The sequence below is a fragment of the Arthrobacter sp. T572 genome, from assembly GCF_056780115.1.
This window is the reverse complement of record NZ_JBRAZQ010000002.1, coordinates 391,998-448,472: the sequence shown is the minus strand read 5'-3', so window position 1 is coordinate 448,472 and position 56,475 is coordinate 391,998. Positions and strand designations below refer to the sequence as shown.

Below are 56,475 nucleotides of genomic sequence, written 5' to 3'. Positions count from 1 at the left end.
CCGTCGCCCACACCGCACTATAGTCGCCCACGCTCTGAACGACCCTCACCTGCCGGTTCGCCACCCGCAAGTCGGAGTCGTTTCGCAGCGTCTGAATCACATCCCCGCGCCCAATGCTCAGCCCATCTCTCCCGACCACAGTGCCTCTGTCATCAACCTCGCCGGAGCGCGCCCGCTTCTCACGAATCCGCGCATTCTGCTCGCGCCTCGTCGTTCATCGCAACGGTCATCGCGCCACTCGCGCGCGAGCGCCTCGACCTACGCATCCAGGCTCCTATGAATCGCAACGAGCCCGAGCGCGTACAGCCGATCGAAGAACACCTCCGGATGATTTCCGCGCCTCATCTGCACGGTCAGCGCTGCCTAGTCCGGGTCGATGAATCGGTGCACGACCGTCATGCGATGCAAGCGGGGGAGCAGTTGCGCGGCCATGTCGAGCGAGTCACCTCGACCGACGGCGGCGAGCTGAGCACAGTCGCCGACCAGAGCGAGGGTGGCGCCCGCCTCTTCGGCAACAGTAAGCAGAGCGAGCGCCTTGTCCTGACCGCGCATGCCAGCCTCGTCGACGACGATTCGTTCGCCGCGGCGCAGTAGAGCGGATGCCGCAGGGCCGAAGTATGGGGCGTCCGTTTCGGGGTCGTGGTGAGCCTGACGAACTCGCGCAGTCGTGTCGGATTGGCCCGCACGCCGGCCTCGGTGACGAGGTGCGACACGTGCTCCTGGAGGTCGTGCACCGTCCACGTCGACGCGGCGGACGCGCATCGATCGAGCGCGCGGGACGCGACATCCTGCACGCTCAGCTCATCGAGCGCGACGGCCCTTTGCGTCGGCACGCGCTCAAGATCAGGTCGATAGCCGGATGCCTTGAGCTCGCGTCGCCACGCATCCTCGCTGCCGAGCCGGGTCGGCTTCTTGTGCGGCCGCTCGTGATCCCACGCCATCGCGGTCAGTCGCGACATCGCGGCAGGTCCGGGTTCTTTGGTCTGGGTGCTCCGCACGCCAGGCCTTCTCGAAGCGTGCTAGGTCGCGCGCAACCTGCCCGGCACGCTTGCTCATCGCCGCGTTGAATGGCTGCAGCCCGGTGACCTCGGCCGTTACCGGATCGAGCGTGAGGCCATGCGCATCGCGCGGCCGCAGTTGCGGATGCGGGGCGATCACCGCGGTGCCGAGCGCGCGGATAGCGCCTTGCTGCCGGAACAGCGCCGCCGTGTCGAGACCTCGCCTCGCGGCATCCGCCCACACGCGCGTGCCGATCTGAAAGTGGATGTGCCGGTGCGGGTCTCCGGCCCGCGAGGTCTTGTGCGAGACCGCGACCGTCTCGAGATGCTCCACCGGTACGACCCGCTGCGCACCGCGCGGGCCGACACGCGTGACCGAGTGCTGACCGAGCCAGACCCGGATCTCGGCGACCGCGTCGCGCTGCGCCGCGTCGAGGGCGCCGGACACCTCGGGGTGTAGCGTTGCGGCGATCGACAGCGACTTTGGCGCGTTCACGACCATCTCGGCGAACCGAGGGGATCCGTGGCGAGCACCGGCGTGCAGGGGCGTGCCCATCGACTCGCCGGTGAGCGGTTGACCTAGTCGACCCGCTGAGCGTACTGGTCGGGGGTGAGTGCGCCCTCGCCGATCCAATGGTGCGCTCACTGACGCCGCTCTCTTACCGTGGTCGACGGCTCGAGATCACGCCAGGTAGGGACAAGCGCGGTCATCATCGCTGTAAACGCCTTGCCGTGGGAGCGGTACCGCAGGTGAAGGAGCTCATGGACGACGACGTAATCCTGGAAGTCCTCAGGCATGTCGACAAGGTCTCCAGCCAAGGTGATGACACCATCGGGCGCGCACGAACCCCACTTGGTCTCCAGCTCTGTGATCACGATCTGAGTGGGGTTGACGCGGATCTTCGTCGCCCAGGCCATCGTCTTGCGGGTGAGCACCTGGTCAGCCGTAAGAATCATCTTGGGCCGGGCCATCAGACCTTCTCCAGCACGTTCATGACGTTCTCGATGATCTCGTTGCACGCCTTCGCCGGAACCTTGTTGTCTAGCAGCGGCTTGTAGAGGCCACTACGGAGTCGGCGGCGCTCGTCCGGGTTCTGCTTCCAGTGCGGGAACTGGTCGACCTCGATCTCGATGGTCGTCGCGATGTGCTGGATGTCTATCTTGAGCCCGCCCAATGCCGGCTCTGCGCTCAGCGCCGCGTAGACGCCAAAGGCTCGATCAGACAGACCAGCCTGCTTCGCGAACTCACGCAGCCGATCCTTCTCCTCAGCAATGGCCTTGAGTTCGTCGAGAGCTGCGAGGCCGGTGACCCTGCGTTCTTCGAGGTTCTCAATGACGCGGTCTGCCTTGTCCCTGATGCTTTGGAGAACGACAGCAGCTGCGGGGTTGTCCTCCATTTCCTTCCGCAGGCCGCGCAGGAGGTTGTAGACCTTTTCCTCCGGCGGGCCGTCGTCCTTCCCCAGCGCCTCCAAGGTGTCGACGTCGAAAGTAGCGACCTTGGTGAAGCGCCCGAGGCCCTCCTGCGTCGCGCTCTCCCCGATCAGCCGCTTCGTCTTGTGCTCCAGGTCGGCGGTGAAGCCACCGGCGTCCGAATAGGCGTTGCGCACAGCGGCGTAGAGCACAGAGAGTCGCTTATACGTCGCGATGTGGTCACGCAGCTCTGCTGACGGCGAGAGGATCTCCCACAGCGACTCGATGTCGCGGTAGGCGTCGAAGAACTCCTTGCGCGCTTGCTCGGTGAGGAACTTGCCGTAGACGAGGCTCTCCAGCTGCTCATCCGCGCCCAGGCCGCTCTCGACCTGAAGGTACTCGGTCGAGGCCGCGTCGATCTTCGCGAGGAGGTCGGCCATCAGGACGTCGAGGTCTTCCAACGCGCCCTCGACATCGGCCGAGTTGAAGCGTAAGGCCTTGTGCAGTTCTTTGAGGATGCCAACGAAGTCGACGACAAGTCCGACCTTCTTCTGTACACCGTCGCTATCGACGTAGGGACGATTCACGCGCGCAAGCGCCTGGAGGAGCACGTGGTCGCGCATCGGCTTGTCGAGGTACATCGCGTACAGCACGGGTGCGTCGTAGCCGGTCAGGAGCTTGTCGGTCACGATGAGGATCTTGGGCTGCTGGTCTGCCTTCTTGAACTGGCGGCGCACCTCTTTCTCGCGGTCGTCCGAGAGTTGGAGTTCGTGGACGTCTGGTCGCTCGACGACGTCGTTGGCGTTCTTGCTGTAAACGACCTCGGACCACTCGGGGGGCAGCAGCTCATCGAGCGCTCGCTTGTACTTGGCGCACGTCTCGCGGTCGACGGCAACGAGGAAGGCCTTATACCCCAACGGGTTGACGTTCTCTCGGAAGTGGTTGACGACGAACTCGGCCACCTGCTTCACGCGGCTGTCCGCCCCAAGGAAGGTACGTAGCCCGACCGCGCGCTGGAGTACCTTGTTGAGCTCCTCGATGTCGGTGACGTCCTCGTCATTGGCGAGCGCGTAGAACTGTTCGTCGAGATCCTCGGGCGCCATCGACATGGTCGATGGAGCAAGCATGTACTTGATCGGCAGCGTGGTTTCGTCGTCGATGGACTCGATAATCGAGTACTTGTGCAGGTAGCCCTTCTCGTCCTGGCCGCCGAAGATTTGGAACGATCCCGACCCCCCGCCCTGCTTGCCCCCGACTGGGGTTCCGGTGAAGCCGATGATGGTGGAGTTCGGCACGGCGGCCATCAGGTAGGAGCCAAGGTCGGCAGCGACGGAGCGATGAGCTTCGTCGATGAACACGAAGATGTTGTCCCGGTCAGAGCTGTCCTTCCTGATCGTCTCGAATTTGTGGATCATCGACACCACGAGCCCGCGAAAGTCTGAGTCAAAGATGTCCTGCAGGTCGTCCCTGCTGTTGGCCCGTCGGACCGGGACGTCGTTGGATTGCATCTCGCCGAGGAACCTGTCGACCCACTCCTTCAGCTGGCCTTCTAGCTCAGTACGGTCGACGACAAGTATGACGGTCGCGTTCTTGAATCGGTCCTTCTGGCTCAGGATCAACTGGGCTGCGGTCAGCAAGGTAAAGGTCTTGCCGGAGCCCTGGGTGTGCCAAATCAGCCCACGGCTTTTCGTCGAGTCGGCGCAGCGATCGACAACGGCATCGACAGCTCCTCGCTGGTGCTCGCGGAGAACGGACTTCCGGGTCTCGCCGTCCTCGACGTAGAAGAGCACCCACTCCCGCAACGTGCGCAGGAACTCATGCGGCTCGAAAAACGCCTGAACCGCGTCGCGGTAGGACTCATCACTCGTGTGCTTCCATTTGAAGAGCATGCGGCGATTGACGTTCCAGGTGACGCCGTACCAGTAGTCGATCAGGTGGGTCTCGTTGTGGAGCTGCGCCTGGGTGAGGAGCTCGGGCGTCTCCTTCTCGTAGCGCCGAAGCTGGGTGACCGCCTTCGTCAGAGCGTCACGATCCTTCGGGTTCTTGTGTTCGACGACGGTCACCGGGATGCCGTTGACGACGAACATTACGTCAGCGCGGTTGCCCTTGGCGCGTGCCGGCGGTTCGATCTTCCACTCCCAGGTGACTTGCAGCGCGTTCTGGTCCGGGAAGGTGTAGTCGACGACCTGCACAGGTCGCCGTCGCTGCTCGTTCTCGTCGTTCCACTGGCGCTCGCCACGCAACCATCGGAGCACCTCGCGGTTGCCCTCGATCGTCGCCGGGAGCGCCTCAATGCTCTCGACGATTGCGCGTGCCTGATCCTCGGTCAGCCACGGGTTGAACTCCTGGAGCTTGTCCTCCAACACCTCGGAGAACAGCATGTTCGCCCGGCCGCGCCGCATCCCTTCGGCTTCCTCGGGAGTAAGTTGCTCCCATCCGACTGCCCATGCGTGCTTCACCATCGGGAACTGTACCGACTTGCCCTCAGAGATCTTGATCTGGCTCATGCGGCGCTCCCTTCGGGCGTCGGCAGCGCACTCAGATCGAGGTCGTCGACGGATATCTCGCTCGTCATAAGCTTGTGCAACAGCGACTTGAACAGCTGGTCGAGTACCTCACCCTTTCGACGATGCAGGTCGATTTTGCGCTCGAGTGCGTCCAGCACGTCGATGATCTCCCGCTGCTCGTCGGTAGTGGACGGCACCGGCACTTCGATCTTGCGCACGATGTCGAGGTTGAGGTTCTGCTGTTGTCCACCGTGGGCGAGCGACCGGATCGCTTCGTACCGCGATGTCAAGTAGTGATACAAGTAGCGAGGAAGGACGCCGTCATCCACTGGGATCATCGCCGCGCAGGCCTGGTTGCAAGATGCCTCGATACCCAGAATCCCGACCTTGCCGCGCGTCACGCCCTGTCCGTACATGGCCATCAGCAACGTGCCCGGCGGGAGCAACTTTGCGGCAGATTCAACAAGGCCCGCCTGCGTGATGTGTTCCTCCGTCCCGGTGATGACGGCGTACTTAACCTCGGTCGTCTTTACCCACGGAATGGTGCCACCCACCCAGTACGCATCGTTGCCACGCGATGGCGTGCCACCGGAGACAACCGAGAAGTGCTTGGCGATGGTGGCCAACTCCCAACTCCTGGGAAACGGACCGATCTCGGTCTCCTTCTGCGCTTCCCCCCGCAGCCCCCATGCGAATACACGCTGCATCGTCGCAGCCTTCACTTGCTCCAGCAGAGCAACCAGTTCCTCCTGCAGGACGACCGCGCGCTCGACCCGCCGGAGGAGGGCTGCAATCGATCGCTGGACCGCCATGTCCGTTGGGTAAGCGATCTCCTTCTCCTTGAGAATGGTGAAGTGTCGGTTGTAGCCTCGAGAGGGCAGGTCGATCGCGCGGCAGGCGTAGAAGAAGAACAAGGGGTCAATCAGGTCAGTCGGGCGCAGCAGCTGGGTGCCGTCAGCACCTCGAGCGAAAGGCCGGTCGAGGTACTTGAAGGTTCGGCTGTGATCGCCGAACACGATCAGTGGCAGCGGATCGTCGACGACCGCGTCAAGCAAATCCGTCCATCCCGCGATCAGCGCCTGCCCTTGGTCCACGACGGGATATGCGCCTTCGTCCTTGTAGTCCTTTGTCTGAACCTTGGCCTTCCCGGTCACAGACACCGTCGCGATGGACTCGCCAACTGTTGCCGTCTTCCACCCAGCTCTCATCGCTCGACACCTGTCACGGCGAGCGGTCTCATAAGCTTCAGCAACTCCGTGGTGAGATTGGCATCCTCGGTCGTCAACTCGTCGAGCCGCGCCAGGAGTTTCGGAAGGCCAGCATGATTCGCCGCATCCGCTTTGACTGCCCATTTGCTCGGGCTGAGGTTGTAGTCCGCGTCCGCGGCCTGCAGGAGGTCGATGACGGCGACCTCGCCCGCCACCGCCTCGCCGGCGTTGAAGAGTTGAGCGAGGTCTGCGACATCCTCGTCAGCGAGGTGGTTCTTGGGCCTGCCTTTCGTGAAGCGCTTGCTGGCATTGACGAGCGTGATCTTGCCCTTCTTGGACTCGGGCTTGCGCTTGTTGAGCACCACGATCACGCCCGCGGCGGTGGTGTTGTAGAAGAGGTTGTCCGGCATGAGGATGACACCCTCAATGAGGTCCTGGTCGACGAACCACTTGCGAATGTTGCGTTCCTTGTCCTCGTTCTTCGAGCCGGAGCCGCGAGTGACAGCGCCGGTGTCGAGAACTACTGCGGCACGCCCTCCGTCCTTGAGGACCGAAAGGGTGTGCTGCAGCCAGGCCCAGTCACCTTTACCCGAAGTCGCACCGCCATTCTTGATGAAACGGTCGTAGGGGTCGTCCTCGAAGATGCTCGCGCCAAAGGGCTGGTTCCACATCGGATTGGCGACAACGAGGTTGAACTGGTCGAGTGAGCCTGAGGGCGTACGGAACTTCGGATTGATCATGGTGTCGCCCCGTCGGAGGTCGACGTCCATGTCGTGGATGATTGCGTTCATCCGCGCGACCGCATAGCTCTCGGCTTGGAGTTCCTGCCCGTAGAGCTTCAGCGGCACCTTCGCAGTCGGATCGAGCTCGTTTGCGACGAGCTGGAGCTTGATGAGGAGCCCGGCCGATCCGCAGGCGTAGTCATGGCAGGTCTGGCCGGGTTTCGGGCGCAAGATCCGGGCCATAAGGAAGCCGACCTCGGTCGGCGTGAAGAACTCGCCCGCGCTCTGGCCGGACCCCTCGGCGAATTTGCGGAGGAGGTACTCGTAGGCACGACCGAGGAAGTCCGGTTGGACATCGGCGAGGCCAAGTCGGTAGCGGGGATCCGAGAAGGTCTCGACGACACCGTTGAGCTTGGCGGGGTTGATGTCTCGCTCGCTGTTGCGCTCGGCCGCGAAGTCGACGACGTCGATGACGCCTGCCAGCGTCGGGTTGTAGCGGACGACCGCACGCACCGCCTTGGTCAAGTGCTCTCCGATGTCGCGGGGGCGGGTCGTGCGACCGCGCTCGTCGTTCGGCCAGTCGTACTGGGCGCGGCCACTGATGACTGCCCATCGAGACTCGGGCGGGAGGTAGAAGCGGAGGAGACTATGGTCGTTGTCGGCGATCTCGACGGCTACCTCGCGGTCGCCGTACTCCTCGGCGAGGCGGTCGATCTCGTCGTCGAAGACATCGGATAGGCGCTTCAGGAACAACAACGGGAGCAGGTAGTCCTTGAACTTCGGCGCGTCCTTCTCGCCACGAATCGAGCACGCCGCGTCCCAGAGCATCTGCTCCATCGGCTTGGTGGTCGGCGTCGCCGACTTGGCCTGACGGCCGCGACGACGGGCAACAACCGCGCCGCTGGTGACCGGGGCGTCGCCGACGTCGACGCCGGCCTCTTCGGCCAGCGCAGTGATCTTGGCCAGTTGGGCCCGCTGCGGCTTGTTGGCTCCGCCCTCCCACCTGTTGACCGTGGCAAATGACATGCCGAGGCGCTCGGCTAGTTCGGCCTGGGTCAGGTCGAGTGCGGCGCGGATCGTCTGGAGTAGTAGAGGAACAGGTGCTAATTCTGTCATGTCTGCTATATTTGCACAGTGATATAGCAAGTGCAATCATGAAGCGTAGCCAATGAGGTTGTCGGTCCACGCGGTGCAACCTCGGAGAGCGCGCATGTCGGTAGCCCTCGCGGACCTTGGTCCCGCGGGCACCCAGAAGGGAGACGAATGAGTACGGAGCATGACTGCACGGGGATGCCTCGACGCGTTCTCACGATCGACGGCGGAGGCATCAAGGGTGTGTTTCCCGCGGCCTTCCTCGCCGATCTGGAGAGCGAACTCGACCAGCCACTGGCTTCGTACTTCGACCTCATCGTCGGTACGTCGACCGGTGGCATCATCACACTCGCACTCGGTCTCGGCATCCCCGCGTCGGACATCCTCCATTTCTACGAAGAGAAGGGGCCGACGATATTCAAGGGCAGCAAGCGCCTCGGACCGCTTCGCCAGCTCGTCACGGCCAAGTACGACCCCGCACCGCTGAAGGCAGCGCTGACTGAAGTATTCGGTGATCGGCGAGTCGGCGAGAGCACCACGCGGTTGGTCATCCCGGCTCTCAACCTCTCGACAGGCGAGGTCAACGTCTTCAAGACCGCCCATCACGAGCGGTTCGAACGCGACTATAAGCTTCCGGCCGTCGACCTTCCGGCCGTCGACGTGGCGATGGCGACGGCTGCCGCACCGACCTACTTCCCGACGCATCGCCTTACCAACGGGGTTCCACTGGTGGACGGCGGCACCTGGGCCAACAACCCGATGGGGACGGCGGCAGTGGAGGCGATCGGACTCCTCGGGTGGAATAAGGGGGATGTCGAGCTCCTCGGTGTCGGCTGCACGGAGGCGCCCGCCAACTTCCAGGCAAGTCGAGATCGCCGTCATGGGCTCGCCAACTACTGGGCGAAGCGCATCGTGAAGGTCTTCATGTCGGGACAATCATCCTCTTCGATCGGATCGGCCATGCTGTTGCTTGGTCACGACCACGTCGTGCGCGTCTCTCCCGTCGTTGACGAAGGGCAGTACCGGCTGGACGGCGTGGAAGGAATCCCGGAGCTCCGCGCGCTTGGTGCTGACCAGGCACGCACACAGCTGCCGTTTCTACGCGCGCGATTCTTCTCGGCGAGCGCAGCGCCGTTTGTACCGGTTCGGGCTCTCGAGAAGGAGGCGGTGGCACGATGAAGTTGATCAAGCACTTTGACGCGTTCCTCGTCAACAAGGTCAACCTCGGCGACGGCCGCATCAAGCAGCTCGACGAACGCGTCACGGCCATCACGAACTTCGTCCAGGCGGGCGACGGTGCCTTCGCGACGAACTTCATCGACATCCTTCCACAGGGCAGCTACGCCCACCGCACGATTATCAATCCGGTGCGCGCCAACGACGAGTTCGACGCCGACCTCCTGCTCGAGGTGGACGAGGTAGACGACTGGGAGGCCGAGGACTACGTCCAGGGGCTGTACACGGTCTTCCGTGACAGCTCGACGTACCGGAACATGGTCAGCCGGCATGACCGCTGCATCCGGATCGACTACGCCAACGAGTTCCACATCGACCTGGTGCCGTACATGGAACGGCACAACGCCCACTACATCACCAACCGGCTCGAGAACCAGTTCGAGCTGACGAACCCCGAGGGTTACAACAAGTGGCTCGACGAGCAGAACCGTCTCGCGAGCGGCCGTCTCGTTAAGGTCATCCGTCTCGTGAAGTACCTCCGCGATTTCAAGGACACGTTCAGCTGCAAGTCCGTCATCCTGTCCATCCTGCTCGGCAACAGTGTCAGCGACGCCGCTGCATGGGGCGACGACTCGCAGTACTCCGATGTACCGACCGCACTGAGAAGCATCGTCGGTGCGCTCGACGATTACCTGCAGGACAACGAACTCATGCCGAGCATCGACGACCCGAGCGAGCCGACCGAGAACTACAACCACCGCTGGGATCAGGACCAGTACGCCAACTTCCGCACCAAGATTCACGTATACCGCGGCTGGATCGATGAGGCGTATCTGGAAGAGGATCCGGAGGAGTCCAAGGTCAAGTGGCGTCGACTCTTCGGCAACAAGTTCGGCACCTACGACACGACCGTCAAGAAGGCATCCGAAGCGCACCTCGGTGTCGAGGGTGTCCGCAACACAGACGAGACGATCAGTGACCGCTGGGGCATCCCGATCCGGCTCGATGCACGCTATCGCGTGAACCTGACTGGTCGCGTTGCGAAGCGGCGCGGCTTTCGGGATTACGAGCTCAGCCGGTACGGGAACGTGGTGCCCGTGAAGTCAGACATTAAGTTCAGCGTGCGGCACAACGTGCCGGGGTCGGTTGAGGTCTACTGGAAGGTGCGCAACACCGGCGAGGAAGCGATCCGCGCCGATTGCATCCGAGGGCAAGTCGTGAAGGACAACGGGACGCTGACTCGGACGGAGCCGACCTCCTACCGCGGACGCCACTACGTAGAGGTGTATGTCGTGAAGGACGGCACCTGCGTCGCGATCAACCGGCAGGAGGTCCGCATCAAGTAGCGGCCTAGACAGAGACCCTCATGCCGCTCCAGCCAATCGGCTGTCGTTCGGATGACGGGTCCTGAGCCGCCGTCGGTCGACCTCGACCGTACCCACGTCGGAGTGCGAGCCATCGCGTTCGTCGACCTCGCCTTGTGGCGATGTCCGTAGAGGCGCGCAACTGCAGCAGTGCACCCCCGCCCGGAGGTGGCAAATCTGCGAGTGTCCGCGCGCCAGTTACTCTGCAGCTCGTTCGGAGGAACCACCGAATGCGCGCGCCGCCGACTCCGTGGTGGAGTTACCCAGCGCGGCCCCGTCGTCTCGGGGGAAGCAAGCCGCGGTCGCGGGCCTTCGTGATCCATCCCTGCGCGGTCGAGAGGGAGACGCCGTTGATTTCCGCCACCGTCGCGCTCGGGTTCGCAGCACCTTACTGCGTGAGCCGGCCGTGCTGCAGCGCGACCAACTCGTAGAAGTCCGGCACCTTCTTCGGGTCGCCAAAGGGCTTGAGCAGGTCGCGCTCGCTGACCTTTCGACCCGACGGCAGCACGATCTTGCCGCCGGTGATCGTCTCCGTCCGCTTCAGCGAAGAGGCGCTTGTTGATCGCGGCCTCGATGCGGGCGGTCGAGAGCTCACGCTGGAGCCGGCTTGTGATCGGGTCGCCTGGACGCCAGGGGGAGGTAGATCACGCCGGTGATGCGGATTTCCTCAGGCACGGCGAAGACCTGGCGCTGCAGGCGCAAAGGTCGGCATGCACGAGATGCCAGCCCGGCGGCGATGAGTCGAGGGGGAGCGTCATGGTCGACACCACGTGGAGGGTCGAGTACCTGAGCAGAGTCGAGGCGGCCGAGCGGTGCCGCATCCCGGTCTCGAGCTACGACAAGCTCCGCCACGACGGGATCATCCCCGAGCCCGACGCCCGAATGGGCAAGCACCTGCTCTGGAGCGCCGACACGATCGACGAGCTGCTCGCGCGGGGTGGTACGGAACACTGATGGCCGGGCGGCCGACGAAGGACACACCGTCGCGCGTTGATCCACGCACGGGCCGGCCGCTGCCCGAGGGTATCAGCTGGCGCGCCGATTGCCAGCGCTACCAGATTCGCGTCGTTGGCCCGAGCGTCGGAGGGCGGCTCCGCCGAGCGCTCCCGAACCTTCCTCACCCTCGCCGAGGCGAAACGCGAGCTCGCGAAGATGATCGCGGGTCGCAACCCGAACGGCTCGATGACGCTCGACCGGTGGTACGACAAGTACTGGCCCGCGATCGAGTCGCCCATTCGCCGGCGACGGCCCGCAGCTACGGCGTGGCCGGGCGGCTTCGCGTGAAGCCGAGCCTGGGACGGCGCCGGCTCGACGAGATCACCTCGCCCATGATCAAGTCGGCGATGGTCGCCTGGTCTGGTGTGTCATCCGCCAAGAACGACACCCTCGCCATGCTCTCGCGCCTCCTCGACGGCGCTCGCTTCTCGCGGTTCATCGACTACAACCCTGCCCGCGAGGTGAAGCGGCCGGGCATGCTCGAGTCGATCTCGCCAGTGTCGCGGGCGCTCACGCTCGCGCAGATCGCCACGCTGCTCAACCTCATTCCCGACGGCATCTACCGCCGCTACTTCGCCGCCCTCGTCTACACGGGCATGCGCGCCGGGGAGGCGACCGAGCTGCGCGTCGGCGACGTCGACTTCGTGAGCGGTGTCATCCGCGTCAGCCGATCACTGAGTCTTGGCATGCGCGGCGAGCTGATCGAGCAATCGCTCAAGAGCCACAAGCCAAGTGATGTCCCGCTGATCGATGCGTTGAGTCCGTACGCCGAAGCTGCGGCACGAGGCAAGCAGGGGAGTGACCTGCTCTTCGACGGACCCGACGGCGGGCGGCTCACGAATCACAATGCGCGTCGTGCGGTGAACTGGGAGGAGCTGCGCGAGGCGATCGGTAGACCCAACCTGCGCAACCACGATCTGCGGCACACATTCGCGACGATCCTGTTCGACGCCGGTGACACCTTGCCGGATGTCCAGGCGACCTTCGGCCGCTCGAGCCTGCAGATCACCGAGCTCTACTCACGCGCACGCGAAGGCGTCGCGCTCCGAGGCGGTGCGGCACTGACCGACGCGCTCAAGCGAGCAGACGAGAACACGGCAAGAGAGCCGACCAGGTGCCCACGAAGACCCAGAACTGGCACAACGCCGAACCCAGCGAACCTGTAATGGCACAGCCTCACCGGCGGCCTCGCGGAATGACCCGCTGAAACAAGAAAAGCACCAGTTCCGAAGAACTGATGCTTCCCAGTGGTGGCTCCGACCGGCGTCGATCCGGTGACCTTTCGATTTTCAGTCGAACGCTCTACCAACTGAGCTACAGAGCCTAGGTGACACGTCACCTTGAGAACCGGAATTGCTTCCGGCGCTCAGAGCGACCCTGACGGGACTTGAACCCGCGACCTCCGCCGTGACAGGGCGGCGCGCTAACCAACTGCGCTACAGGGCCTTGCTTTGCGGTATCTCTACCGCGTTTTTTTCAAGGCTTCCAGCTTACCAGACTTTTTCGGTCCGATTTACCACTTGCCTTGCGTACCCCCAACGGGATTCGAACCCGTGCCGCCGCCGTGAAAGGGCGGTGTCCTAGGCCGCTAGACGATGGGGGCCTGAACTCAATTCGGATTTCGCAGCAGAACACAACGCTTTATGCGTTCTTTTCCGCTCTCGCTCGTCCGAACTGGACTCTAAAACTTTAGAGCATAGATACCCGGATTCCAAAATCGAGGGCCGTGTGACCTCCGACACGCACTCGCGAATCACTCCCCGGCGACTACCCGACGCCACCGGGAACGTACTCGAACAGGTCCCCTACCTGACACTCGAGGACCCCGCAAATGGCTGACAGCGTAGAGAAGCGGATCGCCCTGGCGCGGTCATTCTTCAGGACGGACAGATTCACCAGGCTCACCCCAACCCGTCGGCTGAGCTCGGTCAGGGTCATCCCCCGCTGCTCCAGCAGCTCATCCAGCTTGCAGTGGATGGCAAGGTCTTCCTCGGCCGGCATCAGACCAGGCCCTCCACATCGCGCTGCAACCGCCGCCCAAACTGGAAAACCCCGGCGAACAGCAGCAGGGCAATCCCGGCCACAAGGGGTGTGGGATTAAAACCCGACACATACAGCAGGGTCTCGCCCGGGGTTGCCGGAGCCAGGCCGACGTATTCAGCGAGCCGGTTGCGGGCCGTTGAGTCCATGATTTGGCCAGCGCTCCCGGCAATCGCCAGAACCCCTCCGGCAGTTCCCAACACCACCGCGGTACCGCGGGCGAAAAGAACCGCATTCGCCAGCCTGTGGGCCAGCAGGACCAGCAGAGACGCCACCGCCAGGATCGCCAACTGATTGAACACGGCAGACCAGCCCAGCAGAGCTGCCTCATTTTCCGGGAGCCTTGGCACGCTGACTTCAACTTGGGACGTCCGCCCCGCGGCCCCGAATCCCAGATCGCGTATTTCCTGCAGCGCTGGATCCACCGGCAGCCTCAGCACAACCTCGCCGGAGTTTCCGATGATCGAGACCACCGTGAAACCCGTGGTCACCAAGGCCACAGCGAAAGCGATCACCATCAGGACCACCGAATCAGCCCTCGAGACCACTTTGACGCGAGCCAAAGAGTCGCTGACGTTTCTTCGCAAGCCCATGATTAACCCCCAATTTATCGATATTCGTTATTACCGTTAATCGATAAGCTACGGCAGCAGCCTGCGGGCGTCAAACATTGGCAGTTTCTTGTGGGGACGCGTCCGAAATCCGCCAGCCGCGAACCTCAGGACCGGGCTAGATTTGCCCTATGACAACCACCACCCCGGCCGAACCAGGCCAGCCGTCACCCGGCATCCGGCAGCGCACCACCCCAGCGCCAGGAGCCCCCATCAGCAAGGCCGGCATCGCAGCTGTGGCCATCACCGTGGTTCTCTGGGCCTCTGCGTTCGTGGGTATCCGCGCCGTCGGCCCAAGTTTCTCCCCCGGTTCCCTGACGCTCGGACGTTTGGCGGTTGCCGCCGTCGTTCTTGGAATTGTGGTGCTGCCGACCCTGAAGGTGTGGCCGCGCGGACGCGAGTGGTTGCCGATCGCCGCCTACGGCGTGATGTGGTTCGCCGGCTACAACGTTGCCCTGAACGCCGCAGAACACCTGCTCGACGCAGGAACGAGCGCCATGCTCATCAATGTCTCGCCGATCCTGATCGCCGTTCTGGCCGGCGTAATCCTGAAGGAAGGCTTTCCGCGGTGGCTGCTGATCGGCAGCGCGGTGGCCTTCGGCGGAGTGGCGATGATCGCCTTGGGCTCGGGCCAACGCTCGACGGCGGATGTCACCGGGGTCCTGCTGTGCTTGCTTGCCGCCGTGCTCGCCTCGGTGAGCGCGATCCTGCAGAAGCCGGTACTGCGGAAGTTCACCGCGGGGCAGGCGACCTGGTTCGGCATCATGGTCGGCACGCTCTGCTGCCTGCCGTGGACCGGACAACTCATCAGCGAGGTCCAAGCGGCTCCCATGCCGGCGACGCTGGGGATGGTGTACTTGGGCATCTTTCCCACAGCCATCGCCTTCACTACATGGGCTTATGCGCTGTCCCTGATTTCGGCAGGGAAGCTGGCCGCTACCACCTACCTGGTTCCCGGAACCACGATCCTGATTTCGTGGGCCGTGCTGCAGGAAATCCCCAGCATCTGGGGCTTGGTCGGCGGCGCGGTGTGCCTGGGAGGGGTTGCACTGACGCGGCGCAACCCCCGGCCGCGCACATCATACTGAACCGGTGAACTAGCGGGCCATACCGGCCAGGAGTTCACGGTGCGTTGGCGGATTTGCTCCGGGCCGGCCCACCGTGATGGATGCGGCCATGGACGCAGTGGTGCCGATCCGTTCAAGCACGGTGGGTGCCAGCCCGTCGCTGCCGCGCAGCAGCAGACCCATGATGAGGGCCGACATATAGGAATCGCCGGCGCCAATGGTGTCAGCCACGGAAGACGGAATTGCAGGAACGTTGAGCTGCATGCGCGGGGCGGCCATCAGGGAACCCCTGGATCCCTGCGTCACCACTGCCAGCCCGGTCCCGAGCGACAGCAGGTGGTTCGCAGTGTCTTCCAGGTCCTTCCCCGGGTAGAGCCAGCGTGCGTCGTCGTCGCTCATCTTGACCACGTCGGTGAGCGGCACGAGTTCTTCAAACAGCGCCAGCGCCTCGTGGTGGCTGCCCAGCAGGTCCGTGCGGATGTTGGGATCGTAGGTGACCATGCAGCCGCCCTGAGCTTGTTCCAACAGGCTGCGGACCACCGACGCACCAGGCTGCAGGAAAGTCGCGATCGAGCCCGTGTGCAGGATCCGAGGAGCGTATGGCAGCGTCAGCGGGGCAAGCGCCCAGTCAATCTCGAACGTATATTCAGCGGACCCGTCCGCAGCGATACTGGCCGTCGCCGTCGCTGTTTTGCCCAGGGATTTGGATCCCGGCAGCAGCACCACGCCGGCGCTCTGCAGGTGCGCGGCGATCGCATCGCCCCGCTCGTCGCGGCCGATCGCGGTCAGGAGCCCCGTCTTGACGTCCAGCCGGCCCAGGCCGTAGGCGACGTTGGCCGGCGAACCGCCGGGGTACTCGGTCTGGCCGTCGGGAGACTGCACGATGTCGATAAGGGCTTCACCCACCACGACGACGTCGAGGGGCTCAGGCGCGGTGTTGGCAGTGGCGGTCATGCGGTTCCTGTTCGTTGGGTGGGGAGGTGCTGGAGATGGGCCACGGAGTGCCGTTCAACCAAAGGACATTCGAACAATTCAGTGTGGCCCGGGGCAGCGTTGCCGGCGAGGATCAGCTCCACGGCGCGCCGCCCCATGTCCACAAAGGGAAGCTTCAGGGTGGTCAGGCCCGGCCGGAGATACGGCGCCAGGGACTCCTGGTTGTCGAAGCCGACCACGGACACATCGTCGGGAACGGACAGCCCCAGCGAAGCCAGCGCCTGGTAGGCGCCCCACGCGGTCCTGTCGTTGCCACAAAATAGCGCTGTGGGAGGTTTCGGGCCCGTCATGAGCGCGAGGGTGTTCCGGTACCCCCCGTCTTCGTGGCCGTCGCCCGGGCGGTGGAGGTCGTCGTCGTAATCCACGCCCGCCTCAGCCAGGGCGCGCCGGTACCCTTCAAGACGCCCGACGACGGCCGGCAGCCCCTCCTCGACGTCACCTATATTGATAAAGCCGATCCGCCGGTGGCCTGCGTCGATGAGCCGCCTGGTGGCGGTGTAGCCGCCCAGCTCTTCCGACGGCGCGATGCTGGGAAAGGTGCGGCTTCTGTCCCGGGCATTAAGCACGACGGCGGGAACCTCACCCAGGACGTCGGGGACGTCCACCACCTGGTGATACATGGACGCATAAACCACCCCGGCCACCTTGTGGGACAGCATGGCCTCCAGGGACGCTTCCTCCAGTCGCTGGTCTCCCCCGGTGTTGACGGTGAGCAGCAGCATGCCGGCCTCCCATGCCCTGGCCTGCGCGCCTTCGATGATCTTGCCGGCGAACGGAGCCGTGGCCACATGGTCGCCCACGAAGCCGATCATGCCGGCCACGCCGTCCCGCAGCACCTTGGCGTGGGCGTTGGTGCGGTACCCCAAATGGCGGGCGGCATCGTGAACCCGCTGACGGGTGTCCTCGGAAAACCTTCCGCCGCCGGCATCATTGAGCACCAGGGAGACCGTGGCCTGCGAGACGCCCGCAGCGGCAGCGACATCGTGCATCGTGGGGCCGTGCCGGGTACCGGGGCGCGTCATGCGGGACCTGTCTGTGAGCGGAATGAAAGAGGCAGTTATACGAATAACCAAACCCGGAAAACTGTATCTCCCATCACAACCAGCGTCAACGCCCCGCCAGCGGACTAAAGTCGGATTATGCCCGCGAACCTTCCTCCCGGCCTGCCGATTGTTCCTGACGGTGAGCGCCCCTCATCACCCCTCGCCGGGCCGATCTCCGAGCGAAACGCCGTCCACAGCCCCGTGGAAGAAGTGGGCCAGCCTGCAGGGGCACCCTTCGAGATGTCTCCGGAGGAGTTCGAGGAAGCCGTGAGCGATGCGCTCCAGCTCATTCCGCCCAAAGCTGCCAGTGCCATGGACAACGTGGCGATCTTCATCGAAGACGACTACACCCCGCAACCGGGCGAGGACCCCGACACTGTCCTCCTGGGACTCTACGAAGGCGTGCCCTTGACCGAGCGGGACTCGTGGTGGGACGCAGGATCCCTGCCGGACCGCATCACCATTTTCCGCCAGCCGATCCTCGATATCTGCACGTCCCGGCAGGAAGTGATCGACGAAGTCGCCATCACCGTGGTCCATGAGATCGCCCACCACTTTGGAATCGACGACGACCGCCTGCACGAGCTGGGCTGGGGCTAGCCTTGTAGTCATGGGGCACGACCACAACCACTCGCACGGACTCACAGCTACCGGCAAGCACCGGAAGAGACTGGTGGCCGTCCTTGTCATCACCCTGGGCGTCGTGGGCATCCAGGTAGTGGGTGCTTTCCTTTCCGGTTCGCTCGCCCTGTTGGCCGATGCAGGCCATATGCTCTCGGACGCCGCCGGGGTCTTCATTGCGCTGATGGCAGCGTGGATCGCCACCCGGCCCGCCAGCGACCAGCGCACCTACGGCTACCAGAGGGCGGAAGTCCTGGCAGCGCTGGCCAACGCGTTGATCCTCATCGTCATCGCCGTGGTGATCATGATCGAAGCCATCCGCCGTTTTGGGCAGACGCCCGAAATCCACACGGACGTCATGCTGTGGGCAGCGATCGTGGGCGCCGCAGCCAACCTCATTTCGTTGCTCATCCTTCAGGGTGCGCAAAAGGAAAGCCTCAACGTCCGTGGTGCCTACCTGGAAGTCCTGGGCGACCTCCTCGGTTCGCTGGCCGTGATTGCGGCTGCGATCGTCATCATGACCACCGGATTCACGGCAGCGGACCCCATTGCATCGGTGGTGATAGCGCTGATGATCATTCCCCGGGCCTGGCACCTGCTCCGCGATGTGGTGGATGTTCTCCTCGAGGCGACCCCCAAGGGGATCGAAGTCACCATGATCCGGGAACACATTCTGGCCGTCGAGGGCGTGGTGGACGCGCACGACATCCATATCTGGACCATTACGTCCGGTGTTCCGGTCTTTTCAGCACACGTGGTGGTTGAAGACGAGGTGCTCAATGCGACGGGTGCTGACAGCATCCTGGACCAGTTGGGCTCATGCCTTGGCCGGCATTTCGACACCGACCACTGCACGTTCCAGCTGGAGCCCGTCAGCCACTCGGAGCACGAATCCCACCAGCACGCCTAGGCTTCAGCGGCTGGAACCACTGTCCCGGCGGCTCCGTCCACAGTAATGGCCTGGCCGGTTTCCAGGCGTAGCGTGGCATCAGGAACACCCACGACTGCGGGGATTCCGTACTCGCGGGCCACCACTGCCCCGTGCGAGTTGGGGCCACCCATTTCCATGACCAGCCCGCCCGCCGTGAGGAAGAGCGGCGTCCACCCCGGGTCTGTTGAGGGGGCCACCAGGATCTCGCCGGGCTCCAGGTGGGCTCCCACGGGATCCATGATGACCCTTGCCCGCGCCGTCACTACCCCCGCCGACGCCGGGCTTCCGGCAAGGGCACCAGGCGACAGGTCCTTGGCGGCCAACTGGCCTGTTGCCTCGGGTTCGGTGCCGTCAGAGAGCAGGACCCGCGGAATATGCCGGCGGCGCAGCTCCTGCTGGTAGGCCTCGCGCCGCTGTGCCACCGTGGACTGGAAACTCCTTCCGGACAACGCGAGATCGACGTCGTCAAACTCAAGGAAGAAGATGTCCTCCGGCGCGTCAATCCGGCCGTCCCGCGCGAGGTCCTCACCAACCACGAGCAACTGCCTGCGTGCCGCCGCCAAGCCGAGAACCAGGTTGTACTTGGGCAACTCCCGCAGCCCGGCAAACCGGCGTGTTCGGTCCAGGGCTGTTTTGACGAGTGCCGCATGCACCGGGCTCTTGGTCCTGGCACGGGCCACGAGCCTTGTTACCTGTTTTTCGGCCTCCCGTGCGGCGTGCTCGAACTGCCGGTCGGGGTCCCCGGGCGTTGGCGCCTCCTGGGGCGGGATTCCCGGTTCCAAGCGTCCTTCCAGGCGTCCTGGAGATTCCAGCCTGAGGTAGTTGGCCACTACGCCCAGGATATGGGTCGGGTCCTCGGACCAGCGCGGCATGCCGAGGTCGATCTCAGCCACTGCACGGTGTCCGTAGGCGGTCAGGAATTTTTCCACACCGGACTGGGCACGGGGAGGGAGGGTTCCAGCCACGCAGGCCGCTCCCAGTTCCCCTGCACTGTGTGTCCGGAAGTAATCGGCGGCTTCGGGGTCCTCCCGGATTTCCGCGGCCAAGCTCCAAAGCTCCAGGTCCATCTCCGTGGTGACATTGTTGGGTAGCCCCCGGATCACGGTTTGGAGCTCGTTGTAGGACACGTCCGGACCGAGCAACTTCCTGACCATCAGCAGCATGCCGAAGCCGAGGGCCGGCAGCGGAAGGATTTGTGGCACGGTGGCAAAAATCTGCCGGCCGAGGATCTGCTCCGCATGGCCCAGGCGCTCACGGCTCGTGGCAGCGCCGGAAAGTTCCAGTGAGTCCCTGAGGTGCCTGCTGAGCTTGCCCACGCGATCCATGGCGGCATCCGGACGGAAAAGGCCGCGAAGCGCGGTCTCCGGCACCCTGTACCTGGCAACCACCGGAGCCACATGCCGGAGGAGCTTCAGCGGGGTTTTGTTGGTTATGGAGAACCGTGGATCTTCCGTAAGCCCCCGGATCAGCGCCGCGGAGCGGGCCTCCATGATGTCGAAGACGCGCGGCACGATGGACCGGCCCACCCGGCTGCGCACAACGGACGTGAGATCGAAGAAGATCCGCTGCCCGGCCTCGTAGTACGGCGAAGGACCGGAACGCGGATGGGGAACGTCGAAACCGGCAGTCCGGGCAACGCAGGAAGCGATCAGCCGTATCCCGGCCAGTCCCATGGGTGTCAGGGGACGGGTCAGTCCCTGTGCGAGGCTGAAGTTCAGGAAAGCGTGCTCTCCAGGGGTGCCTGGCTTCCTGGTGAACAGTGGATACAGCGTGGTGATGGGCCTTGCCTGCGTCAGCCACAAGGTGCCGGTTTTGTCGATGGCCCATTCCGTGTCCTGCGGGGCAGAGTAGTGCTCCTCCACCCGTTGCCCCAGCAGCGCCAGCTCCTGGATCCGGGAGTCACTGAGGCACTGTTGGGGAGCGTTGTCTGGCAGGGCGGCCTCGATCCGTTCCGTGCCGCCGCCGGGTACCGACCGGATTTCCACCCGACGATCACCGAGGGTCCGTTTGAGGATGCTCCGGGTTTGGACATCGACGATGTACTGGTCCGGATTGACCGCTCCCGACACCACGGCCTCGCCGAGCCCGGGGCTTGCGTCGATGACTGCCTCCCGCCGGCGGCCTGTCACCGGGTTGGCAGTGAACATCACCCCGGCGGCCGCGGAGTCGATCATTTGCTGCACCACCACCGCGAGGGTCACCGTTGAGTGGCTGATTCCGTTGGTGGTCCTGTAGCTCACGGCCCGGTCGGTCCACAGCGAAGCCCAGCATCTGCTCACTGCATCAACGACGTTGTCCACCCCCACGACGTTCAGGAACGTGTCCTGCTGGCCGGCGAAGCTCGCGAACGGCAAATCTTCCGCTGTGGCCGAGGAACGGACCGCGACAGGAGCGTCTCCGCCCAGGGCCAGATAGGAACTTCGCAGTTCGGCGACCACATCAGGAGGGATTCCCGCCTCCCGTATCTGCGATCGCGCGCGGGCCGCCAAGGAGTTCAGTTCGGCTGTGGCCCGCCGGCCGGACATGGACTGCTGGCCGGACATGGAGTTAGCCGCAGCATCCAAGGCCTCAAGAACATCCTCCAGGCCGGTGGACGCGAGGGAATGCCTGTACGCGGCTGTCGTCAGGCAAAACCCTGAAGGCACGGGGAACCCGGCGGCAAGCAACTCCCCCAGGTTTGCCGCCTTGCCTCCGACTTCTGCGAGCATCCCAGCCCGGATCCGGTCCAGCGGCACAACGTACGTGCGTCCACCAGTTGTTGGTTGCCGGTTCCGTTCCTGGCTGCTCATGTGAAGGGCGGCGCTGCTTTAGGCTGTGCCAAGCATGGGACCGAACTTGGCGCGGTCGGCGAGCCTGGGATCTTCCCTGTCCGGAACCACCAGCACGGGCCCCTTGGCATGGTGCAGGACGCCGTCCGAAGTGGAGCCCAGAAGCATGCCGGCAAATCCACCCCGTCCGCGGGTGCCCAGGACCACCAGCTCAACACTGCGGCTGGCCTCCACCAGGACGTCAACGGGTGCGCCGTCCCGGAGGTCCGTCTCCACGGTCAGCCGGGGGAAGTGGCTCCGCAGCCACGCTACCCCAGCGTCCAGTTGCACCTTGATGTCCGCGAAGAGGGCATCGCGATCAAGCGGCGCAGGCACCCAGGCCAGCGATCCGCTGTACTGCGGAACTGCGCAAATGACGCGGAGGCTGGCGCCCATCCGCTCCGCTTGTTCAGCGGCTTCCAAAACCGCGACCCGCGCCTGCTCCGAACCATCCACGCCCACGACGACCACATTCTCCACCGTCCGCGGACCGGCCTTGGCGTGTTCGGCCTTGATGTGTTTGTCCTCGGTGTTCTCGCCCAAGCGGTCCGCGCAGTAGAGCGGCACAGTAACGGTAGGGCATTTGGCATGGGCAGGCAGCGCGCTGCTCACGGAGCCCAGGAGGCGCCCGACGAACCCGCCACGCCCACGGCTTCCGAAGACCAGCAGCTCCGCCTCCGCGGACAGGTCCAGCAGGACACCGGCCGCGTCTCCGTTCTCAACGGAAGCGTCGACATCGATGGAGTAGCCGGAAACCTTGTCCATGGCCTGTTTGACGATCGCCTCGGCACCCTCCCGGATCACGGAGTCGTCCACTGTGGCGTATCCGCCGTCCAAGCCCGAAGCAGCAAAGATCGGCACCGAGTAGGCGGTGACGATGTGGAGCGGGCGCTGCCGGCGTTCAGCTTCCCGGGCGGCCCAGACCAAGGCGCATTGACCGTGCTCCGAACCATCCACGCCGACGACGATTCCTCCGGGTGCTGCCACCGGGTCCTCACCGTCCCGGGTGTGGTCAACGTGTCTGCCGTGCTGGTCCATTGGGGGCCTGCCTCTCCACCTGCTGCTTGATGTTCCGGCCATTCTGCCAGAGGTTCCAGCTATCGATGGACCTCGTGACAGGCTTGCCTGCGGCCGGGGCCGGGGAAGCCCTTGGGATTCCCCTTCCAATCCCAACTATTCTCGGTTGGCATGGCCGAATCAAGGCGACGTTGGGCTATGTGCATAACGGTCCGGGCTCGGTTTCGGGGTCCAGCCAGTGCCCGCAGCCAGGCTCCTTGATGCGGCCAAAATGACCACAAAAAACACGCTGTAGCGGAGGCTATCCACGACACAAAAAGTTGGGTAATGTTCGAGTCACCGAATGGCCGGCAAGCGTGTTCCAGCACACATACCGGCCATTTACTTGCGACCGCTTGGGGACCCGGACGCAACCCATGCGATGCCCGCGGGCGCACAGTCAAGGAGGAACCAAGCAGTGCACCTCACGCCTGATTCCGGCACGGAACGGACCACCACCGTGGTCATCGGCGCCGGGCTTTCCGGGTTGGCTGTGGCCAGCGAACTGAGCCGTCATGGCGTTGGCTCGATCGTGGTGGACAGTCTCATGGGAACACCTTCCCCGGCAACGGCGTCCCTTCATACCGGCATGCTGCCCCGCTGCGATGTTTCCGACCCCGCTGCCATGCAGGAACGCAACGAAATCCTCCGGCACTTGCGCAACTACGCAGCGAGCCATCACTTGGATGTCCGCAGCACTACCCGCGCCGTGCGCCTCGATTTCCTGGGCAGCGAGCCACAGGCGGCCTATGGCCACGTGGCGGACCTTGGCAGCACCCGCACCGGCCTATCCCCGGTGGAAACCCGGAAATGGGCGGTCCACACCCCGGACGGCATCCTGCTGGCCGACCACATCGTGGTCACGCGCTGCGCCCAGAGCCAGTTGCGCAGGATGCTCGCGGACCTTGGAATCAGCATCGGCCAGAACCTCGTGGCTGCCATGCGGGCGGTAGGCATGCACCTGGTGGGCGTGGGCGAACTCGTGACCCCCACCCCCAAGGAAGTACTTCGGCAGGCCAAAGCCGTGGGCCAGGCCATCTCGGCAAGGGTGGCCCTTCCGGCCTCACCGGGCGTTGCCCTCGCCTGAAACGCCTTCCAACCAGACACCAAAAGCCGGCACCCTCGGGACGTTGAGTCCCGGAGATGCCGGCTTTTGGGTGAAGCGTGAGGCTTAGGCGCCTGCGCGTACGTAGGTCAGGGGACCCGTTGCGGTCAGCCAGCTGATGGGGTGGATGCCCGTCTGGTTGCCGTTGATGCCACCGCTGATGGCCTGGCCGTTGCCGATGTAGATGGCAACGTGGCCGGACTGGACGATCATGTCGCCCGGCTGCGGGTCGCTGACTACCTTGCCGTAGTTCAGGAACTGCATGGGAGCGAGATCGCCAACCCGGATACCTGCAGAGCCGAGGGCCTTTTCAACCATGGCGGTGCAGTCCTGGAAGATGCCGATCTGCGCGTAGGCCGAGGCAACCATGGCGGCGTTGACGCCACCGGCGGCCGGAGCTGCGGCAGCAGGAGCGGCAGGAGCCGGAGCGGTTGCAGTGGCGGTAGCCGTGGCCTTGGCCGGGGCGGCAGCGGTGGCGGCTGCAGCCTTCTTGGGTGCCGGCGCAGGAGCCGGTGCCGGCTTTTCGATGACCGGTGCTGCTACGGAAGCAACCGCCGGACGCTCGAAGTTGACGGTAGCCGTTGCAGCGGCGGTGACAACCTTGTTGGGAGCCTCGGAAACCGTCTGCGCCACCGTGGCGGGGCTGGAGTCGCGCTCCACCGGTGCCTGTGCCGGGGTTTCCGCGGCGTGGGCGGCGATGGAACCGGTCAGGACCAGGCCCGACGCGGCGGCGATAACAGCAGCCTGGCGGCCTGCGCCCGATGCGTTGCTGGCAACAGCCTTGGAGATTGAGATGAACGGATTGGGACGTACGCTGTCCGCCTTACGACGGCCGCGAAGAATGCGTGAAGACATGAAAAAGCCTCTCCCGATGCCTGCGAGGTTAGCTGTCGGATTCGGATGGGAGTCACCCGGCCACTGTCTCCCGCCATGCAGCGGAAGCTTCGTGACTTCACCCCAAGGTCAGCTTCAAAAGCTGACCAAAATGGGTTCCCCGTCTCTGCCGTAGGTATGTCTGCGAACGGATTCCGGCCTGCGGCAGAGCTAGGCAATCAGGCCGGAAGTGCCCCGTACATGGGTCGGGCACAGGTACTACCGTACGCGATGATCACACCAAAGTCACATTTGAGTAACGAGAAGTTTGGTTTTGGCGTGTCGCAGTAACCGATCCGAGACCTTCGACGCTAAGTAGAAAACCCCGTTATTCCGCGGATTTTTCGGCATCGGCGCCGTCGGTGGCCGCCAACTTCCGACGCGCCGTAACGGCCAGGAAGATCACGAGGCCAACCGCAACAACAGCCAGCCCGACGATGCTCCAGGGAAACGGGTGGGACTCCGCCGCCGGGGCAGCCTCGTTGCCGCCGGTACCAGGTGCTGACGTGCCTGCCGAAGGGACCGACGCCGCCGGTGCTGACGCCGACGGTGACGCCGCCGCCGAGCCGCCGGCCGCCGTCGTACTTCCGCTGGCGGCCGTGAAGGAAAAGGTGCCCTCGATCGGGTGGGAGTCGGAACTGACCACGCGCCACGTGACCGTGTATTGGCCAGCCGGCGCGCCGGGGCGAAGCTTCTGCACCGCTTGGTTGTCGATGATTTCGACGGCGCCATCCGCCCAGTTCTCGCCACCGGAAGTCACCGTTACGCCCGAGCCGATAGCCAGGGGGCGGTTGTTGAAGGTGATGGAGACCGACGCCGGGACCTCGGCAACGCTGGCACCGTTCGCCGGAGCGGTGGACTCGGCGACGTCGTGCGCGGATGCCGGAGCAGCACCGAACAGCACTGCGGCGGTGAAGGCCACAGCAGCAACGACGGCGGCCAGAAGGGGGCGGATGGTACGCATGGGGCGGTTTCTCCTAGTGTTGGCTTCCTTACAGACTAGGCGAATCGTCCGGGCCGGCCGCATCCGCGGCATAGGATTTGAGAGCACACTCACCCAATCCCCGGAGACCTTCATGCTTAAACAAGGTTCTGCCATCGACCGTTACTTCAAGATCTCTGAACGAGGCTCCACGTACTCACGCGAGATCCGCGGCGGCTTTGCGACGTTCTTCGCCATGAGCTACATCGTTGTCCTGAACCCCCTGATCCTCTCCGGAGCGGACTCCAGCGGCGAATCACTCGGCTTTACTGCCGTGGCAGCTACCACCGCATTCGTCGCGGGCATCCTGACCATCCTCATGGGTGCGTGGGCAAAGCACCCGTTTGCCGTGGCAACCGGCCTTGGCGTCAACGCCTTCGTGGCCGTCACCGTGGCCTCGCACCCGGAACTGACCTGGCCGGACATGATGGGCCTGGTGGTGCTCTCCGGCGTGACCATGCTGATCCTGGTGCTCACCGGATTCCGCACCGCCGTGTTCAAGGCTGTCCCGGAGGCGCTGAAGACCGCGATCGTGGTGGGCATTGGCCTGTTCATTGCTTTGATCGGCCTGGTGAACGCCGGCTTCGTGCGCCGCATCCCGGACGCCGCCGGCACCACTGTGCCCCTTGGATTGGGTGTTGAAGGCAAGCTCATGGGCTGGCCCACCCTGGTGTTCGCCGTCGGGTTGCTGCTGACCATCGCCCTGGTAGTCCGCAAGGTCCGTGGCGCGATCCTCATCGGCATCGTCGCATCCACCGCACTGGCCGCCATCCTCGAGTTCACGCTCCACATCGGCCCCAGTGTGGACGGCGACACCGTGAACCCGCGCGGCTGGTCCCTGGTGGCCCCTACCCTGTCCGAATGGGGCGCACCCGATCTCTCACTGATCGGCAAAGCCAACCCGTTCGGTGCCTTTGAGCACTTGGGCTTCATCGCAGCGGCGCTGCTGGCGTTCGTGATCCTGCTGAGCATCTTCTTCGACGCCATGGGCACCATGGTGGGCCTGGCCAACGAGGCCGGGACCGTCGACGAAAAGGGCAACATCCCCAACGTTGACCGTGTGCTTCAGGTTGACGCCCTCGGCGCGATCGTGGGTGGCGGTTCGTCCGTGTCCTCCAACCAGATCTTCGTGGAGTCCGGCGCCGGCATCGGCGAAGGTGCACGCACCGGCCTCGCCTCGATCGTGACCGGCATCCTCTTCCTGGTGGCCATGTTCTTCACGCCGCTGATCAACCTGGTTCCGTTCGAAGCCGTCGCCCCCGCACTGGTGGTGGTGGGCTTCATGATGGTCTCCCAGGTGGGCAAGATCGACTGGCAGGACTGGGGCGTGGGCATCCCGGCCTTCCTGACCATCGCCCTCATGCCGTTCACGTACTCGATTGCCAACGGCCTGGGCGCCGGATTCATCTCCTACGTCCTGATCCGCACGTTCCAGGGCCGTGCCCGCGAAGTCCACCCGCTGATGTGGGCCGTGGCCGCCGCCTTCCTGTTGTTCTTTGGCATTGGCACCGTGGAGGAGCTGCTCGGGGTCAAATAGCTCCCCGCCGAGATGGCATTTGGTGACAATGTTGGGCTCCGGCATTGTCATCAAATGCCATGTCGCGGTGATGTCCGGGCCTGGATGTCCGGCATTTCAGACACTCCGGACCCGGAACTGCTGGCTTTGGCCGTCCGGGTCCGGTCTGCTTTAAGCATGGAAACAAGCGCCCTCACCGTAGACGTCACTCCCACCCCGTGGACCGGCCGTTTCGACGGCGACGGCGCCGAGCACCGCCGGTGGTGGCAGGCTGTGGCTCCCCACACCCCGGAAACGTCCGCAGGGGCCCTGCGTCCCGCCGTCGTGCTTGGTTTTTGCAGTGACGCCGGCGTCCGCCGCAACAAGGGCCGGGTAGGTGCCTCAGCGGCGCCGGCCGCGATCCGTTCGGCACTGGGTCCGCTGGCGTTCCATCTGGACCGCGACCTCTTCGACGCCGGCGACGTCGTGGTGGAAGGCGACGCCCTGGAGGCGGGCCAGGAGCGTGCCGGGCGCGCCATTTCGGCACTGCTCGACGGCGGAAACCTCACCGTGGTGCTGGGCGGCGGACACGAGACCGCGTTCGCCAGTTACCTGGGCGTTGCGGGATCTGACGCCGTGCGCAGTGGCAAGCGGCTGGGCGTGCTGAACCTCGATGCCCACTTCGACCTGCGGGATGAGCCCACTCCGAGTTCGGGTACGCCGTTCCTCCAGATGTCCCGGGAGGAAGCCGCCGCCGGGCGCGAACTGCAGTACGCCGTCGTCGGTATTTCGGAACCCAACAACACGCGGACGCTGTTCGACACCGCTGACCGGCTCGGCGTGAAATACCTGCTGGACGAGGACTGCTCCGCGGAACGGGTGGAGGTTTTTGTTGCGGATTTCCTTGCCGGCGTGGACGTACTTTATCTGACGATCGACCTCGACGTGCTGCCGGCCTCGGTAGCTCCCGGGGTGAGTGCGCCGGCGGCGTACGGCGTGCCATTGCCGGTGATCAACGCAATATGCCGCCAAGTTGCTGCCAGTGGAAAGCTGCTGCACCTGGATGTGGCAGAACTGAACCCGGAGTTCGACATCGATTCCCGGACGGCCAAGGTTGCAGCGAGGCTGGTGAACACGCTCCTCGCGTGAGCCCTGTTCATCGGCGTCTTTCTCCGCATAGCCTGTGTGGAGGAAAGGATGGCGATGCGCACTGCTCCTGTGCAGGACAAGTGGGCCTGGGCGGCTGGTGTGATCGCTGTTGCCCTGGGACTGGCAGCCCACGTGGCTGCCGGTGGCGCTCCCCCGGCCCTGCCCCTGCTGCTGGCCCTCCTTGCGCTCACCTGCCTCGCAGCGCAACTGGTTACCCGTTGGGTCCATGGCCCCCTGTTGCTGCTGCTGTTCTCCGGCGTGGCGCAGCAACTCCTGCACTTCGGGCTGGATGCCTTTGGCGGATACGTGCCCGGCGGCGGACTCTTCGGGCATCTGCACGGTGGCAATCAGCCCCTGGACGTTCCTGCGGATAGCAGCGCCGCGTCCGAAGGATCCGTGCACCTGATGCTCTACACGCACGTTGCCGCAGCCATCCTTACCCTGCTGCTGGCCTCCAGCGCGTGGAAGCTGGCCCGTCTGGCAGCCCGGAGCTGGACCGGGACCCGGCCGTCACAGGCCGCCACCCACGGAAACACCACGTAGCCCAACCGGGACACACTCCGTAGCCCCGGGAAAGATTCCGTAGCCCCGGGACCACCGGGGAAAAGAACTTTGTCCGGCACTTGCCACCGCGCCTAGGGTCGTTGGCACGTGGTGTACCCAAGAGGCCAGGGAGCTGCCTGCAAAGCAGCGCACGCGGGTTCGAATCCCGTCACCACGTCTCTGGCCCCCGCGAGATGGCATTAGATCACAATGTTTGGCTCAAACATTGGTATTAAATGCCATCTCGCGGCGATGATAGAGGGAGGCGCAGGGACTCTCCAAGCCGCACCAGCACGGCCCCTCCCTGGACCGCCGGAGGCAGCGGAGGCGCAGTGGCATGTCACCAGGGATCGGGCCGGCCGATGATTTCCTGACCGACTACTACGAGCACGTATCCGATGACGACGTCCGCAACTGCACGCCCGAAACCCTCCTGGAACGGGCACGCTACCACCGTTCGTTGGCAGAGCGGCGTGAGCCCGGCCAGTCCGTGGTGGGCATCCTGCACGAGACCAACGCCAGCGTGGTAGCCATTGTCACCGATGATCTCCCCTACCTCCTTCCGTCCGTCACCGCCGAAATCGCCCGTGATGCCTCCTCCATCCGGCTCCTCGTCCACCCCACCTTTACGGTCAGGCGCGACCCCGCCACCAACCGCCTTACCCACATCCGCCGGGGACCGCACCGCACGGGGCTCCCAGCCGCCGTCGGGCCTTCCTCCTCCGCAACGCACGACGGCGGCCGCCTCACCGAGTCGTGGTTGGCGTTGGATATCCCGCGCCTGCCGGACGAGGCGAGCGCAGAACTGCTCATTGCCAGGGTGCAGGACGTGCTGGCGGATGTCCGGGCCGCCGCCGAGGATGCCCCCGCCATGCAGGCACGGCTTGACAGGGCTGTTGGCGGGCTCGAAGGCGAAACCAGGGCAGGAACGCGTGATGCCCAAGCGCTGCTGCGCTGGCTGGCCGAAGGGAACTTCGTGTTCCTTGGCTACCAAGGACCGGGAGAAGCCGGTCTGGGGATCCTGCGGGGCGAAGCCGCGATCGACAACCGCGGCGCAAGGGACCCGATCCTCACGCTCACCAAATCCACCCGGCGCTCCACCGTGCTGCGCCACGCGTACCTTGATGAATTGAGCCTGCGGACGGGCAACACCTTCGTTGGCCTGTTCACCCCGAGTTCCTCGGCGCACCCTGTCCTGCAGATTCCCGTCATCCGGGACACGGTCTCCGAGGTCCTGCGGTCCCTTGGGTATCCGCCGTCATCCCATCACGGCCAGGAGCTCCTCGCCGTGATGGACGCCTACCCCCGGGACGAACTCTTCCATATCGATGCGGAGCAACTGGCACTGCATGCCCGCGAAATACTTCGCCTGCAGGAGAGACACAGCACCCGGCTGTTCCTGCGGCCGGATTCGTACGGGCGTTTCATGACTGCGCTGGTCTTCCTGCCGCGCCACCGGTACAGCACCGCTGTGCGCCTGAACATCGAGCGCGAGCTGCGGGAAGCGTTCGGAACGGATGCGATCGAGTTCGAGCTCCGGCTGGGCGAATCCGCCATGGCACGGGTCTTCTTCCGCATCCTGCTGCCTGCCGCCACCGGAACCGGCCAGCAGGAGGCACGCACCGCCGTCGTTGATTCCGCAGTACTGGAGCAGCGCATCATTGCTGCCACGAGGTCGTGGGCGCAGGGACTGGAGGAGGCACTGCAGGCGGTGTACCCGCGCGGGGAAGCCAGCCGCCTGTCTGCGCAGTGGGCTGCGGCGTTCCCGGCAGGCTACAAGGCAGAATACGAGGTCGAGGACGCCGTAGAGGACATCGGCCGGTTTGAGAGCTTCGGACCCAGCAGCACGTCCGGTGAACCCGGGCATGCTCCGGACCCTGTGCTGTCCGTCTACCAGCGCCCGGGCACGGCAGTCTTGACCGAGGACGCCCGCATCCGCGTCTACCTGACCCGGCCCCAGAGCCTCACCGAAATCCTGCCGTTCTTCCACAACCTCGGGTTGAAGGTCCTGGACCAGCGGCCGTTCGAGGTGCAGCGGGCCGATGGCCGGCAGTTTTTCCTGTACGACCTGGGGCTCAAGTATCCCCGCGGCATGGATCCATTGCCGACAGCCGGGCTGCTGGCCGACTCGTTCATTGCGTCCATGCGGGGCGATGCGGAGTCGGACGCCTTCGACGCGCTGGTCATCAGGGAGGGGATCGGTTGGCGCCACGTTGCCGTCCTTCGCGCGTATGCCAAGTACCTGCGGCAGTTGGGCAGTACCAACTCGTATGGCTTCATTGCGGACACGCTTCGCGGCAACCCCGCCGCCACGCATGCCCTCCTTGACCTGTTCGAGGCCAAGTTCAATCCGGACTTGTTTGGCCCCGACCTGTTCGAGCCCGGCCTCGGGGCGCAGCCCGGCGGCGGGGCCCCGTCCGGCGGCGCGGGGCCGTCCGGCGGCGCGGGGCCGTCCGGCGGCGCGGGGCCGTCCGGCGGCGCGGGGCCGTCCGGCGGCGGGGCGCAGCCCCGTGGCGCGGCCCCGTCCGGCGGCGGTGACGTCTTCGAGGAAGGCACCAGCGAACTAAGCCACCGCACCCAGGCGGTCCACGCGGCCAGGAGCACGCTGGCCAACGCCATCGACGCCGTGCCCGTGCTGGACGCCGACCGGCTTTTGCGGCAGCTGGCGAGCCTGGTGGAAGCGACGCTGCGCACCAACTTCTACCTCAACAAGCCGTACATCAGCGTCAAGCTCAACCCCTCCAACGTGCCGGCCGCCCCGGCCCCACGGCCGAAGCACGAGATCTGGGTCTACTCGCCACAAGTGGAGGGTGTGCACCTGCGCTTCGGACCGATCGCCCGTGGCGGCTTGCGCTGGTCGGACCGGCGCGAGGACTTCCGCACGGAGATCCTGGGGCTCGTCAAAGCCCAAACGGTCAAGAACGCAGTGATCGTGCCCACCGGAGCCAAGGGCGGATTCTTCCCCAAGCGGCTCCCGGACCCGGCGGAGGACCGCTCAGCCTGGCTCGCCGAAGGTCAGGAAAGCTACCGCACCTTCATCCGTGGCCTCCTGGATCTCACGGACAACCTGGTGTCGGATCCCGACGGCGGACCCAACGGGACCGTTGTCGGCCCACCCCGCGTAGTACGCCACGACGGCGACGACTACTACCTTGTAGTCGCGGCCGACAAGGGGACGGCTGCGTTCTCCGACCTCGCCAACGCGGTGGCGGCCGAGTACGGGTTCTGGCTCGGTGATGCCTTCGCGTCCGGCGGCTCGGTGGGTTACGATCACAAGCAGATGGGCATCACGGCCCGCGGTGCCTGGGAATCCGTGCGCCACCACTTCAGCGAGCTCACCATCGACTCCCGCGCCGAGGACTTCACCGTGGTGGGCATCGGCGACATGAGCGGAGACGTTTTCGGCAACGGCATGCTGCTCTCCAACCACATCAAACTCGTGGCTGCGTTCGACCACCGGCACATCTTCCTGGATCCCACCCCGGACCCGCTTGCTTCCTACCAGGAACGCGAACGACTCTTCGCGCTGCCCCGGTCTTCATGGGCCGACTACGATCCGGCGAAGCTCAGCCCCGGCGGTGGTGTGTACTCCCGCGCGGAGAAGTCGGTGCCCATCACCAAGGAGGTCCGGCTCGCCCTGGGCATGGAGGAGGGGCCGACGGCGGTCAGCCCACCCGAGCTGCTGCGCGCCATCCTGCGGGCCCCTGTGGACCTGCTGTATAACGGCGGCATCGGCACCTACATCAAAGCGGCGGCTGAAACCCACGAAGAGGTGGGCGACAAGTCCAACGACGCCATCAGGGTCAACGCCGGCCGGCTCCGCACGCACATCATCGCCGAGGGCGGCAACCTGGGCGTGACACAACGGGGCAGGGTTGAGGCAGCGCTGGCAGGAATCCTGGTTAATACGGACGCGATCGACAACTCGGCGGGGGTGGATTGTTCGGACCATGAGGTGAACATCAAGATCTTCCTGGACCGGATGATCTCGGCCGGGAGGATGCCCGCGGCTGAACGGACCGGCTTCCTGCAGTCCTTGCAGGGTGAGGTTGGACGGCTCGTGCTGAAGACCAATGCGGACCAAAACGTCCTGCTCCTCAATGACAAGCAACTGGCCCTGGAATGGAGCCCGAGCTTTGAACGGACCATGGACTGGCTGGAGTCAGCGATGGACCTGGACCGTAGCCTGGAGTTCCTCCCTTCCAACCAGGAACTCCAGGCACGGGTCCTCACGGGCAAGGGCCTGACCACTCCGGAACTGGCCGTCCTGGCAGCCTATGCCAAGATCGAGCTGGCACGGGAGCTCACGGAAGGCGGCCTGGCGGATGATCCATGGTTCGCCCAGACGCTTCGTTCCTACTTTCCCCAGCAAGTCTCCCAGCGGTTCGGGGAACAGCTGGCCACGCATCCGCTGAGGCGCGAGATCGTGGCCACGGTGATCGCCAATGACATGATCAACATGGGCGGAATCTCGTTTGCTTTCAGGGCCATGGAGGAAACCACGGTTTCGGCCACGGCAGTCGCACGGGCCTTCGTCGTCATGCGGCAGATCTGGGACTTCGACTCGGTCATGGAAGCGATCGCGGCGCTTCCTGCAAGCACTCCGAGCGAGCACGGAGCCGCCGTTGCCCTTGATATGCGCCGCCTCCTGGACCGGTCCGTCCGCTGGTATGTCACCCACGATTTCAGGGACAAACCGGTGGCTGATGCCTTCGCCAGGCTGGAGCGGCCCATGGCGTTGATGCGGGCCAACTTCACGGGGTTCCTGCACGGCATCAACCTGGCCCACTCGCTGAAGCGACTGGCCCACACCGATGCTATGGGACTCCCGCACAGCCTGGGCGTCCGTGCGTCCGAACTCCTGGTGAGCTATGGCCTGCTGGACATCTCCGCCATCGCCGAAGAACTGCAGGAGCCGGTGGAGGCCGTGGCGGAAGTGTATTTTGCGGTGTTTGAACGGATCTCGGCCATCCCTTTGCTGGAGCACATCACCATGCTGTCGCGGGACACCCACTGGGAATCGTTGGCCCGGGCCGCGTTGCGGGACGACATGTACCTGGTGCTGGCGGACATGACCAAGGCCGTCGTCAGGCACACGCCACGGTCGTCTGCTGCAGCCGGTGATCCCGTAGAACGGATCGTGGACTGGGAGCGGGGAAACATCGAACAATTGGCGCGCATCCAACAGACCATCAAGGAAGCCATCAAGCCGGGCCCCATGGATATTGCAGCCCTGTCCGTGGCGGTCAAACTGCTCAGGGCCATGGTTCGCAGGTGAGATCCAGATCACTGGGCTGACAGTCATCTTACAAATTTTCGGGGCAAACGCTCTATAGTTGATGGGTCGCCTTCGCATAGCGACACGTAGAGGAGGCCCCAACCATGACCCCTGCGATCACCGCAGAACGCGAAATCCGCTTGTCGTTCTCCAACGCAAGCGAGATCCACGACGGTCTTGACCGCGCCGTGGATGCCCTCATCGAAAGCGCAGGAGCAGATGCCAACTGCGGCATCCTGGTGACCAGGCATGAGCCCGGCACCTACACCGTGGCCCTGGACGAATCCGTTCCCTTCGGCCAGACCCACGAAGCTCTCGCCGCTTAGCAAGCAGAACCGGGGCCTGTCCCTTTCCGCCATTACTACCCGCGGAAAGGGACAGGCCCCGGTTTCTGTTTAAGCCCCCCAACCAGGTCGCATTTGTGCGCGTTTTGAGCGGTCTAAACGCGCACTACTGCGACTCAGTTGGGTACCTACGCGCGGCGGAGGGTCACGCCGTCGGACTTCATGAAAAGTTCCTTGCCTTCTTCGGTGACACCCGGGCCGGAGTGTTCAAGCCACACCACATTGCCGCTGCCGGAGACTTCCTCGATCAGTCCAGCCGCGATCACATGGGCGTACTTGACCACTTCCACCCTCTCGCCGACCTTGAGCTGCTTCCAGTCGGAAACCGTCGCAGAGTGTGCGTTTCTTCTGGAAAGGACTGCTCCCCGTGCCTTCATTGAACTTCTACCCCTTTGTGGATGTTCTCTGTTGATATTCACTTGACCGTCAAGCCCGGGACACCGTTGTCGCCGGACGTGACGTACACCATAAGTTCTACTACATTTGCCACGCCCCGGACGCTGCGTTGCGAACAAAGTCCGGGGCGTGGCTAAATTGCGCATCAAAGAAGCACTTTATTCGGCGTCAGGCTAGAATCCCGACGGCGGATTCGGCGGCCGCACGCACGGCACCGGAGCCGACAAGGCGGTCAGCCGCCTCCAGTTCGGGCGACAGGAACCGGTCGGTACCCGGTCCCTGAACCACTTCGCGAAGCACCTCAAGCACTGCCGTGCCGGCAGGACCGGGAGTCAGTTCGCCGTCGGACAGTTGCGTGCGCATGTCGATCGCCCGGGCGCTGGTGACAAGCTCGACGGCGAGCACGCGCCGCAGGTTCTCAACGGCCTTGCGCAGCTTCCGGGCCGCGTGCCAGCCCATGGACACGTGGTCTTCCTGCATCGCGGAACTCGGGATGGAGTCCACGGACGCCGGAACCGCGAGGCGCTTGTTGTCCGAGACCAGGCCGGCCTGGGTGTATTGGGCGATCATGAGGCCCGAGTCCACGCCCGGGTCCGCAGCCAGGAAGGCCGGGAGACCGTGCGAGCGGGCCGGGTCCAGCATGCGGTCCGTACGGCGCTCGGCAATGGAGCTGAGGTCCGCCACGGCGATCGCCAGGAAGTCCAGCACGTAGGCGACCGGAGCGCCGTGGAAGTTGCCGTTGGAGGTCACGCGGCCGTCGGGCAGGACCACAGGGTTGTCGATCGCAGCCGCGAGTTCGCGGGAAGCCACCAGTGCTGCGTGGTCGACCGTATCGCGGACGGCGCCGGCAACCTGCGGGGCACAACGGAGCGAGTAGGCGTCCTGGACCTTGGTGTCGTTGATCCGGTGGGAGGCAACGATCGGCGAGTTGGAGAGCACGCGCAGCATGTTGTCCGCGCTCGCTGCCTGGCCCGGGTGGGGACGCAGGGCAGCGTGGAGCTCAGGCAGGAACACCTGGTCCGTGCCGAGGAGGGCTTCGACACTGAGGGCCGCGGTGACATCGGCGGTCGCCAGCAGCATGCGCAGGTCCGCGATGGCCATCAGCAGCATGCCGAGCATGCCCTCGGTGCCGTTGACCAGCGCCAGGCCTTCCTTCTCAGCCAGGGTTACCGGCTCGATGCCGTGCTGCGCGAGCAGCTCAGCGACAGGTGCCGTGCCCGCGGCGCCGTACAGTTCGCCGTCGGGCCCTGTTGCCTCACCCTCACCCATGAGGACCAGCGCGCAGTGGGACAGCGGTGCAAGGTCGCCGGAGCAGCCAAGCGAACCGAACTCGCGGACCACCGGAGTGATCCCGGCGTTGAGGACATCCACCATGGTCTGCAGGACCACGGGACGGACACCCGTGCGGCCCGAAGCCAGGGTCTTGGCGCGAAGGAACATGATGCCGCGGATGACTTCGCGTTCCACGGCCGGACCCATGCCGGCCGCGTGGCTGCGGATGAGCGACTTCTGCAGCTGGGTGCGGAGTTCGTTCGGGATATGGCGGTTGGCCAATGCACCGAAGCCAGTGGAAATGCCGTAGGCCGGGACGTCGCTGGTGGCCAGGCCGTCGATGTGGGCGCGGACCTTGGCAACGGTGTCCAGGGCTTCCTGCGAGATGGTCACCTTGGCGCCGTGGCGGGCGACGGCGACGACGTCTTCCGGGGTCACGCCGCTGGAGCCGAGGGTGACGGTGAGCTGTTCGTTGCTTGTAATGGTCATGTTCTTACTTCTCGTTCATGGGAATGCGGACGCCGCGTTCGTGGGCGACGTTGATGGCGCGTTCGTAGCCGGCGTCGGCGTGGCGGATAACGCCCATGCCGGGGTCGTTGGTCAGCAGCGCGGTCAGCTTCGCGGCGGCGAGTTCGGTGCCGTCAGCGACGGAGACCTGGCCGGTGTGGATGGACCGGCCGATCCCCACCCCGCCGCCGTGGTGGATCGACACCCAGGTGGCACCGGAGGAAGCGGCGGTGAGGGCGTTCAGCAGCGGCCAGTCAGCGATCGCGTCCGAACCGTCCTTCATGGCCTCGGTCTCCCGGTACGGGGACGCCACGGACCCGGAGTCCAGGTGGTCGCGGCCGATCACGATCGGGGCCTTGACCTTGCCTTCGGCCACGAGCTTGTTGAACAACAACCCGGCCTGGTGGCGTTCACCGTACCCGAGCCAGCAAATCCGCGCCGGAAGGCCTTCGAACTCGACCCGCTCCGCGGCGGCATCGATCCACTTGTGCAGGTGCTTGTTCTCCGGGAACAGTTCCTTGATCGCCTCATCCGTGACGCGGATGTCCTCCGGGTCCCCGGAGAGCGCGACCCAGCGGAACGGGCCCAGGCCCTCGCAGAACAACGGACGGATATAGGCCGGGACGAACCCGGGGAACTCGAACGCCCGGGTGTAGCCGCCCTTGCGGGCCTCGTCGCGGATGGAGTTGCCGTAATCGAACACCTCAGCCCCGGCGTCCTGGAATTCCACCATGGCCTGTACGTGCCGGGCCATGGACGCCTGGGCCTTCTTGGTGAAGCCTTCCGGATCGGCGGCGGCCTCGGTGTGCCACTCTTCCACCGTGATGCCCTCGGGCAGGTAGGACAGCGGATCGTGGGCGGAGGTCTGGTCCGTGACGACGTCGATGGTCAGTTCACCGGCTTTGTGGCGGGCCAGCAGTTCCGGGAACACCTCGGCGGCGTTGCCCACATACCCCACGGACCAGCCACGGCGCTCTTCCTTGGCCTTATTGACCTTCGCGATCGCGGTGTCCAGGTCCGTTTCGACCTCGTCCAGGTAACGCTTCCCCGCCCGGCGGCGCAGGCGCGTCTCGTCCACGTCCACGATCAGGCACGCACCGTCGTTCAAGGTCACGGCGAGCGGCTGCGCACCGCCCATGCCACCGCACCCACCGGTCAGGGTCAGGGTGCCGGCGAGCGGACCCTCGGACGAGCCCTCGGCGGCAGGGGCCGGGTGCCGGCCCTCCGCAGCGAGCTTGTTCCCGACCGCGGCGAAGGTCTCGTACGTGCCCTGCAGAATGCCCTGGGTGCCGATGTAAATCCACGACCCCGCGGTCATCTGCCCATACATCGTGAGGCCCTCGGCCTCCAAGCGGCGGAACTCAGGCCACGTCGCCCAGTCCCCCACCAGGTTCGAGTTCGCCAACAACACCCGCGGCGCCCACTCATTCGTACGGAACACACCCACCGGCTTACCCGACTGCACCAGCAGGGTCTCGTCCTTTTCCATGGTTTCCAGGGTCCGTGTGATCGCATCAAACGCAGCCCACGAACGCACCGCCCGGCCCGTACCCCCGTAAACCACCAGGTCATCCGGACGCTCGGCAACCTCCGGATCAAGATTGTTCATCAACATGCGCAACGGCGCTTCGGTCTGCCACGACTTGGCAGTGAGCTCCGTACCACGGGCAGCTTTGACCGGACGGGCTCCAGTAGTGAAATCGGCGGGTGCCATGATGGCTCCTTCATCTCTCGAAAAGTGTCTGGGTGAAAGATCTTCTGTATCCAGTAGAGCCTGTCCATCAACGTCGCGGAACGGCTTTCTGATGGGTGCTGTCCGGGATTACAGACGGATGCCGGGCCCCTCGCAATCGTCGTGGAAGAGGTGCATGCTGGTCCCATGGCAACCTTCCGAGTGTCTGCTTTCGTGGCGGCTCCCCCTGACCGCGTTTTCGCCACCTGGACAGATCCGGACCGGTTCAAGGAGTGGATCGGCGGCGTCACTCGAGTGACCGACCGTGAGGGTCCAGTGGACCAACCCGGCAGCCGTTACACCGTGTGGTTCGGACGGATGGCCAGCCCCACCGAGGTCCTTGCCGTCGAACGGCCCAACCACCTGCGCACCCGGTTCGGCAACGCAATCCTGAAAGGTGAGTCGGATGTGCGGTTCGTCCCGGAAGGCGGGGGAACCCGCATCAACCAGGAATTCGTGACCCGTGGATTCATCTCCGGGATATCGGCACGGATCTTCGCCGCAGGCTCTTACCGGGGCAGCTTCAAAGGCGAGCTTGAGACCTTCCGGAGGCTCGTCGAGCGCGAGAACCCAGGGACCGGTGGAACCCGCTGATCCGCAGCCCACCTCACCCAACTGGGTCGCATTTGTGCGCGTTTTGACGGCTCAAAACGCGCACAAATGCGACCTAGTTGGGGCGGCGGCCGTGGATACGCGCGGACAGTTCGTCCGCCGCCTTGCGGATGCGCGCGGCAAGGACAGGCCATTGCTCAGCGGGCACTTTGTCCTCAAGGAACGTGACGGCGACTGCCGCCGTCGGCCACCCCAGGTGATCCGTCACAGCGGCGGCGATCGACCCGAAGCCCGGGGTGATCTCACCGTTTTCCGTGGCATAACCGCGCTGCCGCACCTGGTCCAGGTGCGACGACAGGGCCGAGTACTTCATGATGGGAAACTCAACTTCATGCCGGGACGTAAAGGCGGCAGCGTTTGGGTAAAGGGCGCGGACCTGCGATTTCGGCAAGGCGGCGAGGATTGCACGGCCACTGGCCGTGAGGTGGCTTGGGAGGCGGACCCCGACGTCGGTCACCAGGCTTGGGCGATTCTTGGCCCGCTCTTCCACGATATAGAGGACGTCGCGTCCGTGCAGCACTGCCAGATGCGCACTCTCCCCGATGGCATCCACCAGCGAGGCCAGCATGGGCCGACCCAGCCGTGACAAGGGTTCCTGCCGCGAGTACGCCGAGCTGAGCTCAAACGCACTGATTCCCAAGCCGTAGCGCTGCTCCTCATGCAGGTGCAGCACAAAGCCGTTCGCCTCCATGACTCCCAGCAGGTGGTACACGCTGGACCGGGGCAACCCCAAAGCCGTGGCGATATTGGACGCCGCCATGGGGCCCCGGCGCGATGCCAGCAGCTTGAGGATCCGCAGCGTGTTTTCAGCTGCCGGAACTTTGGACGTGGCTTTGCCGGGTGCCAAGGACGTGGTGGTCATGGTTCCTCACTGCTCGTACGTGCGGAGGATCGGACAGCGCAGGGGCAGTCCGGTATCCCGTACTCAAGCGTGCACCTTTCTTCCGGCCCGCGCCAGTCGCTGAGGACCGATCCTTGTCCGGGATGCCAGACTGCCGCTCCGGAATAAAAGTCGGTCTGTGAAGCCTCACGGTTTGGCCGGGAAACTTAGGGAAGCCTAAACTAATGGGCGGCCCGTGGCCTCCGTTCCATCGCCTGCACCGTTCGCGGGCACCCCTTCACCCAGGTGGTTTTATGCGCATCTCCCTGCCTGCCTCCGTCTCTTTGGGACTGGCAGCCCTCCTTACCTTGACCGGCTGCGGCTTCGCTGGTTCCAGCACCGGCTCCAGCCAGACCACCCAGGTTGCCGACAAGCAACAGCGGATCGTGGTGGATAACTTCAGGGCGCCCGTGGCCAACTGGGCGCTTGAGAGCGACGCAGCCTACATCCTGTCGCTCTCCGGCTGCCTCGAAACCCTGACGCGCTACGACGAAGCTGAAGGCAAGATCGTCCCGCTGCTCGCCACGGAGTGGAAGCAAACCTCACCGCTGGAGTGGGACTTCAGCATCCGCGAAGGCGTCACGTTCCAGGACGGCACCCCGCTGACCGCGGAAGCCGTGGTCGGGTCCTTGCAGCGGGTCCTGAAAGCGGCAGTGCCTGCCAGGGCCTTCAACCCCAAGGTGGTCAGCGGTGTTGCTGCCCTCGACGAGCGCACGGTCCGCATCACTACACCCACCGAGAGCCCCCTGGTTCCGTACCGGCTGGCCAGTGTGAACACCGGCGTATTGTCGCCGGCCGCCTTCAAGGGCGCCAACGTTGACCCGTTCGGGCACTGCACTGGCCCGTTCAAACCCGTCTCCGAAAAAGCCAAGCAGTCCCTGACCCTGGACCGGAACGAGAAGTACTGGGGCGGCGAAGTGCAGCTGGCCGGAGCAGAAGTCCGCTTTGTGACCGATGGCGCCACCCGCACCACCCAGGTCCAGACGGGCGAGGCGGACATCTCCATGTCCATACCGGTCTCAGGCCTTGCCACCTTGGAAGCCGACAGCAACGTCAAGGTCCTCAAAGCCGACTCCCCGCGCACGGCCACGCTATATATGAACAACGGCAAGGCGCCTTTCGACAAGGTGGAGTTCCGCCAGGCCGTCACCAAGGCGCTGGATCTTGAGGCCCTCGCCGCCAGTGTCTACGAAGGCGCCGCCATCCCGGCCAACGGCCCCTTCGCGCCGTCCGAACCGTGGGCCGGCGGGAACCCCGGCGCTCCGAAGAAGGACGTGGACGCCGCCAGGAAGCTCCTCTCCGAGGCCGGCTACACCTCGGACCGCCCGCTGGAGATCATCGCGATCGTCGAGCGTGCCGAGTTCGCCGACGTGGCAACGGTCATCCAGGACAACCTCAAGGCCGTGGGCGTCCCGGTGACCATCGTGACCAAGGAATATGCCGCCGTCGAACCTGACCTCCTGTCCGGGAACTATGACATGGTGCTCAGCCAGCGCAACCGGCTGATCGACATCGCCGATCCGATCGGGTTCCTGACCGCCGACTACACCTGCGACGGCACCTACAACCTCAGCCACTTCTGCAACGAGGAGTACGACGCCATCATCGCCAAGGCTTCCAGGACCGCCGACGCCGAAGAGCGCTACGGCCTCTATGCCCAGGCCGGCAAGATCCTGAGGGACCAGGCCGTCAACGTGTGGCTGGTCAACGAACAGGCGATCGACGCTGTCCGCTCGAACGTCCTCGGCCACACCCAGGATCCGCTGGCGCGCTACGTGCTCCGGGCACAGTCGGCGAAACCCGCGTCCTGACCAAGATGCTTGACCTGAAGACCCCGGATCGGGCCCGGCAATGATCCGGTTTCTCGCTCGACGGACAGCGGCCCTGGTGGCCGCTGTCCTTCTTGCGTCTTTCGCAGTGTTCCTGATCCCGTACGTCACCCCCGGTGATCCCGTACGCAAGATCATCCGCTCACGGGTTGCCGGGGACGTGATCGATGAGTCGGCCGTGCAGGCGCTGTCAGCCGAGTTGGGCCTCCACGATCCGCTGTGGACGCAGTACCTGCGCTGGCTGGGGCACCTCGCCAGCGGGGATATGGGTTTGTCCTACACCAGCCGCACTCCCGTGGTCGACCAGGTCCTGCCCGCACTCGGCATCACGCTCTCCATCGTCGTCCTGACCCTGCTGGTTGCCGCAGCGGTGTCGCTGCTGCTGGGAGTTACGGCCGCGCTCAACGAAGGCCGTTTGCTGGACCGGGGCATCAGCGCCGTAACCCAGGCATTCATTGCCATCCCCGAATACTGGCTGGCCCCGATGCTGGTCCTGGTCTTCTCGCTGCAGCTTGCGCTGCTCCCTTCCGCCGGCTGGAGCGGCCCATCTTCCGCCGTGCTTCCCGTGGCTGTCCTGGCACTCCGCCCCACCAGCTTCTTCACCTCAGCCGTGCGGGAAGGCGTCCTCCAGTCGTTGGCCTCCGACCACGTGGCAGCGGCCCGCAGCCGGGGGATGTCCCGCACTGCCACTGTGGCACGGCACGTCATCCCCAACGGCCTCCTTCCACTCACCACCTCGGTAGCCATCTGGTTCGCCGGACTGCTGGGCGGCTCGGTGATTGTGGAGGTCATGTTCTCCATCCCGGGCATGGGCAGGTTGATGTTTGAGGGCGTGATCAACAGCGACATTCCCGTGGCGCAGGGTGCAGTGGTGGTTGTGGTGGCCTTCGCCGTGCTGCTCACCACCACCGCCGACCTGGTGCACACGTTTCTCAACCCGCGAATGAGGTCCACCGTTGCGTAGACTCCCCCTCCACCTGTGGGTGGCCTGTTCGGTGCTGGCCGTCATCGTCGTCGGCGTCCTGCTGTCGCCCTGGCTGGCCCCGTACCCGCCGGCCGGTCAGGACCTCGCCAACAGGCTCGCCCCGCCCAGCCCTGCCCACCTTTTGGGCACCGACCACCTCGGCAGGGACACCCTCAGCAGATTGCTCGACGGCGGCCAGTTCTCCCTGACGCTGGCGGCACTGGCTACCGTGCTCACGGCACTCGTGGGCACGGCCATCGGTGTGCTGAGCGCCCGGCGGCGCGGCTGGCTGGACGAATTCCTGACCCGCACCAACGACGTCCTGCTCGCCATGCCGGAGATGGTGGTGGCCCTGTTCCTGGTGGCTGTCCTGGGAACCGGATACCACTCGTTGCTCCTGGCCCTGACCGTGACAGGGTGGACACCATTCGCCCGGCTCGCCCGCTCACTGGCCTTGGACGTCTCGGCGCGCGGGTTTGTGGAAGCGGCGCACGTGCTGCGGTGTCCGCCCTCGTTCATCGTGATGAAGCACATCATCCCGCACTTGGCCGGGCCGCTCCTGGGCCAGGCAACCCTGCGTTTTGGCCATTTCCTCATCAGCGTTGGAGCCCTGTCCTACCTGGGCCTGGGCGTCCAGCCACCACAGTCGGATTGGGGTTCCATGTTGGCCGCTGCCCAGCCCTACGCAGCGCGGGCTCCGCTGACCATCCTGGCTCCCGGCCTGGTGATTTTCGCCGTCGCCCTGTCCGTAACGCTCCTGGGCCAGCACCTCTCGCGGACGTCCAGGCTGACCACAGCCCAGTTTCTCGCTCCGGAGGCGGTGCCCGCCAATGCATAGCGGATTGGTGATCGAGGGCTTGCATGCAGGGCTGCGGGATTCCTCCGGACCGCAGGGCATCCTCCACGACGTCACGTTGCACGTGGAACCAGGGGAATTCGTTGCGCTGGTGGGAGCCTCCGGCAGCGGCAAGACCATGACGTCCCTGTCCATCACCGGGTTGCTTCCCGGCAACGTGGCCATCCAGTCCGGGTCCATCCGGTTGGGCGGAACGGAACTTCGCGACCTCAGCGAAGGTGAGCTGAACCGGGTGCGCGGCGGACGGATCGGCATGCTCCACCAGCAGCCCAAGCGCATGTTCAACCCCCGGATGACCGTGGAACGCCACATCCGGGAACCGCTTAAGCTGCACCGCGGCCTCCGTGGACGCGAAGCCCGCACGGAGGTGCTCCGTCTCCTCGCGGATGCGGGCTTCGAGCAGCCCGGCAGCGTGGCCGCGTCCTATCCCCACCAGTTGTCCGGAGGCATGGCACAGCGTGCCATGATGGCTGTGGCCATGGCCGGGCAGCCCGAACTGCTCCTTGCCGACGAACCCACCTCGGCCCTGGACAAGGTGCTCGAACGCCAGGTCCTGGAACTGCTGGACCAGCAGCGCAGGAACCACGGACTCGGGGTTCTCTGCATCACCCATGACCTGGCCACGGTCTCTGCGTTTGCCGACCGCGTGATCCTCATGAAGGACGGCCGGATCCTGGAACAGGGAGTGACCCGAACCGTCCTGGCATCACCGCAGACCCATTGCAGCACGTGGGAACTCCTTCAGGCCTCGGCCCTGGATCCGCGCGAGGATGGCGACCACGGGCCAGCTGACGCGGAGAAGAACACCGGGACAATTTTGGATCTCAACGGCGTGACCAAGACCTTCCCGTCCGGCTTCCGTAAGAGCACAGCAGCACTAAAAAATGTCACGCTCTCGCTGAGGCACGGTGAAATCCTGGGCGTGCTGGGCCAGTCAGGTTCGGGCAAAAGCACGTTGGCGCGGCTCCTGGTGGGCCTGGGCACGCCGGATTCGGGAAAGATCACCACGGCTCCGGGTGCCGGCGTCCAATTGGTGTTCCAGGAACCCTACGACGTCTTCGATCCCCGCATGACGCTGCTCAAAAGCCTGGAAGCGCCCCTGCTTCGATCCTCGGGCACCGCTGACGACCGGATCGAACGCATCCAGCAGGCTGTCAGGGAAGTAGAGCTCAACCCGGCGATCCTGGAACGCCGGCCAGGGCAGTGCTCCGGCGGTCAGTTGCAAAGGCTGACCATCGCCCGTGCGCTGTTGCTCGAACCCGCGGTCCTCATCTGCGACGAAGCAACGTCTGCGCTGGACGCCATCACGCAGCGCAAGATCCTTGACTTGTTGCTCAGGCTGCATCGAAGCCGTGGGGTGTCGCTGATCATGATCTCCCACGACATGAACGTGATCCGCTACATGAGCCACCGCGTTGCCGTCTTCTACCGCGGCGAAGTGGTGGAGCTTGCGTCGGTGGCGGATTTCTTTGCCGAGCCGCGGCACGAGCACAGCAAACAACTGGTGGCGGCAGTCCTTCCGCTGACCCGGGGAATTCCTGATGGCGCGCCCGCAAAGGCCTGAAACGTCCACGCTCCTGGGAGCCCAACTCGTCTTCAATATCGGGTTTTACGCAGTTGTCCCCTTCCTGACCAGCGCATTGTCCGGGGAGTACGGAATGGGAGCGGCCGCCGTCGGGCTTGTCCTGGGCGCCCGCACCTTCAGCCAGCAGGGCATGTTCCTGGTGGGCGGGATGCTGGCGGACCACTGGGGCGCAAAGCGCTCCATCCTGTTGGGCTGCCTCGTACGGATCGCGGGATACGTCACGCTGGCCCTGGCCGCCGATTTCCCGGCGTTCCTCCTGGGTGCTGTGCTGACCGGGGCCGGGGGCGCCTTGTTTTCCCCTGCCCTGGAGTCGCAGCTGTCCAGGGCCGACGATCCCGGGCACCGGAACCCGGCAAAGCGCTCGGTTTTTGTATGGCTGGCGCTGACCGGGGAGTTCGGGGCGCTCGTGGGTCCGCTGCTCGGCGCTGCGCTCCTGGGCTGGGGATTCGACGCCGCCTTAGCCTTCGGGACCGGGATTTTCTGCATCGTGACCGTCCTGTTGTGGCTCAGGTTGCCGGCGACGCCGCGACCGCAATCCTCCAAAGCCGGCAAACGCGCCGGTTTTGCGGTTCCGGACGCCGCCAGGAACCGCCGGTTCCTCCTGTTCTGCATCCTCGTCAGCGTGAACATGGTGGCCTACAACCAGTTGTACTTCACCATCCCCCTGGAACTGGGCCGCCTGGGGCTTGGCGACGCCTGGCTCGCCGGGATGTTCCTGATGGCTTCCGTCCTGACGCTGCTGCTGCAAATTCCTGTGGCTACGGGGGTTCAGAGGCTGGGCGAAGCACGCGCGATGTCCGTGGGCTTCTCCCTTCTGGCACTGTCGTTCGTGCTCGCAGGCGGCGCTGGCGTGGTGTCCGGATTAGGCGGTGCCGTGCCGGCACTGGCTGCCGCCGTTGCTTTGCTGATCCTGGGGCATATGAGCCTCACGCCCACCATCCTGTCCGTGATCCCCCGGTTCGTTCCGTCCGGCGCTGCAGGCCGCGGAGCGTACTACGGACTGGCAGCTACGTGCGGAGGCATTGCCGTGCTGCTGGCCAACGCCGCCCTGGGACTGCTGCGGTCCTGGTCCGGGCAGGCTGGCTGGGAGCCGGGCGTTTCCTGGCTGCTGCTGGTGGCCCTCTCCGGTCTCTCAGCCGTGGCGCTTCCTTCCGTCCTCCCGTCCAGGCCCCGCCCAACAACCCGATTGTCTGCGATCGAAGACAGCAAACACCCGTGAGTCCCATCACAGGGGCCCGGAAAGTGATGTGCTGAATAGCGATCCCCTCCCAAAGACGAGAAGGTTTTACCATGCAACAAACCACGCTGGCCGCGAAGGATTCTGTCCTCCAGGCCGCCGGGACGGCACTCAGCCGGGGCCTCAACGTCCGCCACATCCGCTTCATGGCCCTTGGGTCCGCGATCGGTACGGGACTTTTCTACGGCTCCGCTTCCGCCATCCAAAAGGCCGGACCGGCCGTCCTGTTCGCCTACATCATTGGCGGTGCCGCCGTCTTCATGGTGATGCGGGCACTGGGCGAAATGGCCGTCAGACATCCTGTGTCCGGCTCCTTCGGGCAATACGCCAGCCGGTACCTCGGCCCGTTTGCCGGCTTTGTGACCGGATGGACGTACGTGTTCGAAATGGCGATCGTGGCCATCGCCGATGTCACAGCCTTCAGTATCTACATGGGCTTCTGGTTCCCACAGGTAGACCGATGGATCTGGGTGCTGGCCATCATCCTCTTCCTTGGCGCCATGAACCTGCTCAGCGTGAAGGTCTTTGGGGAGCTTGAGTTCTGGTTCTCGCTCATCAAGGTGGTGGCGATCATCGCCATGATCGTCGGAGGCGCCGCGATCGTCGTGTTCGGCTTCCAGACAGGGAACGACGGCGGTGGCGTGGCACCGGGGCTGGGGAACCTCGTCAACCACGGCGGTTTGTTCCCGAACGGATTCGAAGGGCTCCTGGCCGCGTTCGCCGTCGTGATGTTTGCGTTCGGCGGGATTGAGACGATCGGCATCACGGCAGGCGAGGCCGCCAATCCGAAGAAGGTCATCCCGCAGGCCGTGAACACCGTTCCCGTGCGGGTCCTGCTGTTCTACGTCCTGACCCTCGGCGTGTTGATGAGCATCTTCCCGTGGAACGAAATCGGCAGCAATGGCAGCCCCTTCGTGCAGATCTTCGACGGCCTGGGCATCCCCGCAGCACCCCACATCCTCAACGCGGTGGTCATTACAGCGGCGCTTTCCGCGATCAACAGCGACATTTTCGGAGCCGGCCGCATTCTCTTTGGCCTCGCCCAGCAGGGGCACGCTCCCCGAAGCTTCGGCAAGATCTCCCGCCATGGCGTTCCATGGATGACCGTGGTGATGATGGGCTGCATCCTGCTGGTGGGCGTGGTGCTGAACGCCGTGATCCCGGAAGACGTCTTCGTGGTCATTGCTTCCATCGCCACGTTCGCCACTGTGTGGGTCTGGGTGATGATTCTCGCCTCGCATGTTGCCATGAAGCGCGAGATCAAGCGCCACGGGCTGCCCGCCTCGGAGTTCGGTTCGCCCCTGTGGCCCGTGGCGTCGATCCTGACCATCGCGTTCATGGCTATGGTCATCGTGATCCTTGGAGTCTTCGAAGACACCCGCGTGGCCCTGTATGTTGGCGGTACCTGGCTGGTGCTGCTGTTCGTGGCCTACAAACTGTGGGTCCGCGGTGGCGGTCTGCGCCGGGCCGAGTTGGTTGACGAGACGGCCTGATCCCCACGCCACTCCCGCCGAGATGGCACTTAATGACAATCCGAAGCCCAAACATTGTCATTAACTGCCATCTCGCGGGGGGCGCCGGGCGTGAAGGGGGGCGGGCTACCTCGCCGACCACCCGCCGTCCATGGTGTAGCTCGCGCCGGTGACCATGCCGGCGTCGTCGGATGCCAGCCAGGCGGCCAACGACGCGACTTCGGAGGGCTCCACCAGCCGCTTCACCGCTGACTCCGTGAGCATCACCTTGGCGAGGACTTCCGCTTCCGGGATGCCATGGACGCGGGCTTGGTCGGCGATCTGGCGTTCCACCAACGGGGTCCGGACGTAGCCGGGGTTGATGCAGTTGGACGTCACCCCGCGCTCCCCGCCTTCCAGGGCAGTGACCTTGCTGAGCCCTTCAAGCCCGTGCTTGGCGGACACATACGCACTCTTGTAAGCCGAGGCCCGCAGCCCGTGCACGGAGGAGATGTTGATGATCCGTCCGTAGCCGTTGGCGTACATGTGCGGGAGCGCGGCCCGGATCAGCAGGAACGGCGCCTCCAGCATGAGGGTCAGGATCCGCCGGAACTCCGCCGGTTCGAACTCCTCGATGGGCGCTACCTTCTGGATGCCGGCGTTGTTGACCAGGATGTCGCAGTCCAGGCTCAGCGCAGCAAGCGCTTCGGTGTCCAAGAGATCCACCGTCCACGCGGTGCCCCCCAGCTCATCCGCCAGTGCCGCCGCTCCGGAAGCGTCGACGTCGGCCACCACAACCTTAGCGCCGCGGGCGGCCAGGGCTCGGGCACAGGCCGCACCGATTCCGCTCGCACCGCCGGTTACCAATGCTTTGCGCCCATTCAAGGAGTCGTCCATCAGATCAGCCCTTCGGGGTAGCGGTTGCCAGTCCGTGCCGTTCGGCGTCGGCCTCGTCGATGTCTTCCAAGGCGATGCCCTTGGTTTCGCGCAAGGACAGCACTGCCACGGCGGTCACGGCGCAGGCGACCACGAGGTAGATGGCCGTGGGCACCCAGGAGCCTGTGTCTTTGAGCCACTGCGTGGCCAGGAGCGGAGCCAGGGAGCCTGCGAAGATGGACGTCACCTGGGAGCCGAGGGAAACGCCCGAGTAGCGCATCCGGGTGGGGAAGAGTTCGGACATGATGGCCGGTTGGCCGGCGTACATGAACGCGTGCAGGCAGAGGCCGATGGTCACGGCGAGCACGATGATCACGGCGTTCTGCGTGTCAAACATGGGGAAGGCGAAGAACGGCCAGACCGCACCGCTGATGGCCCCCACCAGGTAGACCGGCTTGCGTCCCCAGGAATCCACCAGGCGGCCTACCTGCGGGATGACCACGAAGTGGATGGCGTGCGCGATCAGGAGGGCGAGCAGCAGGGACGACGTGTCGTACTTGTGCACGCTCTTGAGGTAGACAATCGCGAAGCTGACCACGAGGTAGTACATGATGTTCTCGGCGAACCGGAGGCCCATGGCCTGCAGGATGCCCTTGGGGTATTTGCGGATCACCTCACCCACGCCGTAGCTGATGGCCTTGGATTCCTCCACCTGCGCCTTGGCTTCCAGGAAGATGGGCGCCTCGGTGACGTGGGTGCGGATGTAGTAGCCCACGAACACGATCACGGCGGAGAGCCAGAATGCCACGCGCCAGCCCCAGCCGAGGAAGGCCTCGCTGCTGAGGACGCTGGACATGACGAACAGGACCAGCGTGGCCAGGAGGTTGCCGACCGGCACCGCGGCCTGCGGCCAGGAGGACCAGAATCCGCGGGACTTGTTGGGGCTGTGCTCTGCGACGAGGAGGACGGCGCCGCCCCATTCACCGCCGAGCGCGAAGCCCTGGATGAAGCGCAGGGCCACCAGCATGGCCGGAGCCCAGTATCCGATCTCGACGAAGCCGGGGAGGCAGCCCATGAGGAACGTGGAAACACCCACGATCACGATCGTCAGCTGCAGCGTGGGTTTCCGGCCGAGTTTGTCGCCAATCTGTCCGAAGACGATTCCACCCAGCGGCCGGGCCACGAAGCCCACGGCGTAGGTGATGAATGCCTGGATGATTCCGTCGAGCTCGTTGCCGGTGCTCGGGAAGAAGTATTTGCCGAAAACCAGTGTGGCGGCGGTGGCGTAGAGGAAGAACTCGTACCACTCCACTACGGTGCCCACCATGGAGGCGGCGACGATCTTCTTCAGGCCGGATCCCTTGCCGGTGTTCCCGGCGGCGGGTGTGGAGCGTTGCTCTACGCTCATGTCCATCTCCTCAGTGTCTTCTTTGACAGTGCCCTTTTGATGCGCGTTGTGATCCACAACACGAATTGCTTCACTGAGTATTGCTGCAGATTCTTCGCGCCTCAATGACCAAAGAGGCACCACGCATGTGCAGAATTGCAGATATGAATCCGAACCCGGACGACCTCCTCATCCTCCTCACCGTCTCACGGTCAGGTAAATTCACGACGGCGGCACAGGCCTTGGGCCTGAACCACACCACCGTTTCGCGCAGGATCGCGGCGCTGGAGAAGGCGCTGGGCGGCCGGGTCCTCGCGCGTGCAGCGGGCGGCTGGGAGGTGACGGACCTGGGCGCGGAAGCCGTGCTGGTCGCCGAACGGATTGAAGCTGCAGTGGGCACGCTGGGACAGAGCGACCGCGCACCCGACCCCATCACCGGCGTCGTACGCATGACCGCTACTGATGGTTTCAGCGCCTACATCGCGGCACCCGCAGCAGCCCGCCTGCGGAAGGAGCATCCCGGCCTCAGCCTGGAGATCGTGACGGTGACCCGCCGGGCCCTCCAGCAGCGCTCGGGGCTGGACATCGAAGTCGTGGTGGGCACCCCTCAGGTCCACCGGGCCGAAGCGATCAAGCTGGGCGAATACCGGCTGGGGATGTATGCATCAAAGCAGTACCTGAAGGACCACGGCACCCCTGCCAACGCGGCGGAGATGACCCGGCACCAGCTCGTGTATTTCGTCGACTCCATGCTTCAGGTGGATGACCTCGACGCCCCGCGCAGACTGGTCCCTACGATGCGCGACGGACTGACGTCAACCAACGTGTTCGTCCATGTGGAAGCCACCCGCGCCGGCGCCGGTGTCGGATTCCTGCCGTGCTTCATGGCGGACCGGCACCCGGACCTCGTCAGGCTCCTCCCCGAGGACTTTGCCGAACTTCTCCCCTACTGGCTGGTCCTCCGCCCCGACTCCATGCGCCGCCCCGCAGTGGCCGCCGTCGTGCAGGCATTGCGGGAGGAAACTGAGAACCGGCGGGGGGAACTGCTGGGAAGCGGTCAGCCCCGCAGCTTTTAACGTCTAAGTTAGGTCAGCCTTACTATGGGAAGCATGCCTTCCCGTACCGCTACGTCGCCCTGCCCTCCCGGGCAAGCCAAGCACAAGCCATGGAAGGCATCCAGGCTCTTCCGGTACTCGCTGTTCGGAAACCGTCGATGGAAGTACGTCGTGGTGGGCTGCGCAGGCCTCGTGCTGCACCAGGTCAGCGAGGCCTTGGTGCCGGCCACGATCGGCGCCGCGGTGGACAAAGCGATTTCACCGCACGACGGCGGCGCCCTCCTTTGGTGGCTCGGGGCACTGGCCGTTGTCTTCATCGTGCTGGCTCTTTCCTGGCGGATCGGCACCCTCGCCACCATGCGCACCTACTCCTACGGCGCGCATGACCTCCGGCAACTCGTGGTGGAACGCGTGCTCCATCCACGCGGCATGGCAGCCCGGCGCGCACCGGGAGAAATCGTGGCCATCGCATCCTCGGACACGGACCGTGTTGCGGGCCTGGCCTGGCTGGTGGGCAGCGGACTCGCGTCGGCCGCCGGCGTGGCGACCTCCGCCGTGACACTGCTCCTGGTGTCCGTGCCGCTGGGGTTGGCCGTGCTGCTGGCGACTCCCGTGATGCTGCTGATCATGCACCGGCTGACCAAACCCCTGGAAGACCGCAGCGACGCGGAACAGTCCACCGCGGCCCGCGCAGGTGCCTTGGCAACCGACTTCATCACCGGGTCCCGGCCACTCAAAGGACTGGGGGCCGAGGACGCCGCCGTGGCACGGTACCGCACTGCCAGCCAGGGATCGCTGGTTTCGGCGTTGAAGGCCGTTCGCGCGAAGGCCGCCTTCACCGGGGCGAGCACTGCCATGTCCGCGGCTCTCCTGGCCGGGATCGCCTTCTTTGCGGCGTGGTTTGCCGTGCAGGGCCTCATTACCGTCGGCCAGCTGGTGACCGTGGTGGGAGTGGCCCAGTTCGTCCAGGGGCCCATGGCATCGTTGGGTTTCCTGAGTGTGGAGCTGGCGCAGAAACGTGCGTCCGCGGCCCGGATCGCCGCCTTTCTTGGCGAAACGGAAGCCGTCCCGGCCCGGTCCGGCACTACGGCCGCGCCTCCGGCCGGAGCGTCGCCGGCTGCGCCTGGCGGGGATGCCGATGCCGCGAAACCTGCCACGCATGCTCCGCTGCTTGAGCTCTGCCCGCCACCTGGCGGGGATTTTCCACCGTTCACTGCTTCTCCAGGGAGATCGTGGGCGTCGTCCTGCCTGACGGGACGCGTGCCCGGCAACTGGTGGACACCTTGGGCTTCCGGATACCCGCGGCTCCGGGCGTCGTTAAGATTGGCGGCCTCGATGCAGCACACCTGGATCCCTCGCACGCCCGGTCCACAGTGTTTGCCGACGGCCACGAGGGCGTGCTTTTCCGCGGCACCGTGCGGGAGAACGTGTCAGCAGCCGACGCCCAACTGGACGAGCGCGCGGTCTCGGCTGCCGCCGTCGTCGATTTTGTCGCGCAGTTCCCGGAAGGTACCGAAACGGTGCTGACCGGGCATGCGCAGAACCTCTCGGGCGGGCAGCGGCAGCGGCTTGTCCTGGGTCGCGCCCTCCACCAACCCCAACCGGTGCTGGTCCTCCACGACCCGACCACGGCGGTGGATACTGCCACCGAAGCCGTCATCGCGGAGGGGCTGGCAGGATTCCCGGACAAGGCGCTGGTGCTGGTCACCACGAGCCCCACGCTGCTGGCTGCCTGCCACCGGGTGGTGCTGGACACGGCAGGTGGTCCCCCCGAAACCGGGACCCACCGTGAACTGCTGGCGACCTCGGCAACCTACCGTGAAGTGGTGCACTCATGAACCACGGAATCCTTCCCATCGCCACGCCACGGGAAACCCGAAGGGCCATGTGGCGGCTGCTGGCCGCAAAGCCCTGGCGCCTGGCCTTGACCGTCGTGACCCTGCTGGCGGCCTCGTGCTGCGGGCTGGCAGCACCGGCGATCCTGGGCATCATGGTCAACATCGCAGCCACCGGCGGCGAGGTTCCTGACTTGCTCTGGCTTGCCCTTGGGCTGCTGGCGGCGGGCGGAGCCGGCGCCCTGCTGGGTGTCGCGGGCCAGAACATGCTGGCCCGGATCTGCGAGGAAGCACTGGCGGACCTCCGCGAAGAAGTGTTCGCCGCGGCTGTCCGGAAGCCCCTCGCGGAGCTGGAAAAAGCGGGCATCGGCGACGTCGTTGCGCGCGTGTCCGGGGACGTCGAGGCTGTCAGCGAGGCCATCTCCGGAGTCCTTCCCGCCTTCACGGGCGCGGCATTCACCATAGCGGTGACCCTGCTGGGCCTCGGCGTGATCGACTGGCGTTTTGCCGTAGCCGTGCTGGTCGCAGCGCCCCTCCAGGTGTTCACCCTGCGCTGGTTCCTGAAGCGGACCGCACCCATTTACCGGACCGTCCGGATCACGGAAGCAGACCGGACCGAACAGATCATTGAGACTGTCCACGGCACGCCGTCAGTCCTGGCCCTGGGCCTGCAGGACCGGCATTCGGACCTGGTGGCGGCGGCTTCGCGGGAGACGATCGGGCACTCCCTGCGGGGCGTCAACTACCTCACCCGCTTCTACAACCGGCTGAACCTGGCTGAACTGATCGGCCTTTCGGCGGTGCTGGCCATGGGTTTCCTCCTGCACGCCGAGGGTGCGGTCACGATCGGTGCCGCCACGGCCGCGGCACTCTACTTCTACCGGCTGTTCGATCCGATCGGGACGGTCCTGGGCCAGTTCGACGAGCTCCAGAAGGCCGCTGCCGGGCTGGGCCGCATGGTCGGGCTGACCCAGGACAGGGCCGCGGAGCACGGTGCCGCGTTGGCGGGCCGGCCGCCGTCCGGACCTGCCGCCGGAATCGTCCTGGACAGCGTGACGTTCGCCTATCCCGGGCAGCGACCGGCGCTGAAGTCAGTGTCCCTGCGGGTGGAACCCGGTGAGAGCGTGGCGATCGTGGGCACCTCCGGCGCGGGCAAGACCACGCTCGCCAAAGTCATCATGGGTTTGGAGAAGATCCAGGACGGGTGCGTGCTTGTGGGAGGCATTGACGCCACCACGGCACCGGCGCACGAGCTGCGGGAGCGCATCGCCATGGTCAGCCAGGAAGTCCATGTCTTCTCCGGAACCCTCGCCGAGGACCTGCGGCTCGCCAAACCGAACGCCACGGCAGGGGAACTGCTGCAAGCGCTTCGAGCCGTCGGCGCCGCTTGGGTTGAAGCGCTCGACGACGGACTGGAGACGTCCGTGGGTGCAGGCGGCCACCAGCCCACACCGGAACAGGCGCAGCAACTGGCCCTCGCCCGGCTCATGCTCAAGGATCCCCCCATCGCCGTGTTGGACGAGGCAACGGCAGAAGCGGGCACCGGCACAGCCACCATGCTTGACCGGGCGGCAGAGGCAGCCCTGGCCGGGAGGACATCGGTGGTCATAGCCCACCGGTTGTCGCAGGCCGCGTCCGCCGACACCGTGGTGGTCATGGACCAGGGACGGATTGTGGAGTCGGGCTCTCACGCCGAGCTGCTGGCCGGCGGGGGCAGATACGCCCGGCTGTGGGATGCCTGGAACAGCTCCCTCAGCCGCCCCTAGGCGGCCGGCGGCCCTAAGCAGCCGGCGGCACGGGCGCCGGCTGAGGCGCGTCGTGCCGGACCGGCGTTCCGGCCGCAAAGGCGCGGACCTGCGCGTCGTTCCAGATGTGCGCCGGGACGGCCCCGCCCAGGAGCCGCCGGGCCAGCGTCGGGTCGTCGCCGAAGGGCACATGGCTTCCGGCCATGATCATGTTGCCGTAACGGCGTCCTTTGAGCATGGGTGGGTCCGCGATGATCATGGTGTGCTCGAACGTGTCCGCGATGGTGGCGGCGTCCGCCCTTGCATTCTTCAGGTCCGGAGCGTCGCCTGAGTTCACAACATAAAGGCCGTCCGGAGCCAACACGGCGTCGGCATGGGCATTGAACTCACGGGTGGTGAGGGCCCGTGGCGTGTACGCGCCGGCAAAGACGTCACGGATGATGAGGTCGCGGGTGTCCGGCGTCAGGGTTTCCGTCACCTCCCGGGCCTCGCCCACCCGGATCCGGAGCAGCGGCGCCTTGGGGAGGTCGAACCAGTTGCGGACATACCCGGCAAGCTTTCCATCCAGTTCCACCACCACTTGCCGCGCGTCCGGGTAGGCGGCGTGGAAATACCGTGCCATGGAGCACGCGCCGCCACCCAGGTGAAGCGCGCGCAGCTTTGGCTTGGCCTCCCTGGGCCAGCGGGACTCCACCAGGGCAGCGATCCACCGCATGTATTCGAAGTCCAGGAACAGTGGGTCGGCCAGGTCAATGTGCGAGCTCAGCACGCCGTTGATTTTCAGGAGCCACCCGTTGGTGTTGTCGGGATCGTGGAGGAGTTCGCAGTCTCCGGTGTCGATGTAGTAGATGCCCTCCACGGGACCGTCCGGACGGGTGCCGGCAGGCACCTCGATGACTCCCGCCGTCGACCTTTTACCCCTGGCAGACTTGGCTGCCTTACCGGATTTCGCCACTATGCCCATCCACCGTACGTCATGCCTCCACCCTAGTGCGCCCCCGAGGCCACTGTTACTAAGGATACTTACCATTAACGGGTCCGGGGCCATACACTCTCATCATGGATGCTGCAGGAACGCTGTGGATGGTGGTGTTGTCGGTCGCCGTCGCCTGGCTGACGGTCGTCGGCCTCATCCTGGCGCGGGTGCCAAAGCTGCCCAGTATCCTGGGCGACCCGGACGAGGCCGGCGACCCGTTCCAGGAACGTCCGGACAACGGATAACGCGGCGGTAGCCCAGGACCCGGCATCAACGCCCGACGGCGGCACGCACCATGCGGTGCTCCGGCAGTGAGTGCCACGAAGGATCGCACAGTTGGCGCTTCCCGTCCGGGACGAAACCGTTGCGGCGATAGAACGCCTGGGCCCGGTGGTTGTCGTCAAGGACCCAGAGGTAGGCCGGACCCGTGCCGATCAACGCATCCACCAGTGCCTGCCCAACGCCTTGCCCGTGGACCCGCTTCAGCGTATACAGCATGAACAGTTCCAGCCCGCACGGGCTGTCTTCGTCCCTGCCCGGCCCGGCCGCCGCGATGCCCACCAATCCACCCTTCGGGTCGTGGGCAACCACGCGCTGGTGGCCGGCTGCGATGTACTCCCGGTACCGTTCGATCCTGGCGCCCAGGCCGGCTTCCTGCCGTACGAAGAACTCCTCCGGAAGAAGATGTCCGTAGCTCTCCCGCCACGACTGGAGGTGCATGAGCGCCATGTCCTCTGCGTCGTGGACCCGGGCCGGCCGGATGGTGAAATCCATCAGCGCACCCTTGCCAGCGCGAAGCCGTCCCAGCCCTTGCTGCCCACGGTCTGGATCGCGGTGGAATCGAGCCGGGGATCCTGGCCCAGCATGTC

The 56,475-nt window shown here is 65.1% G+C and carries 49 protein-coding genes, 4 tRNA genes and 1 riboswitch (1 of these 54 cut by a window edge); of the genes, 26 read left to right on the top strand and 27 right to left on the bottom strand.

All coding sequences use genetic code 11. The features are described 5' to 3' along the window. Nucleotides 1-363 precede the first annotated feature (363 nt). The 6 genes from ACUYMZ_RS03290 to ACUYMZ_RS03265 all read right to left on the bottom strand — a co-directional run bounded on the left by ACUYMZ_RS03290 (nt 364) and on the right by ACUYMZ_RS03265 (nt 7,961). Nucleotides 364-762 carry an AAA family ATPase gene (locus ACUYMZ_RS03290; RefSeq protein ID WP_481602091.1) on the bottom strand — a complete coding sequence of 133 codons (399 nt, stop codon included), beginning with the start codon at nt 760-762 and terminating at the stop codon, nt 364-366. 81 nt (nt 763-843) lie between these two features. After that, on the bottom strand, nt 844-1,554 hold the full coding sequence (locus ACUYMZ_RS03285; protein ID WP_481602090.1) for a relaxase domain-containing protein: 711 nt from the start codon (nt 1,552-1,554) through the stop codon (nt 844-846). An 86-nt stretch (nt 1,555-1,640) separates the two neighbouring features. Then, nucleotides 1,641-1,970 carry a M48 metallopeptidase family protein gene (locus tag ACUYMZ_RS03280; RefSeq protein ID WP_481602089.1) on the bottom strand — a complete coding sequence of 110 codons (330 nt, stop codon included), beginning with the start codon at nt 1,968-1,970 and terminating at the stop codon, nt 1,641-1,643. Beyond that, entirely contained in the window at nt 1,970-4,915 is a 2,946-nt protein-coding gene (locus ACUYMZ_RS03275) for a type I restriction endonuclease subunit R (RefSeq protein WP_481602088.1), read from the bottom strand. The genes ACUYMZ_RS03280 and ACUYMZ_RS03275 overlap by 1 nt, the downstream gene beginning before the upstream one ends. Beyond that, nucleotides 4,912-6,069 carry a restriction endonuclease subunit S gene (locus tag ACUYMZ_RS03270; RefSeq protein WP_481602087.1) on the bottom strand — a complete coding sequence of 386 codons (1,158 nt, stop codon included), beginning with the start codon at nt 6,067-6,069 and terminating at the stop codon, nt 4,912-4,914. Before ACUYMZ_RS03270 ends, ACUYMZ_RS03275 begins: the two co-directional genes overlap by 4 nt. 50 nt (nt 6,070-6,119) lie before the next feature. Beyond that, nucleotides 6,120-7,961 carry an N-6 DNA methylase gene (locus ACUYMZ_RS03265; protein WP_481602086.1) on the bottom strand — a complete coding sequence of 614 codons (1,842 nt, stop codon included), beginning with the start codon at nt 7,959-7,961 and terminating at the stop codon, nt 6,120-6,122. 147 nt (nt 7,962-8,108) lie between these two features. On the opposite strand from ACUYMZ_RS03265, the gene ACUYMZ_RS03260 reads away from it, so the two are divergent. After that, nucleotides 8,109-9,116, top strand: coding sequence for a CBASS cGAMP-activated phospholipase (locus ACUYMZ_RS03260; protein ID WP_481602085.1), 1,008 nt, complete (start codon nt 8,109-8,111; stop codon nt 9,114-9,116). Continuing rightward, nucleotides 9,113-10,459 (top strand): SMODS domain-containing nucleotidyltransferase, encoded by a 1,347-nt coding sequence (locus tag ACUYMZ_RS03255; protein WP_481602084.1) that lies wholly within the window; start codon nt 9,113-9,115, stop codon nt 10,457-10,459. The genes ACUYMZ_RS03260 and ACUYMZ_RS03255 overlap by 4 nt, the downstream gene beginning before the upstream one ends. Nucleotides 10,460-10,865: 406 nt before the next feature. Here the strand turns inward: ACUYMZ_RS03255 and ACUYMZ_RS03250 are convergent, their stop codons facing one another. Next, entirely contained in the window at nt 10,866-11,072 is a 207-nt protein-coding gene (locus tag ACUYMZ_RS03250) for a hypothetical protein (RefSeq protein ID WP_481602083.1), read from the bottom strand. Between the two features lie 161 nt (nt 11,073-11,233). On the opposite strand from ACUYMZ_RS03250, the gene ACUYMZ_RS03245 reads away from it, so the two are divergent. Beyond that, the gene (locus ACUYMZ_RS03245) at nt 11,234-11,431 is read left to right on the top strand and encodes a hypothetical protein (protein WP_481602082.1); all 198 of its coding nucleotides are present in this window, start codon (nt 11,234-11,236) and stop codon (nt 11,429-11,431) included. Between the two features lie 242 nt (nt 11,432-11,673). Next, on the top strand, nt 11,674-12,639 hold the full coding sequence (locus ACUYMZ_RS03240) for a tyrosine-type recombinase/integrase (RefSeq protein ID WP_481602081.1): 966 nt from the start codon (nt 11,674-11,676) through the stop codon (nt 12,637-12,639). An 82-nt stretch (nt 12,640-12,721) separates the two neighbouring features. Here the strand turns inward: ACUYMZ_RS03240 and ACUYMZ_RS03235 are convergent. The 5 genes from ACUYMZ_RS03235 to ACUYMZ_RS03215 all read right to left on the bottom strand — a co-directional run bounded on the left by ACUYMZ_RS03235 (nt 12,722) and on the right by ACUYMZ_RS03215 (nt 14,106). Continuing rightward, nucleotides 12,722-12,797 (bottom strand) — tRNA-Phe (locus ACUYMZ_RS03235). 48 nt (nt 12,798-12,845) lie between these two features. Further along, nucleotides 12,846-12,919 (bottom strand) — tRNA-Asp (locus tag ACUYMZ_RS03230). A gap of 84 nt (nt 12,920-13,003) precedes the next feature. Next, nucleotides 13,004-13,076 (bottom strand) — tRNA-Glu (locus ACUYMZ_RS03225). Between the two features lie 164 nt (nt 13,077-13,240). Beyond that, nucleotides 13,241-13,477, bottom strand: coding sequence for a helix-turn-helix domain-containing protein (locus tag ACUYMZ_RS03220; protein ID WP_426007470.1), 237 nt, complete (start codon nt 13,475-13,477; stop codon nt 13,241-13,243). After that, entirely contained in the window at nt 13,474-14,106 is a 633-nt protein-coding gene (locus tag ACUYMZ_RS03215) for a hypothetical protein (RefSeq protein ID WP_481602080.1), read from the bottom strand. The genes ACUYMZ_RS03220 and ACUYMZ_RS03215 overlap by 4 nt, the downstream gene beginning before the upstream one ends. 149 nt (nt 14,107-14,255) lie before the next feature. On the opposite strand from ACUYMZ_RS03215, the gene ACUYMZ_RS03210 reads away from it, so the two are divergent. Beyond that, nucleotides 14,256-15,212 carry a DMT family transporter gene (locus tag ACUYMZ_RS03210; RefSeq protein ID WP_481602079.1) on the top strand — a complete coding sequence of 319 codons (957 nt, stop codon included), beginning with the start codon at nt 14,256-14,258 and terminating at the stop codon, nt 15,210-15,212. 9 nt (nt 15,213-15,221) lie between these two features. Here ACUYMZ_RS03210 and ACUYMZ_RS03205 read toward each other — a convergent pair whose 3' ends face one another. Together ACUYMZ_RS03205 and ACUYMZ_RS03200 are read right to left on the bottom strand one after the other, a co-directional pair. Then, a complete protein-coding gene (locus ACUYMZ_RS03205) occupies nt 15,222-16,145 on the bottom strand; it encodes a carbohydrate kinase family protein (RefSeq protein ID WP_481602078.1) in 924 nt (307 codons plus the stop codon). After that, nucleotides 16,142-17,206: a LacI family DNA-binding transcriptional regulator gene (locus tag ACUYMZ_RS03200; protein ID WP_481602077.1), complete on the bottom strand. Its 1,065-nt coding sequence runs from the start codon at nt 17,204-17,206 to the stop codon at nt 16,142-16,144. The genes ACUYMZ_RS03205 and ACUYMZ_RS03200 overlap by 4 nt, the downstream gene beginning before the upstream one ends. Nucleotides 17,207-17,323: 117 nt before the next feature. On the opposite strand from ACUYMZ_RS03200, the gene ACUYMZ_RS03195 reads away from it, so the two are divergent. Together ACUYMZ_RS03195 and ACUYMZ_RS03190 are read left to right on the top strand one after the other, a co-directional pair. Beyond that, complete coding sequence (locus tag ACUYMZ_RS03195) at nt 17,324-17,827, top strand: metallopeptidase family protein (protein WP_426005573.1); 504 nt, start codon at nt 17,324-17,326, stop codon at nt 17,825-17,827. 10 nt (nt 17,828-17,837) lie between these two features. After that, nucleotides 17,838-18,758, top strand: a complete 921-nt coding sequence (locus ACUYMZ_RS03190) for a cation diffusion facilitator family transporter (protein WP_426005572.1) — start codon at nt 17,838-17,840, stop codon at nt 18,756-18,758. Here the strand turns inward: ACUYMZ_RS03190 and ACUYMZ_RS03185 are convergent. Both ACUYMZ_RS03185 and ACUYMZ_RS03180 read right to left on the bottom strand, forming a co-directional pair. Beyond that, a complete protein-coding gene (locus tag ACUYMZ_RS03185) occupies nt 18,755-21,568 on the bottom strand; it encodes a PEP/pyruvate-binding domain-containing protein (RefSeq protein WP_481602076.1) in 2,814 nt (937 codons plus the stop codon). The two genes, ACUYMZ_RS03190 and ACUYMZ_RS03185, sit on opposite strands and share 4 nt — an antisense overlap. An 18-nt stretch (nt 21,569-21,586) precedes the next feature. Then, a complete protein-coding gene (locus ACUYMZ_RS03180) occupies nt 21,587-22,624 on the bottom strand; it encodes a universal stress protein (RefSeq protein ID WP_426005569.1) in 1,038 nt (345 codons plus the stop codon). Nucleotides 22,625-23,060: 436 nt separating this feature from the next. Between ACUYMZ_RS03180 and ACUYMZ_RS03175 the strand changes: the two genes are divergently transcribed. Further along, complete coding sequence (locus tag ACUYMZ_RS03175) at nt 23,061-23,729, top strand: FAD-dependent monooxygenase (RefSeq protein WP_481602075.1); 669 nt, start codon at nt 23,061-23,063, stop codon at nt 23,727-23,729. Between the two features lie 84 nt (nt 23,730-23,813). Here the strand turns inward: ACUYMZ_RS03175 and ACUYMZ_RS03170 are convergent, their stop codons facing one another. Continuing rightward, a complete protein-coding gene (locus ACUYMZ_RS03170) occupies nt 23,814-24,602 on the bottom strand; it encodes an NlpC/P60 family protein (protein ID WP_481602074.1) in 789 nt (262 codons plus the stop codon). Between the two features lie 3 nt (nt 24,603-24,605). Beyond that, nucleotides 24,606-24,791, bottom strand: a riboswitch (cyclic di-AMP (ydaO/yuaA leader). A gap of 157 nt (nt 24,792-24,948) precedes the next feature. Then, the gene (locus ACUYMZ_RS03165; protein ID WP_481602073.1) at nt 24,949-25,584 is read right to left on the bottom strand and encodes a copper resistance CopC family protein; all 636 of its coding nucleotides are present in this window, start codon (nt 25,582-25,584) and stop codon (nt 24,949-24,951) included. A 112-nt stretch (nt 25,585-25,696) separates the two neighbouring features. Between ACUYMZ_RS03165 and ACUYMZ_RS03160 the strand changes: the two genes are divergently transcribed. The 6 genes from ACUYMZ_RS03160 (at nt 25,697) to ACUYMZ_RS03135 (ending at nt 34,393) form a co-directional block, all read left to right on the top strand. Continuing rightward, nucleotides 25,697-27,139: an NCS2 family permease gene (locus tag ACUYMZ_RS03160; protein WP_426005563.1), complete on the top strand. Its 1,443-nt coding sequence runs from the start codon at nt 25,697-25,699 to the stop codon at nt 27,137-27,139. A 156-nt stretch (nt 27,140-27,295) separates the two neighbouring features. Next, nucleotides 27,296-28,246: a formimidoylglutamase gene (hutG, locus tag ACUYMZ_RS03155; protein ID WP_481602072.1), complete on the top strand. Its 951-nt coding sequence runs from the start codon at nt 27,296-27,298 to the stop codon at nt 28,244-28,246. A gap of 54 nt (nt 28,247-28,300) precedes the next feature. After that, the gene (locus ACUYMZ_RS03150; protein WP_481602071.1) at nt 28,301-28,789 is read left to right on the top strand and encodes a hypothetical protein; all 489 of its coding nucleotides are present in this window, start codon (nt 28,301-28,303) and stop codon (nt 28,787-28,789) included. A 107-nt stretch (nt 28,790-28,896) separates the two neighbouring features. Beyond that, nucleotides 28,897-28,967 (top strand) — tRNA-Cys (locus ACUYMZ_RS03145). 159 nt (nt 28,968-29,126) lie between these two features. Then, nucleotides 29,127-34,067 (top strand): NAD-glutamate dehydrogenase, encoded by a 4,941-nt coding sequence (locus tag ACUYMZ_RS03140; protein ID WP_481602070.1) that lies wholly within the window; start codon nt 29,127-29,129, stop codon nt 34,065-34,067. A gap of 104 nt (nt 34,068-34,171) precedes the next feature. Then, nucleotides 34,172-34,393, top strand: coding sequence for a hypothetical protein (locus ACUYMZ_RS03135; protein ID WP_426005558.1), 222 nt, complete (start codon nt 34,172-34,174; stop codon nt 34,391-34,393). Nucleotides 34,394-34,539: 146 nt separating this feature from the next. Here the strand turns inward: ACUYMZ_RS03135 and ACUYMZ_RS03130 are convergent, their stop codons facing one another. The 3 genes from ACUYMZ_RS03130 to ACUYMZ_RS03120 form a co-directional block, all read right to left on the bottom strand. Continuing rightward, nucleotides 34,540-34,788 (bottom strand): hypothetical protein, encoded by a 249-nt coding sequence (locus ACUYMZ_RS03130; RefSeq protein ID WP_426005556.1) that lies wholly within the window; start codon nt 34,786-34,788, stop codon nt 34,540-34,542. 187 nt (nt 34,789-34,975) lie between these two features. Next, a complete protein-coding gene (hutH, locus tag ACUYMZ_RS03125; RefSeq protein ID WP_481602069.1) occupies nt 34,976-36,568 on the bottom strand; it encodes a histidine ammonia-lyase in 1,593 nt (530 codons plus the stop codon). A 4-nt stretch (nt 36,569-36,572) separates the two neighbouring features. Next, nucleotides 36,573-38,300 carry a urocanate hydratase gene (locus ACUYMZ_RS03120; protein WP_481602068.1) on the bottom strand — a complete coding sequence of 576 codons (1,728 nt, stop codon included), beginning with the start codon at nt 38,298-38,300 and terminating at the stop codon, nt 36,573-36,575. A gap of 165 nt (nt 38,301-38,465) precedes the next feature. On the opposite strand from ACUYMZ_RS03120, the gene ACUYMZ_RS03115 reads away from it, so the two are divergent. After that, nucleotides 38,466-38,912 carry an SRPBCC family protein gene (locus ACUYMZ_RS03115; protein ID WP_481602067.1) on the top strand — a complete coding sequence of 149 codons (447 nt, stop codon included), beginning with the start codon at nt 38,466-38,468 and terminating at the stop codon, nt 38,910-38,912. Between the two features lie 73 nt (nt 38,913-38,985). On the opposite strand, the gene ACUYMZ_RS03110 is transcribed toward ACUYMZ_RS03115, so the two are convergent. Next, nucleotides 38,986-39,792 (bottom strand): IclR family transcriptional regulator, encoded by an 807-nt coding sequence (locus ACUYMZ_RS03110; protein ID WP_481602066.1) that lies wholly within the window; start codon nt 39,790-39,792, stop codon nt 38,986-38,988. Between the two features lie 272 nt (nt 39,793-40,064). Here ACUYMZ_RS03110 and ACUYMZ_RS03105 point away from each other — a divergent pair, with 272 nt between their 5' ends. The 6 genes from ACUYMZ_RS03105 (at nt 40,065) to ACUYMZ_RS03080 (ending at nt 47,774) form a co-directional block, all read left to right on the top strand. After that, entirely contained in the window at nt 40,065-41,621 is a 1,557-nt protein-coding gene (locus tag ACUYMZ_RS03105) for an ABC transporter substrate-binding protein (RefSeq protein ID WP_481602065.1), read from the top strand. Between the two features lie 40 nt (nt 41,622-41,661). After that, on the top strand, nt 41,662-42,603 hold the full coding sequence (locus ACUYMZ_RS03100) for an ABC transporter permease (protein ID WP_481602064.1): 942 nt from the start codon (nt 41,662-41,664) through the stop codon (nt 42,601-42,603). Then, entirely contained in the window at nt 42,596-43,441 is an 846-nt protein-coding gene (locus ACUYMZ_RS03095; RefSeq protein ID WP_481602063.1) for an ABC transporter permease, read from the top strand. The genes ACUYMZ_RS03100 and ACUYMZ_RS03095 overlap by 8 nt, the downstream gene beginning before the upstream one ends. Further along, nucleotides 43,434-45,023 carry an ATP-binding cassette domain-containing protein gene (locus ACUYMZ_RS03090; RefSeq protein ID WP_481602062.1) on the top strand — a complete coding sequence of 530 codons (1,590 nt, stop codon included), beginning with the start codon at nt 43,434-43,436 and terminating at the stop codon, nt 45,021-45,023. The genes ACUYMZ_RS03095 and ACUYMZ_RS03090 overlap by 8 nt, the downstream gene beginning before the upstream one ends. Beyond that, nucleotides 45,001-46,263, top strand: a complete 1,263-nt coding sequence (locus ACUYMZ_RS03085) for an MFS transporter (RefSeq protein WP_481602061.1) — start codon at nt 45,001-45,003, stop codon at nt 46,261-46,263. Before ACUYMZ_RS03090 ends, ACUYMZ_RS03085 begins: the two co-directional genes overlap by 23 nt. A gap of 71 nt (nt 46,264-46,334) precedes the next feature. Beyond that, nucleotides 46,335-47,774: an amino acid permease gene (locus tag ACUYMZ_RS03080; protein WP_481602060.1), complete on the top strand. Its 1,440-nt coding sequence runs from the start codon at nt 46,335-46,337 to the stop codon at nt 47,772-47,774. Between the two features lie 105 nt (nt 47,775-47,879). Here the strand turns inward: ACUYMZ_RS03080 and ACUYMZ_RS03075 are convergent, their stop codons facing one another. Both ACUYMZ_RS03075 and ACUYMZ_RS03070 read right to left on the bottom strand, forming a co-directional pair. After that, nucleotides 47,880-48,629 carry a 3-hydroxybutyrate dehydrogenase gene (locus ACUYMZ_RS03075; protein WP_481602059.1) on the bottom strand — a complete coding sequence of 250 codons (750 nt, stop codon included), beginning with the start codon at nt 48,627-48,629 and terminating at the stop codon, nt 47,880-47,882. 4 nt (nt 48,630-48,633) lie between these two features. After that, entirely contained in the window at nt 48,634-50,016 is a 1,383-nt protein-coding gene (locus ACUYMZ_RS03070; protein ID WP_481602058.1) for an MFS transporter, read from the bottom strand. Nucleotides 50,017-50,159: 143 nt separating this feature from the next. Between ACUYMZ_RS03070 and ACUYMZ_RS03065 the strand changes: the two genes are divergently transcribed. Genes ACUYMZ_RS03065 through ACUYMZ_RS03050 form a run of 4 tightly spaced genes read left to right on the top strand, consistent with a single transcriptional unit; the run spans nt 50,160 to nt 54,651 of the window. Further along, nucleotides 50,160-51,071 carry a LysR family transcriptional regulator gene (locus ACUYMZ_RS03065; protein WP_481602057.1) on the top strand — a complete coding sequence of 304 codons (912 nt, stop codon included), beginning with the start codon at nt 50,160-50,162 and terminating at the stop codon, nt 51,069-51,071. Between the two features lie 33 nt (nt 51,072-51,104). After that, on the top strand, nt 51,105-52,577 hold the full coding sequence (locus tag ACUYMZ_RS03060; protein WP_481602056.1) for an ABC transporter transmembrane domain-containing protein: 1,473 nt from the start codon (nt 51,105-51,107) through the stop codon (nt 52,575-52,577). Then, on the top strand, nt 52,478-52,888 hold the full coding sequence (locus ACUYMZ_RS03055; RefSeq protein ID WP_481602055.1) for an ATP-binding cassette domain-containing protein: 411 nt from the start codon (nt 52,478-52,480) through the stop codon (nt 52,886-52,888). The genes ACUYMZ_RS03060 and ACUYMZ_RS03055 overlap by 100 nt, the downstream gene beginning before the upstream one ends. Continuing rightward, entirely contained in the window at nt 52,885-54,651 is a 1,767-nt protein-coding gene (locus ACUYMZ_RS03050; protein WP_481602054.1) for an ABC transporter ATP-binding protein, read from the top strand. The genes ACUYMZ_RS03055 and ACUYMZ_RS03050 overlap by 4 nt, the downstream gene beginning before the upstream one ends. 13 nt (nt 54,652-54,664) lie before the next feature. Here ACUYMZ_RS03050 and ACUYMZ_RS03045 read toward each other — a convergent pair whose 3' ends face one another. After that, entirely contained in the window at nt 54,665-55,585 is a 921-nt protein-coding gene (locus ACUYMZ_RS03045; RefSeq protein WP_481602053.1) for a spermidine synthase, read from the bottom strand. A gap of 104 nt (nt 55,586-55,689) precedes the next feature. Between ACUYMZ_RS03045 and ACUYMZ_RS03040 the strand changes: the two genes are divergently transcribed. Then, nucleotides 55,690-55,851 (top strand): hypothetical protein, encoded by a 162-nt coding sequence (locus ACUYMZ_RS03040; RefSeq protein WP_426005535.1) that lies wholly within the window; start codon nt 55,690-55,692, stop codon nt 55,849-55,851. A 25-nt stretch (nt 55,852-55,876) separates the two neighbouring features. Here ACUYMZ_RS03040 and ACUYMZ_RS03035 read toward each other — a convergent pair whose 3' ends face one another. Together ACUYMZ_RS03035 and ACUYMZ_RS03030 are read right to left on the bottom strand one after the other, a co-directional pair. Then, entirely contained in the window at nt 55,877-56,380 is a 504-nt protein-coding gene (locus tag ACUYMZ_RS03035) for an N-acetyltransferase family protein (protein ID WP_481602052.1), read from the bottom strand. Continuing rightward, nucleotides 56,380-56,475 carry the final stretch of an O-methyltransferase gene (locus ACUYMZ_RS03030; RefSeq protein WP_426005533.1) on the bottom strand. Its footprint extends 576 nt past the window's final position, so the window shows 96 of its 672 coding nt (coding positions 577-672); its start codon lies off the right edge, out of view; its stop codon occupies nt 56,380-56,382. The genes ACUYMZ_RS03035 and ACUYMZ_RS03030 overlap by 1 nt, the downstream gene beginning before the upstream one ends.

Coding starts and splice junctions, on each gene's coding strand:
- ACUYMZ_RS03290 (WP_481602091.1), bottom strand. CDS start 762: ATGCGCGTCCGCCGCGTCGACGTGGACGGTGCACGACCTCCAGGAGCA.
- ACUYMZ_RS03285 (WP_481602090.1), bottom strand. CDS start 1,554: ATGGGCACGCCCCTGCACGCCGGTGCTCGCCACGGATCCCCTCGGTTC.
- ACUYMZ_RS03280 (WP_481602089.1), bottom strand. CDS start 1,970: ATGGCCCGGCCCAAGATGATTCTTACGGCTGACCAGGTGCTCACCCGC.
- ACUYMZ_RS03275 (WP_481602088.1), bottom strand. CDS start 4,915: ATGAGCCAGATCAAGATCTCTGAGGGCAAGTCGGTACAGTTCCCGATG.
- ACUYMZ_RS03265 (WP_481602086.1), bottom strand. CDS start 7,961: ATGACAGAATTAGCACCTGTTCCTCTACTACTCCAGACGATCCGCGCC.
- ACUYMZ_RS03260 (WP_481602085.1), top strand. CDS start 8,109: ATGAGTACGGAGCATGACTGCACGGGGATGCCTCGACGCGTTCTCACG.
- ACUYMZ_RS03255 (WP_481602084.1), top strand. CDS start 9,113: ATGAAGTTGATCAAGCACTTTGACGCGTTCCTCGTCAACAAGGTCAAC.
- ACUYMZ_RS03245 (WP_481602082.1), top strand. CDS start 11,234: ATGGTCGACACCACGTGGAGGGTCGAGTACCTGAGCAGAGTCGAGGCG.
- ACUYMZ_RS03215 (WP_481602080.1), bottom strand. CDS start 14,106: ATGGGCTTGCGAAGAAACGTCAGCGACTCTTTGGCTCGCGTCAAAGTG.
- ACUYMZ_RS03210 (WP_481602079.1), top strand. CDS start 14,256: ATGACAACCACCACCCCGGCCGAACCAGGCCAGCCGTCACCCGGCATC.
- ACUYMZ_RS03205 (WP_481602078.1), bottom strand. CDS start 16,145: ATGACCGCCACTGCCAACACCGCGCCTGAGCCCCTCGACGTCGTCGTG.
- ACUYMZ_RS03200 (WP_481602077.1), bottom strand. CDS start 17,206: ATGACGCGCCCCGGTACCCGGCACGGCCCCACGATGCACGATGTCGCT.
- ACUYMZ_RS03195 (WP_426005573.1), top strand. CDS start 17,324: ATGCCCGCGAACCTTCCTCCCGGCCTGCCGATTGTTCCTGACGGTGAG.
- ACUYMZ_RS03190 (WP_426005572.1), top strand. CDS start 17,838: ATGGGGCACGACCACAACCACTCGCACGGACTCACAGCTACCGGCAAG.
- ACUYMZ_RS03185 (WP_481602076.1), bottom strand. CDS start 21,568: ATGAGCAGCCAGGAACGGAACCGGCAACCAACAACTGGTGGACGCACG.
- ACUYMZ_RS03180 (WP_426005569.1), bottom strand. CDS start 22,624: ATGGACCAGCACGGCAGACACGTTGACCACACCCGGGACGGTGAGGAC.
- ACUYMZ_RS03170 (WP_481602074.1), bottom strand. CDS start 24,602: ATGTCTTCACGCATTCTTCGCGGCCGTCGTAAGGCGGACAGCGTACGT.
- ACUYMZ_RS03165 (WP_481602073.1), bottom strand. CDS start 25,584: ATGCGTACCATCCGCCCCCTTCTGGCCGCCGTCGTTGCTGCTGTGGCC.
- ACUYMZ_RS03160 (WP_426005563.1), top strand. CDS start 25,697: ATGCTTAAACAAGGTTCTGCCATCGACCGTTACTTCAAGATCTCTGAA.
- hutG (WP_481602072.1), top strand. CDS start 27,296: ATGGAAACAAGCGCCCTCACCGTAGACGTCACTCCCACCCCGTGGACC.
- ACUYMZ_RS03150 (WP_481602071.1), top strand. CDS start 28,301: ATGCGCACTGCTCCTGTGCAGGACAAGTGGGCCTGGGCGGCTGGTGTG.
- ACUYMZ_RS03140 (WP_481602070.1), top strand. CDS start 29,127: ATGTCACCAGGGATCGGGCCGGCCGATGATTTCCTGACCGACTACTAC.
- ACUYMZ_RS03135 (WP_426005558.1), top strand. CDS start 34,172: ATGACCCCTGCGATCACCGCAGAACGCGAAATCCGCTTGTCGTTCTCC.
- ACUYMZ_RS03130 (WP_426005556.1), bottom strand. CDS start 34,788: ATGAAGGCACGGGGAGCAGTCCTTTCCAGAAGAAACGCACACTCTGCG.
- hutH (WP_481602069.1), bottom strand. CDS start 36,568: ATGACCATTACAAGCAACGAACAGCTCACCGTCACCCTCGGCTCCAGC.
- ACUYMZ_RS03120 (WP_481602068.1), bottom strand. CDS start 38,300: ATGGCACCCGCCGATTTCACTACTGGAGCCCGTCCGGTCAAAGCTGCC.
- ACUYMZ_RS03115 (WP_481602067.1), top strand. CDS start 38,466: ATGGCAACCTTCCGAGTGTCTGCTTTCGTGGCGGCTCCCCCTGACCGC.
- ACUYMZ_RS03110 (WP_481602066.1), bottom strand. CDS start 39,792: ATGACCACCACGTCCTTGGCACCCGGCAAAGCCACGTCCAAAGTTCCG.
- ACUYMZ_RS03105 (WP_481602065.1), top strand. CDS start 40,065: ATGCGCATCTCCCTGCCTGCCTCCGTCTCTTTGGGACTGGCAGCCCTC.
- ACUYMZ_RS03100 (WP_481602064.1), top strand. CDS start 41,662: ATGATCCGGTTTCTCGCTCGACGGACAGCGGCCCTGGTGGCCGCTGTC.
- ACUYMZ_RS03090 (WP_481602062.1), top strand. CDS start 43,434: ATGCATAGCGGATTGGTGATCGAGGGCTTGCATGCAGGGCTGCGGGAT.
- ACUYMZ_RS03085 (WP_481602061.1), top strand. CDS start 45,001: ATGGCGCGCCCGCAAAGGCCTGAAACGTCCACGCTCCTGGGAGCCCAA.
- ACUYMZ_RS03080 (WP_481602060.1), top strand. CDS start 46,335: ATGCAACAAACCACGCTGGCCGCGAAGGATTCTGTCCTCCAGGCCGCC.
- ACUYMZ_RS03075 (WP_481602059.1), bottom strand. CDS start 48,629: ATGGACGACTCCTTGAATGGGCGCAAAGCATTGGTAACCGGCGGTGCG.
- ACUYMZ_RS03070 (WP_481602058.1), bottom strand. CDS start 50,016: ATGAGCGTAGAGCAACGCTCCACACCCGCCGCCGGGAACACCGGCAAG.
- ACUYMZ_RS03065 (WP_481602057.1), top strand. CDS start 50,160: ATGAATCCGAACCCGGACGACCTCCTCATCCTCCTCACCGTCTCACGG.
- ACUYMZ_RS03060 (WP_481602056.1), top strand. CDS start 51,105: ATGCCTTCCCGTACCGCTACGTCGCCCTGCCCTCCCGGGCAAGCCAAG.
- ACUYMZ_RS03050 (WP_481602054.1), top strand. CDS start 52,885: ATGAACCACGGAATCCTTCCCATCGCCACGCCACGGGAAACCCGAAGG.
- ACUYMZ_RS03040 (WP_426005535.1), top strand. CDS start 55,690: ATGGATGCTGCAGGAACGCTGTGGATGGTGGTGTTGTCGGTCGCCGTC.
- ACUYMZ_RS03035 (WP_481602052.1), bottom strand. CDS start 56,380: ATGGATTTCACCATCCGGCCGGCCCGGGTCCACGACGCAGAGGACATG.